This is a genomic window from Bartonella sp. AC62GZZY, assembly GCF_042196525.1.
Taxonomy (GTDB): Bacteria; Pseudomonadota; Alphaproteobacteria; order Rhizobiales; family Rhizobiaceae; genus Bartonella.
This window is the reverse complement of sequence record NZ_JBHIQN010000007.1, coordinates 1-57671: the sequence shown is the minus strand read 5'-3', so window position 1 is coordinate 57671 and position 57671 is coordinate 1. Positions and strand designations below refer to the sequence as shown.

Below are 57671 nucleotides of genomic sequence, written 5' to 3'. Positions count from 1 at the left end.
GCAAACTTGAACGAGGAGCTGATGTTCTTATAGCAACACCAGGGCGCCTTCTTGATCATTTCGAGCGCGGTAAATTGCTCCTGATGGGCGTTGAAATCCTTGTTATTGATGAAGCTGATCGCATGTTGGACATGGGCTTTATTCCTGATATCGAACGCATCTGTAAACTAACACCTTTTACACGTCAAACTTTGTTCTTTTCTGCAACAATGGCACCAGAAATTACAAAACTAACGAAACAATTTTTACATTCTCCAGTATCTGTTGAAGTTACAAAAGCTTCCTCAACAGCAACCACAATTACACAACGGCTTGTTAAATCTGGAAATAAATCATGGGACAAAAGAGCAGTTTTACGAGAACTTATCCAAAATGAAGGTGCCGAGCTTCAAAATGCTATTATTTTCTGTAATCGCAAGAGGGATATCTCTGAACTTCTTAGATCACTCATTAAACATAACTTTAATGTAGGTGCATTGCATGGGGATATGGACCAATATTCACGTATGAACACCCTAGCCGATTTTAAAAATAATAAACTTACACTTCTGGTTGCTTCTGATGTTGCAGCCCGTGGTCTCGATATTCCAGCCGTAAGCCACGTATTTAACTATGATGTTCCTACACATGCTGAAGACTATATCCATCGAATTGGTCGTACAGGGCGTGCAAATCGTAGCGGAAAAGCTTTTACAATTGTCACAAAAGCTGATCAAAAATATATCAATGCCATTGAGGAAATGAGTAATGAAAAAATTGAATGGCTCAATGGAGATCTCTCAACTTTAATAGCCGATGATCAAACAGAAGATATTGTTGTAAAGAAAAAGTCTTCAAAATCATCAAAGAAAACTGCTCCTAAAGAGCCTGTTGCTCACACTAAAAAATCTGTAGAAGAGAATAAAACAGAATATATCAAAAACGCAAATAATAAGGAGAAGCCATCTGAGCAACAACGCTCACGAAAAAATAAGAATTACACGCCCCTTGGATTTGGTGATGATATTCCTGCATTCATGCTCATAAAAACGCGTAGATAGACTCGTCCTTTACTCTCTGTAAGCATAAAGTAAATAAAAGACGCCTTTTAAAAGTTTCTCTTATTTCTTAGAGAGCCTTTCTATTACCTTTTCACGCCCTAAGAGCTGCAAAAGCTTTCCCATTTCAGGTCCATGATCCATGCCCGTAAGTGCTTGACGTAATGGCATAAATAAAGATTTTCCTTTCCGACCTGTTTTTTCTTTTAATGCTGTTGTCCAAATTTTCCAACTTTCCTCATTCAAAGCACCTTCAGGTAAGAAATCGAGTGATTGACTTACAAATGCACGATCCTCTAGTGCTACTGTATCAAAATTTTGTTCATCATGAATGATTTTCCACCACAAAACAGCATCTTTGACTTTATCAATATTGCGTCTTATCGCGTTCCAGAAATATTCCACCTTATCTCCCTCAATAGAAAGTTTTTTAAGGCGTGTTTTAACTTCCTCATAGGGTAGTTCATGGACAAGATGGCTATTCAAAGTACAAAGATCAGTAATATCAAATTTTGCAACGGATCTTGACGTATCTTGGAGATTAAAATGTTCTAAAAGCGCAGCTTGATTGGGATAGGGATGCACATTTTGCGATGTCCCAATCAAAACGGCAAGGCATTGAACAGCTATAGATTCAAATCCTTCTTCCCGTAGAGAACGAATAGAAAGATCATTATTACGTTTTGAAAATCCTTTTCCTAAAACTGTCGCCAATAAATTGGTATGAGCAAAAACCGGTAATTCTGCATTAAGGGCTTTAAAAATAGCAATTTGAGCGCCTGTATTTGTAATATGATCATCGCCACGAATAATATGCGTAATAGCCATATCTACATCATCAACAATAGACGGCAATGTATAAAGATAGCTTCCATCTTCACGAATAAGAACAGGATCTGAAAGAGAAGCCAAATCAATCGTCTGCTTCCCCTTTATCGCATCATTCCAGCAAACTTCTGTTCGCTTTGTTTGCAAAGGATCACTTTCAAAATTAGGAAGAAGAAAACGCCAATGGGGTTTACGACCTTGAGATTCAAAGTTTTTTTTCTCTTCTGCCGTCAATTTTAATGCTGCACGGTTATAAATAGGAGGCAATTTGCGTGAAAGCTGAATTTTACGACGCCGCTCTAATTCTTCTGCAGTCTCATAACAGGGATAAAGAAGCCCGCGTTGTTTGAGAATTTCCGCAACTTCATCATATCGATTAAATCGCTTAGATTGATAATAAATTGAATCTGGTTGAATACCAAGCCATTCAAGGTCAACAGCAATAGCATCAATATATTCTTGTTTAGAACGTTCAACATCTGTATCATCATAGCGCAAAATAAATTCTCCCTTATACGCTTGCGCATAAAGCCAATTGAAAAGTGCAATACGGATATTGCCAATATGAATATAACCTGTTGGAGAGGGAGCAAAACGAACTTTAACCATAAAATAATACTCAATTTTTATCACGAAAATGATTGACTATGGGATAGCGACGATCGCGTCCGAAATTCTTGTAACTGATTTTTACACCGGGTGCAGATTGTCGTCTTTTATATTCGGCACCATAAAGAAGCTGTTCAACTTTCTCAACAGTTTCTCGTGAATGCCCACGTTTAACAATATCACAAATACTCATGTCATTTTCTACAAGAGATTGTAATATATCATCTAAAATAGGATAAGGGGGAAGAGAATCTTCATCTTTTTGATTTTCTCGCAGTTCTGCAGAAGGCACTTTTTCTATAATATTGGATGAAATGACAATTCCTTCTGGTCCTCTCAAATTGTGCAAGTGATTTTTATTGCGCCATTCAGCTAATGCGTAAACCTGCATTTTATAAATATCTTTAAGAGGATTAAATCCGCCATTCATATCCCCATATAGTGTTGCATATCCTACAGCCATTTCTGACTTATTGCCTGTCGTTACCACCATTGATCCGAATTTATTCGAAAGAGCCATCAAAAGTGTACCGCGTATGCGACTTTGAAGATTTTCTTCTGTTACATCAGAGGGTAACCCTGAAAAAATAGGTGCCATTGTCTTTAAAAAAGCCTCAACAGGTTGTGCAATCGGTATGATTTCATAATGACATCCTAAAAGATCAGCACATTCTTTGGCATCTTTCAATGATTCTTGCGAAGTGAAATGATAAGGCATCATAATGGTGCGAACCCTCTCAGCACCAAGAGCATCCACCGCCATTGCCGCACACAGGGCTGAATCAATTCCTCCTGAAAGACCAAGAATAACATCCTTAAAGCCGTTTTTATTAACGTAATCTTTCAAGCCTAAAACACAAGCTTGATAATCGGCTGCTAATCCATTGAGAAGATTTTCATTAGGACCTAAAACACAGTTCCATCCCGTCGTTGTTCGTTGCCAATGGCTCAAAGCTATCTGCCTTTCAAAGTGTTTCATTTGAAACACTTTTTTGCCTTGCCCATTTAAGGCAAAAGACCCGCCATCAAAAACGAGCTCATCTTGACCACCAACTTGATTAGCATAAATAATTGGTACCCCAGATCGTAGAGCTTGCGTATGAACAACATCTATACGTTTTAAAGTTTTATTACGATAGTAGGGAGATCCGTTAAGGACGAGAATAATTTCCACTCCTTTATCTTTAAGCTCTGTACTCAGAGAGAAATCATTCCATAGATCCTCACAAATGACTATTCCTAATTTGATTCCATGATAAACAATAGGCTCAGGACGTGGACCTGAAGAAAATAAACGCTTTTCATCAAATTCGGCATAATTAGGTAAATCAAACTTTAAGCTTTCAGCAATAACTCGCCCTTCATCAAGAAGCATGAGACCGTTATAAACATTGCCATTACGCCTTAATGGAAGACCAATGACAACTCCTGGTCCGCCTACGGTTATTTTTGCTAAATTTTTAACAGCCTCTTCACATGTTTTTGTAAAAGCAGATTTTAGAACAAGATCTTCTGGTGGATAAGCGCTTATAAAAAGCTCCGATAATAAAACAATGTCAGCTCCCTCTTCTTTAGCCTTTTGATGTGCCATAACAGCTAGAGAAAAATTCCCCTCAATATCACCGACAATAGGATTTAATTGGGCAATTGCTACCCGAAAATCATTTTTCATAAGTCTTTTTATCACTTCATCAGTTTGGCAACCACAACTTTATTTTTAATCATCGGAAATATCGCTTTTTTAAAAATTCTCTTCTGTCATATGACCTAAAACAAAAATTTTAGGCAAATTTTTGCTATCCACCAGCGGCAATTGCTAACGGGTCAGTGGCACGATTTTTTTTAAGGAGTTCCGCAACAAGAAACGCCAATTCTAACGATTGATCTGCATTTAATCGTGGATCACATTGCGTATGATAACGATCAGACAAATCGTCCACAGAAATAGCATGTGCCCCACCGGTACATTCAGTGACATCACGACCTGTCATCTCAATATGAATGCCTCCTGGATAAGTTCCCTCTCCATGATGCACAGCAAAAAAATTCTCGACTTCTTTTAAAACATAATCAAAGGGACGCGTTTTATAACCACTAACAGTAATTGTATTGCCATGCATTGGATCACATGACCATATAACCGCACGCTTCTCGCGTTCAACGGCGCGGATGAGTTTAGGTAGATAACTTTCAACCTTATCATAACCAAAGCGCGTAATAAGGGTAAGCCGACCTGGCTCGTTTTCAGGATTTAGAATATCAATTAATCTTAAAAGCTCATCAGGCTCAATGGAAGGGCCACACTTTAATCCTATAGGATTTTTGATACCACGACAATATTCAACGTGAGCATGGTCAATCTGACGTGTACGGTCTCCAATCCATAACATATGGCCAGATGTTGCATACCAATTTCCTGAAGTTGAATCAATTCGCGTCAAAGCCTCTTCATAACCAAGTAAAAGTGCTTCATGACTGGTATAAAAAGATGTTTCACGCAATGAAGAATGCGTTTTGGATGTAATCCCTATAGAACGCATAAAATCAATTGCTTCAGAAATACGCTCTGCCAATAATTCATAACGTTCCCCCTGCGGACTGTTAGAAACAAAACTCAACATCCATGTGTGAACATTTTCTAAATCAGCATAGCCACCTTGTGAAAAAGCACGCAAGAGATTAAGTGTTGCCGCAGATTGGCGATAAGCCATGGACATCCGTTGCGGATCCGGAATACGAGAATCGGCTCTAAATTCAATGCCATTAATAATATCCCCCCGATAAGCAGGAAGATCAATCCCTTCTTTACTTTCGATATCAGAAGAGCGTGGCTTTGCAAATTGACCAGCAATACGACCAATTTTAACAACAGGCTTAAAACTACCAAAGGTTAAAACAATCGCCATTTGCAAAAATACACGAAAAAAATCACGAATATTATCAGCTTCATGTTCTGCAAAGCTTTCGGCACAATCACCACCTTGCAATAAAAAAGCTTGGCCTTTCGCAACGGCTGCTAATTCATTTTTTAAATCACGTGCTTCACCGGCAAAAACTAAAGGAGGATAGCTTCTCAGTTTTCGTTCAACATTTTCTAACATAGACTTATCCGGATAAGTCGGAACTTGTTTAATTGGCCTTTCTCTCCAAGAGTCAGGCACCCATTCTTTTATCATTATACTCTCTCTAAAGACTAAACTTACAAAACTTACAGCTTGGCATATCAAAAACTTTTCACCAAAATATATGCTGTTTAACTTTCTATTTTCTTCCCATTTTCATATATATAACTTGGTTTATACATCGTTACCAATTCTTCTGCCATCGTTGGATGCACTGCCATCGTTTCATCAAAGATATCCTTCGTTAGCTTACCCTTGAGAGATATCCCTATAAGCTGTGCCATTTCACCAGCATTTTCCCCTAAAATATGAGCGCCCACAACAATACGGCTTTCACCATCAACAATGAGTTTCATAAGCATTTTCTCTGAAATACCAGAAAGAATATTACGCATAGGACGAAAAACTGTACGATAAATTTCAAGACGCTTATAACGCTTTACCGCCTCCTCTTCTGAAAGACCAACCGTTCCAATCTCTGGTTGAGAAAAAACTGCCGTTGTAATTAAATCATAATCAGGTGTTGTGGGAATATTCTCAAATGCTGTCTTAACAAAACACATTGCATCATGAATCGCAACGGGTGTTAATTGAATATGACCTGTTACATCACCAACAGCCCAAATATGGGGGATATTTGTTGTCATTTTCTCATCAACAACAACTGCACCAAATTCATTAACTTCTATACCTACTCTCTCAAGTCCTAAACCAGCAGTATTGGGCATCCGTCCCGTAGCTAACAGAACTTGGTCAGTGCTGATCGTTTGCCCATTTGATAAAACAATATCATAACAGTTTTCGGCAGCCTGTACTTTAGAAATTGTTATGCCATAGAGAATAGAAATCCCTTTTTCAATCATTGCATCGCTGAGCAATTGCCGCAAATCATGATCAAAATTACGAAGGATTAAATCACCGCGATGAAGGAGTATTGTTTTTACACCTAATTCATGAAAAATATTAGCAAATTCAACACCAATATACCCTCCACCAACAATCACTATTGATTTTGGGAGTTGATTAAGGTCAAAAATCTCATTAGAAGTAAGGCAAAATTCACCGCCTTCTATGGACGTATTTGGTGCAAGTTTTGCCCCTGTTGCAATCAAAATTTTTTCTGCACTTACCCGCTCACCCGTGGCAGAAAGCTCTAATGTGTGATCATCTATAAAAGTAGCACGACTTTCATAAATATGCACATTGTTATTTTCTAATCCCTTACGATACAGGCCTTCTAACCTTGATATTTCTTTATTTTTAGCTGCAACCAACTTTTCCCAGCTAAAAATTGGATCCGCATATTCCCACCCAAAACCAACACTTTTCTTAAATTCTCTTACATATTGTGATGCATAAACATAAAGTTTTTTGGGAACGCAACCACGAATAACACAAGTGCCCCCTATACGATATTCCTCTGCTATAGCTACCCGCTTGCCAAGACCTCCAGCAAGCCGTGCTGCACGCACTCCACCAGAACCACTTCCAATAACAAATAAATCAAAATCAAAAGAACCCACGAACTAATCCTTCTCATATATCTACAAACAATAGGCTAAGATCATTTATTATCAAATAAAAGTCTTTTTTCTTTTGAAGAAGCATTTTAAGCAATATTCTTAAAGGGTTTATTCTTATTAAAATATTTAAAACGGCGGGAAAACCGCCGCTATTAAAAAAATCAGAAATTGCCCATTGTTGTTATAATATCAATCAAGTTATTTTTTATTTTCTGAAGATTCTGATTTTATAGGCATATTTGTAGGCATAGTAGAATTATTCAAATTAAGTGTTTCAGACATCTCTTTTTTCACATTTTCTACAAGATCCCGCATAAGAGCAGTACGCCATATATCAAATGCTGAATAAGAATCACGTGCAATATTGGGGACTTCTGTCAAAAACTTTTTACCGGTGTCAGAATTATAAAATGCTGTAATGGCATCAAGCTCTTTTTGAGTAAAATATTTTGCATACACATGAGCAATCTCTTTTTCTAGATCAGAGCGCCTTTTAACTAAAGCAAGCGCTTGTTTATCAACAATATCAGAAATAGCTGTTGCCAAATTCGGATCATCACTGATTAGTTCATTTTTGAAATCATGGACTGCATTTGGTAAAAAGCTATCAAATTGATCCGTTGCATGAATGGATCTGATCGCCTTTCGCGCTGAATCTAAATGTTGATCACTCACACCTTGTGCATAAACCATTCCAACATTCACAACAAAAATAGCAATTGCACTAAAATATACGACAAAACGCTGAAAAGAAAATATTACTTTCATTTAATGATTACCCCGATCGCTAATTATAATTTTAATTCGTTATTCTACCTAAAATCTTTAAGACCCTTTTTTACTGTGCTAACATATCATCATGTAAATGCCTTTTCTAAAAATCAAACGGTTCTAAAACTTTTATTTGCCCATCAGCCATAGCGACAATTGCACGTGAAGCCAACCCCAAAAAAAGGCCATGCTCAACAACACCAGGAATAGCAAGAAGTGCATCCGATAATGGTTTTGGTTGCAAAATGCAGCCCCAAAATGCATCAAGAATAAAATGGCCACCATCTGTTTCAAAAGGATTTTTTCCATTCATTCGCAATGCAATTTTTCCAGAAAGCCCTAAATCATCAGCAACTTTTTCGATGGCTTTGCGTGTTGTATGGATACCAAATGAATTAACTTCAATCGGTAGTGCAAAAGCACCAAGTCTTTTTACTATCTTTGTTTCATCAGCAATGACAAGCATTTCACGGGATGCCGATGCCACAATTTTTTCATACAACAATGCTCCCCCTCCCCCTTTAATGAGCATCATCTGAGGACCAATTTCATCTGCTCCATCAATATCAAGATCCAATTCAGGTATTTCTTCTAAAGTGCTAACAGGAACTCCAAACTTACGACAGAGCTGTTCAGAATGTCGTGAGGTAGCAACACCAGTCACACGTAGACCATCAGCAACACGCTCACCAAGAAGACGAATAAACTCATTGACTGTCGAACCAGATCCGATACCAAGCCGCATACCATCTTCAATAAATTCAAGCGCTCTAACAGCTGCCATTTTTTTTAACTGCTGAACATTCATGAATGACTTTGCCTTCTATCCGTATAAGCAACACTTATCACCCCTATTACCACCGATAATAATGATAATAAAAGATAACCTCTTGACGCAATCTATTTAAATTGACCATCGCTTTTGCTTGAAGAGATGTTACTCGTTATAGAAATATATGATAAGAATAAAATAGAATAATCAACAATTATCTTTTTTATTTCTTTGAGAAGATTTGTTAGCATTTTTCTCATTCAATAAGAATTTTTGATTTATCTTGTTCTATCAATAGGATGCACAAAGATGCACATAGCAATTTTTTTGAAAAAATTAAAATGATCAGATATAAAAATCATCTATTTCTAGAAAACTGTAGATTATTATTTCGTTTCAATGACATTGATAAATTTACCAATCTAAATACCGCAAAATATTATCAGAAAAGTCTTCTATTCTTTTCTGTTTTGTCATCGTCCAGATATGAAGAAAAATGCGATTTAATTATATATTTTTTTGTGCATACCGTCTATGCATATTCCATGGTCTATGAAACCCTAGAGAAGACCAAATAATATCCCCACTTTTGGTCATCATCACGCTTCCTCGTGATAACAATTGTTGAGGGGTAAATATTATTTTTGCCTTCTTGTGACATACTGGATTATGCATCGCAATTGTAAATGTCTGAATGAGAATATCTGCCTCTACGCATTGATCTGTTTCTCTGTGTAAAACGATCACTTTTAATCCATTATCCAATAAGGATGAACAGACATGACGATCACAAATAAATTGTCCGTGCAATGAAGGCCCATACTTTGTTGGTTTAATCATTTCATTCACACGGAATGACTTTTTCCATATGGATGACGTTAATTTAGAAATATGGTAACGATCAATATATAATTTTTTATCATGGATAACACCCACCAGACGCATATTATCTGCAATCATCAGCTGTATAGGTGAATGCATCACACAAATACAAATACCAACCAAAATAAAAAAACTAAAAAAGAGCCTGATAGGTGTTTTGCAAAAAGTCAATCCAACCAAGCCTATACTCAGTAAGATCAACGCAGATAACGGCATAAAACCAGGATTCAAATCAGGAGAAATAGCCTTGATAGCATGTGCAATCTTTATTACAAGATCAACTCCAAACCCCATAATTTGAAGAGGAAGCCATTCGAATCCTCCTAACATTGCAAGAACTGCGATTAATCCAAAGGGAATGACAAAAATTGAGATGACAGGCAAAGCAAAAGCATTACTGATAATGCTCAAAGATGCCATATTAGAAAAATGATAAGCAGCATAAATTCCACTTGCACTCCCTGCAACAAAGGAAGAAGCACACGTTGAAAGAATCGATAAGAAAAAAAAATTCATCACTCCTCCTCCAACATAAGAGGGAGTTGTTTTTCTTTTACGAAAAAATGATCTTCCACTCCACCAATCAAAAAAAGCGATCAAAGCAGCAGTCGCAGAAAAGGACATTTGAAAGCTAGGACCTAATATTTCATGGGGTGTCATCGCCAGAGTTATCAACCCTGCAATGGAAAAATTGCGCATTGTTATAGCAGAGCGATTACACAATATAGCAACCAACATAACAGCAATCATCACAAAACTTCTTTGCGCTGATATTGCTAAGCCCGACAATAACAAATAAAAAGCTGTTATCATAAACGCAACGATAGCAGCAAACTTTTTACTGGAATAATAGGAAGAAAAAACTGGAAAAAATGCTAAAAAACTACGGATACTCAAAAGAACTATGCCGCTTAACAACGCCATATGTAAACCTGATATTGATAAAATATGGGCTAATCCAGCTGTACGTAATGCTTCATTTGTCTCATTTGAAATACCAGCACGCTGCCCTGTTATGAGGGCAGCTGCAACACTCCCCTTTTCTCCTTCAAGGGCTATACGGATTCTTTGTGTCATCTTCGTGCGTAAATTTTCAATTTTCTGTAGAATGATAGCGAATATCCCATCAGGCTGAGAAACGGATATTTTTCTTGGTTTTCCTAAATAAACGCCTTGTGCCCCAATTCTTTTAAAGTAATTATGAAAACTAAAATCGTAGCCTCCTGGACGCACCGGCCCAGAGAATGCACGCATCTTCACTTTTCCATGCAGTCCATCACCAATCGCTAAGCCAGATGGCAAATATTTTGCCGATAAACGAACACGATGAAGACTATGGCGTAATATGGGCTTTTCTGTACTCAAAATATCCAAAACTAAACGAAATCCTCCTTTGGCACCTAACTCAATAGAAACAATTCTTCCCGTCAATGTAGTGACAATGTCACTGCCTAACATGGGTGTTGCAATACGCCACGTTTCTATTTTTGCCGCTAAAGTACCCAATATAATACAAAACAGAAATCCCACGGGAATCCATATTTTTGGATAAAAACGTGCACCATAGAATATTCCCAGAAAAATACTGACCAATGCCCCCAATTGTCCCCAACTTGGTTCCCACTCTAAATGAAAATAGAAAATGATTCCTAGGGCAAAAAAGACTAAAATCAGCGAAAAAAGGATACCAAAAGCAACCTCTTTATTAATACAATCTTCTAACCATTTGCGAAAAAAAATGATTACTTCTTTTAAGAGTGTCAATAAAAAAAGTTTTTGTTGGTTATAGCTACCGTTCTTTGCATCATCATATCTAGAAAAAACACTCTGCCCTATCTGACATGGCTTTTTTCTTTCTGTAACAGATTTTTCGGATAAACCCTCTTTACTTTTATAAAACATCAGTCCCCCACTTTAACTCGCAATACGGCTATTGCACGCCCCATCACTTATGCTAACATAACCTTTCTATAAAGTTCCATAAGTAATATCTCAATTTAAAGGAAAATATTCGTGTCTGTTATTACCCGTTTTGCCCCTTCACCCACAGGTTTCCTTCATATTGGTGGCGCTCGTACTGCTCTTTTTAATTGGCTTTATGCAAAACATACCGGTGGAAAAATGCTTCTACGAATTGAAGATACAGACCGGGAACGTTCAACAGAAGCAGCTGTAAAAGCCATAATAGATGGCTTGCACTGGATGGGTCTTAACTATGATGGCGCCCCTATTTCGCAATTTGAACGTGCAGAACGTCACCGCCAAATCGCCGAGCAGTTGGTCAAGAATGGCAAAGCATATTATTGTTATGCTTCACCTGAAGAATTAGCTGAAATGCGTGAAAAAGCCCGTACAGAAAGGCGCCCGCCCCGTTATGATGGACGTTGGCGGGACCGTGATCGTTCTGAAGCTCCTAAAGGTGTTAAGCCTGTTATTCGCATTAAAGCCCCTCAAGAGGGAGAAACCATAGTACATGATCTTGTTCAAGGTGATGTTCGTTTTCCTAATAAAGATCTTGATGACTTTATTATTTTGCGTTCTGATGGTTCGCCTACCTATATGCATGCTGTTGTCGTTGATGATCATGATATGGGCATCACACATATCATACGTGGAGACGATCATCTTACCAATGCAGCCCGACAAATAATCATCTTTAAAGCAATGGGATGGGATATTCCTGTTATGGCACATATTCCTCTTATACACGGTGAAAACGGCGCAAAATTATCAAAGCGGCATGGGGCGCTCGGTGTTGATGCTTACCGAACCATGGGATATCTTCCTGCTGCTTTGCGCAATTACCTTGTCCGTTTAGGGTGGAGTCACGGGGATGACGAACTTATATCACTTGAAGATATGATTTCTTGGTTTGATATTGAGGATATTAACAAAGGTGCTGCTCGTTTTGATCTCAAAAAGCTCGATTCCATTAACGGACACTATATGCGCATGAGCAATGATCAAGAACTTTTTGATGCCGCTCTTGATATTCTACCAGAAACCGATAAGGGAGCACAAACCATTGAAAGACTTGATGAAAAACGCCGTGTTCAATTTTTAAAAGCAATCCCACATTTGAAAGAACGTTCAAAAACACTGTGCGAGCTGATTGATAATGCCGCCTTCATTTTTACGCAACGACCATTACAGCTTGATGAAAAAGCACAAATGCTCTTAGATAAAAATGGACGAACCATTTTAAACGCTCTTTATCTTGCCCTGAAAGCTTGCCCCTCTTGGGATACAAAAGCTTTAGATGAAACTCTTCGCTCTTATGCCCAAACAGAAAATCTTAAATTTGGATCTATCGCCCAACCACTTCGCGCAGCTCTTACAGGACGCGCAACATCGCCAGGAGTTTTAGATATTCTTATTTTATTAGGACGCGATGAATGCCTTCATCGTATCAAAGACCAACTTATCAAAAAAATATACTCATGATATGTACTGAATAGATCTCCTCAAATAGATCTCTATACAAATATTTCAACGCAATCTAAAAGAGTTTTTTATGTTATATCATTGAAATACAATTTGTATTGAGTAATAATGATCGCTAAGGAAATATTTTAGATTGCATGTACTCACTTTTAGAGGCAATCTGCCCTTAGTATAAGTAAGAAAAGCTTCAGTTATTGTATATCTCCTACTCTGATGAAGCAGAGTCTTAATTTTTAGAAGCGAAGGATCTGAAAGGAATACCGAATGTCTGAGAATAACGCACATCTTATTGTGAATGATAAAAAAGTAGAACTTCCCCTGCGTAAAGGCACAAGTGGACCTGAAGTCATCGAAATTGCTTCTCTCTACAAAAAAACCGATATTTTTACTTATGATCCTGGTTTTACTTCAACAGCTTCTTGTGAATCAAAAATTACTTATATTGATGGTGATAAAGGCATATTGCTTTATCGTGGTTATCCTATCGACCAATTGGCTGAAAAAGGAGACTTTCTCGAAAGTTGTTATCTTCTCCTTTATGGTGAACTCCCAACACAGAAAGAAAAAAACGACTTTGATCGATGTATTATGCAACATACCATGGTCCACGAGCAGTTTTCACGTTTCTTCCACGGCTTCCGTCGTGACTCTCATCCCATGGCCGTCATGGTTGCCTGCCTTGGCGCTATGTCTGCGTTCTATCACGACTCTATTGATATTACAGATCCTCACCAGAGAATGATTGCTTCTGTACGTCTTATCTCAAAAGTTCCAACGCTTGCTGCTATGGCCTATAAATACAGTATCGGACAAGCCTTTGTTTATCCACGCAATGATCTTAGTTATGCTGCAAATTTCCTCCATATGTGTTTTGCTGTTCCTTGTGAAGAATATAAAATAAATCCAGTGCTTGCCCGAGCGATGGATCAAATCTTTATCCTTCATGCAGATCATGAACAAAATGCTTCTACATCTACAGTGCGTCTTGCTGGATCCTCAGGTGCTAATCCGTTTGCCTGTATTGCAGCAGGTGTTGCATGCCTTTGGGGACCAGCACATGGTGGTGCCAATGAAGCATGTCTAAAAATGCTACAAGAAATAGGTTCTATTAAAAGAATTCCTGAATTTATTGCACGTGCAAAAGATAAAAATGATCCTTTCCGCCTTATGGGCTTTGGGCATCGTGTCTATAAAAATTATGATCCACGTGCAAAAATCATGCAAAAAACTTGTCATGAAGTTTTAAAAGAACTCAACATTCAAGATGACCCGCTTCTTGATATTGCAATAGAGCTTGAAAAAATTGCTTTAAGTGATGAATATTTTATTGAGAAAAAGCTTTATCCCAATGTTGATTTTTATTCCGGCATTACATTAAAAGCTTTAGGTTTTCCAACCGAAATGTTTACTGTTCTTTTTGCATTAGCACGCAGTGTTGGGTGGGTGGCACAATGGAAAGAAATGATTGAAGACCCTGCCCAAAAAATTGGTCGTCCTCGACAACTTTACACAGGTTATGCTATGCGTGACTATGTTCCTATAGATGAACGTGTAAATTAAAGAGATAAATCAATCAATAAAGCTTCAGTTTACTGAGGCTTTATTGAAAGTGATCAAAAAGCATCCTTTAAGGATTTTTATAAAACCTCATTTTAAAGCTCTTTCTCGCCAGAGAACATCATTATAAAAATTTACGAAAAAATTCTAAATTTTGGCTCTGTCAATAAATTGATAATACTCTTTTGAAAATTAGCTACACATTTAGTAAAAAAAATTGAAAATTTTACCCTATAATTCTCATTATTTTCAATGAAGCGTATTTTCTATGATTCCCTCATATTTAAAACCTTTATTACATATTAAAACTTAGCAATGTCAGAATTTTTCTTTCTATCTTCTTCAAATACAGTAGATTAGAATGAAAATGAAATGCACTCTTAAAATTTGCTATGCAAAATGACTCTTTCTATAAGAATAGCTATAAAGATCAACTTATTATAATGATTATATCCTATACAGGCATTCATCTTAAACATCATCGGCTAAAATCAAACTTCTTAGAAGAAAATCTTCACAATTGTTAGAAAATAAATTTATTTTGACATTCTGCATTTCATATAAAAAGTGGAAATAATAATATTTTATCCTGTTAAGGACTAAAATTTTCTTTGTATTTAAATTAATAGTTTTTCTTTTAAAGATAATTTACTGATTTTTAAATAAAATTATTAAAATTCATTATATAAGCGATAAGAGGTTTACTTCTTTCCTGTATTTTCTATTCCCATGCTTGATAAAAATAAATTATTTTTTTGATAATAATATCCAGCATAATGAAAACAACTCAATTTTTTACATTGCTCCCAAAGAGCTTAAAGATTATAAAAATGCATAATGGTTTCATATTTGCCAGCTTATCTAATAGGAGAACATAATGAAATTATTAGTAGGAGCTCTTATAATAAGCGCAACACTGTTTACTCTAACGGCCAATTCTCAAACGCTGAAAATTGCAAGTGATGCTTCTTATCCGCCATTTAGTTATATTGACTCAAATAACGAACTTCAAGGGTTTGATATTGATATAGCTTATGCACTTTGTAAAAAAATGAATATTGAATGCACTATCGTCATGCAAGACTTCGAGGGAATGATTCCCGGACTTATTGCCAAAAAATACGATGCTATCGTTTCTTCCCTTTCTCCTACAAAAGAGCGCTTACAAAAAATTGATTTTACAGATCCTTACTACAATACAGTACTCGCTGTTATTGTTAGCAAAAATTCGGGAATTAAAGAGATCTCAACACAAAGCTTTAAAGGTAAAAATCTTGGTGTACAATCAAATACAACACAGGCTTCATATTCAGAAGACCATTATGCCTCTGGAGAAGTGAATATCAAACTTTATCCTACAGCAATAGAAGTTACTCGTGACCTTTTAAGCCATCGGCTTGATATAATCATCTTTGATAAATTAAAAGCATTAAATTGGCTTGAAAATGAAGGAAAGGATTGCTGCGAGCTTCTAGGAACTTTAGAAGAAACAAAATTTCCTATTGCAATTGCACTCCGTCAAAATAATACTGATCTTAAAAATAAGTTCAATAAAGCAATAGAAGAAATCCGCGCCGATGGAACCTATGATGAAATTATGAGAAAGTATTTTGCATTCGATATCGATTAAATATCACTATGAATTAAACTTGAAGCTTTATATTTTAAGGAATATTTTCAAACTCTTTGTTGAACATGCAAGTATGATTGAAAACCCAGTATTTTTATAAGAAAAATTTATATTTATAAAAAGTTAATTTTTAATTGTTTCTCGATATTTAAACCTTTCATGGAATCTAATAATAATTGAGATTGTATTTTTATTTTATAAAAATCTAATTTTTTCTTCATGTTCAAATTGAATAGCCTTATTTTGCAAGAAAATTTCTCGATTTTTATTTATGAGATAATGCAAAGCACTCATTTTATGAAAATTAAGCCATCATAAAAGCAATAAGATATTCATTTTCTTTAAATCAATAAAAAAGATAATTTTTTGATAATAATCTGCAACATAATGATCTAAAATAAACGCCGATAAATTTTTGCATTGCTCCCAAAAAGCTTACAGATTATAAAACGTGACGATTTCATATTTGCCCGCTTATCCAATAGGAGAATATCATGAAACTATTAGCTGGAGCTCTTATAATAAGCGCCGCGCTATTCGCCCAATTGGCTGATGCGAAAACATTAAAAATTGCGAGTGAAGGCACCTATCCTCCTTTTAGTTATATTGATTCAAATAACAAACTGCAGGGATTTGATATTGATATATCTTATGCACTTTGTAAAAAAATGAATGTTGAGTGTACTATTGTCACGCAAGATTTCGAGGGAATGATCCCCGGACTTATTGCAAAAAAATATGACGCTATTGTTGCTTCTCTCTCTCATACGCAAGAGCGTTTACAAAAAATTGACTTTACAGATCCTTACTATGACACAGCACTGGCTGTCATTGTTACTAAAGATTCAGGAATTAAGGAACTCTCAACACAAAGCTTTAGAGGTAAAAATCTTGGTGTGCAATCCAATACAACACAAGCTTTGTATGCGGAAGATCATTATGCCTCTAAAGAGGTAAAAATCAAACTCTATCCTTCCACAATAGAAATGAATCGTGACCTCTTAAATCATCGACTTGATATGATTATTGTTGATAAATTAGAAGCGTTAAATTGGCTTAAAAATGAAGGAAAAGATTGCTGTTTCCTCCTAGGAACTCTGGAAGAAACAAAGTTTCCTGTTGCAATTGCAATCCGTCAAAATAATAATGATCTTAAAAATAAGTTCAATGAAGCAATAAAAGAAATCCGTTTGGATGGAACTTATGAGAAAATTATGAGAAAATATTTTACAAATGATGTTTATTAAATATCAATGTGATATTTAAATGCAACCTACTGTCTATTTCTAAAAAACATTATCTAACTCTTTCATGAGGAACACAAGAATGATTGAAAATTTAGCATTGCTATCATTTAGCAATGGTGGATGGGGAGCGGTTATACTTTCCAGTGCAGGAATGACATTGTCATTGGCGTTGTGCTGTGGTCTTCTAGGGCTTCCCTTAGGTCTTCTCAATGCAGTAATGATTCGATCCAATATTAAGATAGCTAAAGCTCTAGCACGTCTCTTTTCAACGGTATTTCGTGGATTACCAGAGCTTTTAACTCTGTTTTTAGTTTACTATGGATTACAAAACCTTATTCAAAATGCCTTTGACTATTTTAATCTTGAAATCATGTTCAGCATCAATGCTTTTGTTGCTGGTGTCCTTGCACTCAGTCTGGTTTTTGCAGCTTTCTCTTGTGAAGTTTGGCTTGGAGCATTTAATATTTTTGATAAAGGTCAATATGAAGCTGCCAAAGCTTTAGGCCTTTCACGATCAACCACATTTTTTCGTATTGTCTTCCCTCAGCTCATCCGAAATGCCTTACCAGGACTTTCTAATAATTGGCTTACTTTACTGAAAGATACATCCCTCGTTTCAACTATCGCGCTTGTTGACCTCATGCGACAAACGAATTTAGCTGTCGCGGCAACCAATAAACCCATGCTATTTTATCTTGTAGCATGCTTACTCTATTTATTATTTTCAGCGTTTTTTTCTACAATATTACGCTATGTGGAAACATACACTCAAATAGGCTATAAAAAGGTGCTAGGTTAATGATTCCGGAGTGGCTTTATTTCCTTTTTAATCCTGATCTTTTAAGCCGTTATGGCCCCAAATTTGTTGATGGCTTTATTGTTACTGTTGAGCTTGTTTCTATTTCTTGTTCTCTTGGTTTTTTCCTTGGTATGCTTATCGCTTTTGCGCGTTTATCAAAGAATACGTTTTTACAATATTTCGCAAATGCTTATGTCTATTTTTTTCGCGGCTCTCCTTTGTTAGCCCAACTCTTCCTTTTTTATTATGGGCTTGGTTCAATGAACAATTTTTGGCAACAGGTTGGTCTATGGTGGTTTTTTCAAAACGCGTGGTATTGTTGTCTTTTTATTTTTACACTCAATTCTGCTGCCTATCAATCTGAGATCTTTAAAGGAAGTTTTTTATCCGTAACAACTGGGCAACGTGAAGCATCAAAAGCTTTAGGTTTAAGCAACTCTGTCACATTTTTTAAAGTTATTCTTCCACAAGCAATGATTATAGCATTACGCCCTCTAGGCAATGAGTTGATTTTAATGATTAAATCCAGTGCCATTGCCTCACTTATTACTGTTTATGATTTAATGGGGATTGCTAAACTCACTTATTCACGTACATTCGATTTTCAAGTTTACGTTTGGGCAGCCCTTATCTATCTTTTTATTGTTGAACTCATTCATCGTTTTATTGTTTTTATCGAACATCGCCTTACTCGATATTTACGATAAATAAATGATCATAAAAGAACTTTACCAAATCAAAATGTTGAATTAATAAATTCATTCATCAATGAAAGAATAAAACAAGATGAATTTGAAAAATAATCAATCGATCTCTCCCAATAAAAACCCTGTGATCTCCATTCGAAACCTCAATAAATGGTACGGAAACTTTCAGGTTCTACATGATATCAACTTTGATGTTCAAACTGGTGAACATATCGTTATTTGTGGCCCATCCGGATCTGGAAAATCAACGTTAATTCGTTGTATTAATCAATTAGAACAAGCACAAAAAGGTTCGATCCGTATCCATAACGTTGATATCCATACCGCCCCTGTACAACAGCAAAAAAATGTTCTCCGTAAGATAGGAATGGTCTTTCAGAACTTTAATTTATTCCCCCACATGAGCGTTATACAAAATTGTATTTTAGCCCCTATGACAGTTCAAGGTCTTTCCAAACAACAAGCAAAAGAACGAGCAATTCATTACTTAACGCATGTCGGTATTGAAAAACACTGTGAAAAATATCCTTTACAACTCTCTGGTGGGCAACAACAGCGTGTTGCGATTGCCCGTGCACTTTGTATGGAACCTGAAGTAATGCTTTTTGACGAACCAACCTCTGCTCTTGATCCAGAAAGTGTAGGAGAAGTTTTGCAAGTAATGGCTCAATTAGCAGATACAGGAATCACAATGCTTTGTGTTACTCATGAAATGGACTTCGCACGGAAAGTCTCAGAAAGAATACTCTTTCTAGAAAACGGAAAAATTGTTGAAGATACAGCATCTGAAAAATTTTTTACCAATCCTAAAAGCCAACGTGCTTGTGAATTTCTTGCTAAAATTAAATATTAATCATTAAAATATTGCTTTATTTATACAATTTTATTCCTACTTTTTAAAAGAGTGATAATTGTTTGTGCGCCAACAACCCCCGATGGTACTTCAGTTTTCATTTTCTGTTCTACCATCTCAAAGGAATCAAGTTGTGCCTGTCGCAATAAAGGATTAGCCAAAAGTTGTTCTACCTGTCTTGCTAACATGCCAGGACGGATTAATTCATTCAAATATTCCGAAACAATAGGCTTATCAGCAATAATATTCGGAAGAGCAGCGCTCCATAACATCATTTTAGGAAAAATAAATAATTTAGAAAAGAAATCAAGTTTATAGCAAAGAACCATAGGAACTTTTGCTAAGGCTAATTCAAGTGAAACAGTTCCATGTGCAGCAAGAGCAACATCTGCTTGTGCAAAAGCACGCCATTTTTCATCTTCACCAACTACAATTTCTATCTTGCTTTTCCAGCCCTGCACAAAGTCCCGGATTCTATCTACCAAATGAGGTAAGGTTGGTAAAATAATACGTAAATGAGGAATACGTTGTACAAGAATCTCTACTGTTTCTCGAAAAATAGGCATTAAAGAACGAATTTCTGAATTGCGCGATCCTGGCAAAATAACTAATGTAGGCGATAATGCTTGTGTATCGATCAAATTTCTTTGTTCTAATTGGCTTTTTTTTTCTGACTGAATTCTCAAAAGGGGAGGATATGTCAAAAGACGATGTCCAACATAAGTCGTGGCAGGGCCTCCCAAATCTTGCATAATCTTTTCTTCAAAAGGAAAAACCGCTAAAACATGATCAACAAATCCACACATAGCTTTTGCACGCTCTGGCCTCCATGCCCAAACGGTTGGTGCAATATATTTAATGATAGGAATAGAAGGCGCTAAAGCACGTACCTTTTTTGCAATACGATGCGTGAAATCAGGACTATCAATAATAATTAAACAATCAGGTTGTTCTTGTGCAATAAATTTGGATAAATTGCGAATGTGTAGCAACAACAACGGTAGTTTTTTCAACACCTCCTTTAAACCTATTAAAGCAATATCATGGGAATCAAAAAAGCTTTTTAAGCCTAATGCCTTTAAATGGCTCCCCCCAACACCAATCAAATGAATATTGCATCCTATCTGTTGTGATAAACAAGAAATTAGATCGGCCCCAAGTAAATCACCAGATTCCTCACCTGAAACCACTGCAATCTTTAAGAAACAATTATTCATGACCAAACTTCTCAAATGTCTCTATAAATAGAGAATATTTGTTGGCTTTTTCTATTGTTGTTTTCACTGATAATATTAGACTTCTATTTGCCTCCACCGCAACACCAGATAAACCACTCTTTGCAATATTCATTATTGTCGCGGGACCAATTGATGGCAAATCAACGCGATTATCCTGTTGTGGTTTTGCACATTTTACAAGAACACCACCCTTAGAGGGAATTTGCCCTCTTTCTCGCATTTCACAAACACGCCACAACATATTATCAGTTCCCTCAGCGCCCTCCAAAGCAACCACCCTTCCCTGAACAACAACAACGGCTTGTCCAATATCCAATTGACCTAAAAGTTTTGCTGCTTCTGCTGCTAAAAAAATATCTTTTTTCTCTTTTGGCGTAGCACGCCGTATTGTTAAATTAAATGCTATGGGAGCTAAAAGATCTGGTACTATTTCATGGGCACCGATAACACAAAAACCATACGCTTCAATAATCCGTATAAAAGCTTTTAATAACGCATCATCTCCCTTCCTCAAAGCTCCGATTAACTTAGGCAGAGCTAAAAATGTTGTCCAGTCCAGTCGCAATTGTTTAAGAAGTGGTCGCTTTTTCACACCACCTGCCAAAACAACATTATAAACTCCAACCTCTTTTAAGATTTTAACGAGTTGTGCTAACTCTACAATTGATAGCTCGCAATGCTCATAACGATAAAGAATAGAATCTGCTTCACCACGCAAAAGTACAAGAAAAGGATTTTGCCCATTCTTCTCAAGAACCTGCGCAACAGTAATCGGTAGAACACCATTTCCTGCTATAACGGCAGTACGGCCGGAAAGAAAATTTCTGGCACCGTAAATAGGCATTTTTAATCCTTATGTTCTTTTATTCTATTATCTTCAAATTTTGGTGTACAATAAAAACGCTTTCCTTCTTCTTTAATAAAATTAACAACTTCAGAAACAGACTGAGAAGAAGAATAAAAAGAAGCAACATCACTAACACGCTCTTTAAATGGTTTGCTATGATCAAAAAGCATCGCAACCGCATGACGTAGTGCGTGAATATCCTGACGCCCAAGGCCTGCACGCTTCATGCCAATAATATTAAGTCCGGCAAGTTTTGCCTGCACACCAACAGCTGTTCCATAAGGAATCAGATCACCAACTAGTGCAGATACACCGCCAATAAATGCATGATGTCCAACACGAACAAATTGATGAACAGCAGCTCCACCCCCGATAATCACATAATCACCAACAGTAACATGACCAGCAATCATTACGTTATTGGCAAATGTTACATGATTGCCTACATGACAATCGTGAGCGATATGCGCATAACAAAAAAATTGGCAATTATCACCAACAACTGTCATTCCTACACTCGAATCGGAACCCCTATGCATTGTTACACCTTCACGAATCGTACAATTCTTACCAATAAAAAGAGTCGTAGCCCCTCCTTTATGTTTATTATTTTGCGGTTCAGCTCCCAAAACTGCATGAGAAAATACTTTACTCTTAGCTCCTAAAGTCGTCTTTCCCATTATTACAACATGACTTGTCAAACTACATTCATCACCAATAACAGCCTCTGAACTAATATGGCAAAACGGCCCAACGCATACATTCTCACCAAGCTGCGCTCCCTTCTCCACAAGAGCAGTTGGATGGATTTTCGTACCGGACATTTTTAAATTCCTATCAAATATCGTTTATTCTTTTTCAACAATCATCGCAGCAATTTCTGCTTCAGCGACGCGGACATCTTCTACTTTTGCAACACATGAAAAACGTCTCATACCAGATCTTTTTTTCAAAAGCTGAACATGAATCTTGAGCTGATCACCAGGCATAACCGGCTTACGAAATTTCGCATTATCAACCGTCATAAGGTAAACTAAATTTGTTTGCTTATTGCCTAAATTTAAAAGTGCTATTGCTCCTGCCGTTTGTGCCATAGCTTCTAAAATCAAAACTCCAGGCATAACAGGCTTTGAGGGAAAATGTCCTGTAAAATGTGGCTCGTTAATCGTTATATTTTTAATACCAATCGCTTCTTGTTCACCATCAATATCAACGATACGATCAATTAATAAAAATGGATAACGGTGCGGTAATATTGATAATAGTTTTTCAATATCGACAGCCTCTAAGTTTTTAGTTTTTTCACTGCTGATCATATCAGCGTTTCTCCTTTTTAACTTTTCCCATACTGCGCAACGCCGCTACTTCACGAAACCATTGTTTAAATGGTCGCGCTGGACTACCTCCCCATTTTTCGCCATCCGGAATGTCATTCATAACACCACTACGAGCAGCAATCTGAACAGATTTACCTATTATGATGTGATCAGCTACTCCCACACTTCCACCAAGCTGAGACATATCCCCTATAGATGTACTTCCCGCAATGCCACATTGAGCGGCAATAAGACAATAGCGACCAATTTTTACATTGTGGGCAATTTGTACAAGATTATCAATCTTGCTTCCTTCACCAATAACAGTATCTTGAAATGTTCCACGATCAATTGTCGTGTTCGCACCAACTTCTACACCATCCTCAATAATAACGCGACCAAGCTGTGGAATTTTCTCGATTCCAGAAACGCCCCCAACATAACCAAAACCATCTTGCCCAATGCAAACACCAGGATAAAGCTGAACCTTATCACCTATTATAGAACACTGAACTGTTACCTTAGGAGCAATATAGCAGTCACATCCAATACGGCAATTTTCACCGATAACAGCTGTGGATGAGATAAGAGTTCCTGCACCAATCTCAACATTTTTACCAATAACAGCTCCCGCTTCAATACACACATCATGCGCCAACTTAGCCGTTGGATGAATATGCGCATGCGATGAAATCCCCTTCTTCCCCAACCAAGGTATTGGCTTAACAGAATCTGGAAACAAAATACGACCAATCTGAGCAAAGTCACGCTGTGGTGTGGATGTCACCAAAATTGCCATAGTTTCGGGAACTTTAAAAACAATCTCATTCGTACACAAAACAGCAACAGCAGAACTATCCAGCAAAGCATCAGAAAACTTCCGATGCTCTACAAAAACAAGCGAACCCTCCACAGCACTCTCAAGTGAAGAAAGAGTATTGATAACTTTATGAGAAAACTCTGGATTAAGAAGCTTTGCACCCGTCAACTCAGCAGCATTTGCAACTGTCAATCGTCGGGACGGCGTAAAAAAAAATGTATCCGCCATCAAAACACTTTCTCTCCCAGCTTAAGCTATTCTCTTCAAGTTTTTCCTTCTTAAAATCGCTCAAATCAGAACTTTGTAGAAATACCAAAGTTTAATTGCTGCACACGATCCCCCTCCTGCTTCATTATTGGCCAAGCATAATCAAAACGCAAAGGACCAAACGGAGAATCCCACATCAAACTCACACCTGCAGATGAGCGCCAAGCACTTTTGGTATTGGTAACAGGCGGCTCACCTTTAAAAACTGCCTTATAATTATTACCATAAAGCGTGGCAATATCCGCAAATAAAGCACCGCGCAACCCAAATCCTTCAGGCACAACAGGAATAGGAAACTGTACTTCAGCAGTCGCATTCATATATGTTGTTCCCCCTAAGAAATAAACTTCACCCTTATTGGAAACCTGACGTGGGCCTATCCCATTATATTTGAACCCTCTGATTATATCAGTATTCGCCTTAAACATATCGAAAATACGAACACCATCTCGGCCCATTCCGTGGATATAACCACCCCCAAAGGAAAGCAAACCAACGATATCCTTCTGGTCAGAAAGAGTCTTGTACATCATCGCCTTACCCGTGGTCTTCAAGAACTTTGCACTCCCACCAAGCCCTGCATATTCCTGAAGCAGATGCACATACCACCCATCATGGGGGGATCTCATATCATCAATCGTATTATAGGTGAAACCATAACTAATTGATGAACGTTTCCAAGGGCTGTGTTTTGCAGCTTGAACAATCGCACCAGAATATTTCCCATATAATTCTATTATGTCACTCTCTTTGTCAAAATCATACTCTCCGCCAAAATCATATTCTTCCTGCACATAAGAATAAGCTACATTAGCAGATAATTGATTATTAATAGGTAACGAAAACCGCAGTGATCCACCTGTCTGCCGTACATCATAGGCTTTATCAGCACGATAAGTACTACGAAAAACATCAACGCCAGCAGATAAACGATACCCTAAGAAATAAGGATCAACAAATGATAAATTATAATTACGAGATTTTTCTTGCCCCGCACCTAATCCTAAACGAACATATTGACCACGTCCCCCAAGATTACGTTCAGTAACAGAAACTTCAAGTGACATACCAGGACTTGTTCCCCCCGTTGTATACCCCCCTGAAAGAGAGAGATCTCCTGTTGAGGCTTCAACGACATCTATCACCAAAACAACTTGGTCAGATTGCTCGGTAGGAACCATTGAAATATTAACGGCTTTGAAAAAACCTAAACTTTCTAGACGACGTTTTGCCCGCTGTAATAAAGTTTGATTGTAGGCATCTCCTTCATTCAAATCAATCTCACGACGAATGACATAATCACGCGTTTTCTCATTACCACGTATATCAATACGCTGAATATAAGCACGTGTACCCTGTTCAATATTATATAAAATTGAAATTGTATGATTTGCTAAATTACGATTTCCCCGCGGTTCAACTTTAGCAAAAGCATATCCCGAATCAGCAACTTTGTTATTAATAGTTGCAACAGACTGTTCAATATCTTCTGCACTATAAACATTACCTGGCTGGGTTTTAAGCATCCTTTTTACAGATTGAACGTCAATTCCATCAACATCACTTTCAACTTGAATATCACTAATTTTATAACGCGCCCCTTCATCAAGAACAAAAGAAATTTTATACGTATTGCTTGCTGCATCAAAAGTTGCTTTAGAAGAGACTACACGAAAATCTGCATAACCACGGTTATAATAAAAGCGACGTAAAGCTTCTTCATCAACAGCGAGGCGCTCTTCACTATAAACATCACCTCCCAACAACTTCGAAAAAATTCCTGAAGTTTTTGTTGAAATCACATCACGCAAACGGCGACTTCCAAAGACATTATTGCCCTTAAAAGTGATATCACCAATCTTTGTTTTTTTCCCTTCAACGACATTAAATACCACATTAACCCGCCCTTTTCCAAGGTTAATCGTTTGAACGTTAACAGTGATATTATTACGACCAAGAGTTTTATAAGCCTCACGAATTGTATTTATATCAGCAGAAAGCTTAGCAGAATTAAAAGGCTCATTTGGTTTTAAAGAAATAAACCGCTTAAGATCTGGGTCTTTAAAAGATTTATTTCCTTGAAACAATATTTGATTGACAACCTCATATTCTTTTACGAATACAACCAATTTATCACCCACCGGATTTATTTTAACATCATAAAATAAACCCAATTCGAAAAGGTTCTTCACAGCACTATCAACATCACCACTGGAAACACCTTGCCCAACCTTAATCCCCATATTGTCTCGAATCGCCTGAGAACTTACAAACTTATTCCCACGAACCTCAATAGAGCGGACTACAGACGCTTGTATTTCTCCGACCGCAGCAATTGACATAAAAACCGTTGCAGGGGCAATCATCCCCATCTTTAACACCAATACAGATGCTGCATTTAAAAACTTTGAATTCGTAGTCATTGGCTTTTTTACCTTACTCTCGTTCTTTGGACATGATGCCTTAAAAAGCTAACTGCCATAACAACCTTTTTACAGCGAGACTTTTCATTCCTTAATTACTCATTATAATGTACAACGCCACAACATTTTGTAGACATGGTAAACAACCTTCAATTTGTTTTTGCTATTATTACTTAATTTATAAAGCATTTTCCATAATTTAATTAGCTAAACCAACAAAAATAATCATTAAAAAAGACAAAGATCATAAAAAGGAGAAGAATGGAAAAACCTAAACGAAAAAAGATTCCCTGAATTTTAGCAGATATTTTCCTCCCAGTAATGACCTCAATGACATGCAATAAAAGATGCCCACCGTCAAGCGGTAGAATCGGAAAAAGGTTAATAAGCCCAACACTTATTGAAAGAAAAGCTGCCAAATTCAACAAAGAGATAAAACCTGTCTCGCTCACTTTCCAAGCAATTTTAACGGTTTTAGAAGGTCCACTTAGCCGACAATGATCCTCTTTGCCTCCTATTAAACGACTCATAAAAAGAACAGTTTGAGTGGCGATAAACACAGTACGGTCTGACGCTTTTCTTACAGCTGTTACAAAACCATAGCGAATATGTTTTATATAAGTTGGATCTAAATGTGCAGGATTATTTAAATCAACAGGAACACCTACACCTATCATAGCACTTCGTGTTCGATTACCAAATCCATCATCTCGCTCAACGACTTTTGGGGTAATCATCGTTGTAAAGACTCGCCCCATGCGTTCTATTTTAAACTCTATGGGTTCTCTTCCGTGAAAAGCTACATAATTCATCAAATCTTCAAAGCTTTCAACCCGTCGTCCATCCATTTCAACAAAACGATCACCTAATTCCAAACCGGATTGAAGAGCAGGGCTATCTTTTACCAAAGAACCAACAACGGGCTCAATGGCTACACGACCATAGATAAAGAAAAAAAATGTTAGAATAACAACAGTAAAAAGAGCATTGAAGAAAGGACCGGCAAAAACAGTTGCTGCTTTTTTCCAAGCATGCGCACTAGCAAATGAACCATCAACAATCAGAGATGATTGGGATGATTCCGTATCGATTTTTTCCTCATCCCCAACAAATTTTACATAACCTCCTAAGGGGATAAGTGCTAAACGCCACTTCGTGCCATGCTTATCTGTATAACTCGCTATTTCTGGTCCAAATCCAAGCGAAAAAATTAACGCCTTAATACCACACAACCGACCAATGAGATAGTGCCCAAATTCGTGCACAAAAATGATAATCATAATGATGAAAAGAATACTCAAACTTCTTAAAAGAAAATCACCCATAGTGACGATATGATTTAAAAGCTCCAAACTATCTTCTCCCAATTAGATCATACTAAAAAGATTAAAAGGCGCATCCATATCAGACATAAATGAACCAATTAAATAAAGAAGAAAAGCTGCCCCTACCAATCCATCTATACGATCCATAAAACCACCATGTCCAGGCAATAAAGAACTAGAATCTTTAACAGAAAACCGTCTTTTGAGCCATGATTGCCCTAAATCACTCAATTGTGAAACAATTGACAAAACAAGTGTAAGGAGTGGCACAAAAAAACTGGCTAAATTTATATCAAAAAATCCAAAAGCAACCCATATACCACCGAAAACTCCGACAAATGTACCACCAAGTGCTCCTGACCATGTTTTATTAGGAGAAAATTGTGGTGCTAATTTAGGGCCCCCTAATGCACGTCCGATAAAATAACCACCAATATCTGTTCCCCACACTATCGTAAATAAGAAAATAACAACTTGGAACCCCAACAGTTCATGATCCCGTAGAAAGCATAAAGCAACAACAGGAAAAGAGGCATATAAAAAACCACAAAAAACCCAACCACTCTTTTTTATAGATATAATAGCTAACACTGTAGCTAAAACGATTAAAACACAAAAAATCAATGAAGCAGATACACTCAACACTAAAAAAAAGCCAAAGATTAAATAAAAGATACTTGCTAATATTTTTTGTAAAATACACCATTTCTCTTTAGTAATACTCATCCACTCATAAAGAACAAAACCTCCAATACACCATACAAATAAAAAAAAGAAATTTCCTCCCAACCATGTTAGATACAACGCAATAATGCCAAAAACAAAAGCTGTCAGAATACGATAAACCAAATTAGACAAAACAACATCCAAACAATAAAAATAGAAAATACAAGCTCTAAAATTAACGCAAGAAAAACTCCCCTACGCAGTATTTTTATCTCATACTTGTATAATTTCTCTTATAATTTATCATAAATAATTCAGTCTACTAAGATAGCGCTTATGAAACTAATAATCAATGAAAACAGCTTCAAAAATCTCCGTCAAAATTATAAAATATTTTTTTAATATTTTCTCAAATATAAAATAAAAAAGCAGTTACCTCTGCCCCATACAAATTAACTAATATAGGTTTCGTATAAAAACACTTTTCTATCAACTATTCGTCATTAAAAAACGAATTACGCCACATAACATCTGCTTGATCAATTATACTCACATGTTTTATAATGAGAAATAAGAGAAAGGTTGGGCTTGTTTTTTTCATTATATTCTTTCCCCAACCTTCATCTTAGAATATTTGAATAATTTCTAATAATGCTTTCATTACGCATTTTAACAAAGACGTGTTCAACTAAAAAACCGCACCATGCTGTTAAATAGTGTCTCCCACCAAAGGGCATGATTTACCACGCAGACTAAAAAATAAAAACATCTGCCCTTTCAAATCAGTCTCTCCCATATCAAAATGATAGAATACCTTCCTGCATAACACCTTGCTACCACAGAGCACACCACGCCCTACAATTATCCCTAGAAACAATTTACAGGCTGGGAATATAACATCCTTTTTCTAGCGACAAAATCGTCTTAAACGTGCATAATTTCAGATTCTTTTACGGCTAAAATTTTATCAATATCAGCAATAGTTTCATCTGTGAGTTTTTGAACTTTCTCAGACAAACTATGGGCTTCATCTTGTCCAATTTCACCATCTTTTTCTAACTTTTTCAAATTGTCCAGACCATCCCGACGAACATGACGTGTAGCAACACGCGCTTGCTCTGCATAGTGATGCGCAATTTTTACAAGTTCTTTACGGCGCTCTTCATTCAACTCAGGCAAAGGAATACGTAAATTCGTACCATCAGTTATGGGATTTAAACCAAGACCAGAATCGCGAATAGCGCGCTCTACAGCTCCGACCATCGTTTTATCCCATACAGAAACAGAAAGCATCCGAGGTTCAGGAACAGAAATATTAGCAACTTGATTTATATGCACAACAGAACCATAAGATTCAACGGTCAACGGTTCTAATAAACTGGCCGATGCACGTCCAGTCCGCAAACCACCTAATTCATGTTTAAAAGCCGTAATAGCACCATCCATGCGACGTTTCAGATCATCCATAATTGATGTAACATTCATATTTCTGTCTCCTTCAATTGTTCTTTGAAGCTTACCCTTATTCCGATACTATTGTAAAGCGTCCTGTTCCATTCAAAACCTTAGCCAAACCGCCTTTTTCATGAATGGAGTACACAATAATCGGTACATTGTTCTCACGTGCTAAAGTGACCGCCGTTGAATCCATAACAGATAATCCCCATTGCAAAACTTCAACATGTGTTAATTGGTCAAAACGCTTAGCCGTAGGGTCTATTTTTGGATCTGCTGAATAAATACCATCAACTTGTGTTCCTTTAAGAAGGACATCCGCACCAATTTCTGCTGCACGTAAAGTGGCAGCAGAATCAGTGGTAAAAAATGGATTTCCTGTACCCCCTGCAAAAATAACAACTTTTCCCTGATTCATATAAGCTATTGCTTTACGTTGCGAGAAACTTTCACAAATTTGTGGCATAGCAATCGCAGAGAGTACAACCGTTTCAACGCCTAATTTTGTCAATGATGTTCGCAATGCTAAAGAGTTAATAGCCGTTGCAAGCATTCCCATATGATCACCTGTCACTCGCTCTCCACCATGCGAAGCAACAGCAACGCCACGAAAAATATTTCCCCCACCTATCACAACCGCAACCTCTATCCCCATTGCGCGCACTTCTGCAATATCAGCGGCAATACGGTCTACAACAGAAACATCAATGCCAAAATTCTGCCCTCCCATAAGAGCTTCACCAGAAGCCTTTAAAAGAATACGTTTATACGGAAGTGCTAATGCCATTAATAATCTCCCCAAAAGCTCATTTACTTTTTGCTTTTGACATCACGAAGGGCACCACTTTTTTCACGTGACGCCCTCTCAACAATTACACTGTTCCCCTCAGAGATTCTACAACCAATGATATGACTTTAAATCTCTGATCAAGAGTTTGCAATAACTAGCCTTTTACAGCAGCAGCAACCTCTGCAGCAAAATCAGAATCCTCTTTTTCTACACCTTCACCTAGTGCAAAACGAATAAAGCCTGTGATTTTTGCTGGTGCACCAATTGATTTCTCAGCGTCCTTTAAAGCTGCCTCAACAGTCATATCAGGATTCATAACAAAAGCCTGTGAAAGCAAAACAACCTCTTCAAAAAATTTACGCATACGCCCTTCTACCATTTTTTCAATGATATTTTCAGGCTTTCCAGACTGACGTGCTTGATCTGAAAAAATTGCTTTTTCACGTTCAACAGCAGAAGCATCAACACCTTGTGCTGTAAGTGCTAATGGATTGGTTGCCGCAATATGCATCGCGACCTGCCGACCAAAAGCAAGAGCAGCCTCTTTATTTCCTGTTGTTTCAATCGCAACCAAAACACCAAGTTTTCCAAGCCCATCAGCCACACTATTGTGTATATAAGTCGCAACAACACCATTCTCAACAGACAATTTAGCGGAACGACGAAATGTCATATTTTCGCCAATTGTGCCAATTGCATCTTTAATTGTAAGCTCTACAGTCTTCTCAGAACCTGGATAAAGAGAAACAGAAACAGATTCAACATCCCCTGACGTATCTAAGGCAGCAGTTGCTACTTTACGCACGATGTCTTGGAATCCATCATTGCGTGCAACAAAATCTGTTTCAGAATTAATCTCAACCAAAACTGCATGTGAATCTTTTGATACGACTCCGATTAATCCCTCAGCTGCTGTACGACCAGCCTTTTTATCTGCTTTAGCTATTCCTTTTTTACGAAGCCAATCAACAGCAGCTTCCATATCACCATTGGTCTCTGCTAGGGCGGCTTTACAGTCCATCATACCAGCGCCAGATAGTTCTCGAAGTTCTTTTACTTGTGCAGCAGTAATGCTCATATTTGCCTCTTTATTTTGTAACAGTGAAAGCGTGCAAAATCCCTCTGCACGCCTATAACTTCTTCTTTAGACAATAAAAGTACCTTAATTAGGCATTTTATATTATTCAGAAACCTCTGAAACTGCATTTTCTTCCAAAATAGGCTCCATAGGTGCATCAACTTGAGCTCCTAAATCGATACCCATTGCTCCTTGCTGGCGTGCAATACCATCAAGAGCAGCACGGGCAAAAAGATCGCAATAAAGAGAAATTGCACGTGAAGCATCGTCATTACCTGGTATTGGATGTGTCACGTCATCGGGATCACAATTGGTATCAATAATAGCAATTACAGGAATACCCAAACGCTTTGCTTCTTGGAGTGCAATATTTTCTTTATTTGTATCGATAACAAATATAAGATCTGGAACAGAACCCATATCTTTAATACCACCAAGCGCACGATTAAGCTTTTCACGATCACGTTCGAGATTTAAACGTTCTTTTTTGGTAAAGCCTTGTGCTTCAGCGGCAAGAATTTTGTCAAGCTTACGCAAACGATGTATTGAATTGGAAATCGTTTTCCAATTTGTGAGCATGCCACCAAGCCAACGCGCATTAACGTAATATTGGGCAGAACGATTGGCCGCATCAGCGATAATGTCAGATGCTTGTCGTTTCGTACCAACAAAGAGAATACGACCACCACGCGCTACAGTATCTGAAACAAGTTTAAGTGCTTGATGTAAAAGTGGAACGGTCTGAGCAAGGTCAATAATATGGATATTATTACGCTGACCATAAATATAGGGAGTCATTTTGGGATTCCAGCGATGAGTCTGGTGACCAAAATGCACACCGGCTTCTAAAAGCTGGTGCATAGTAAAATCGGGTAGTGCCATAAATCTTATCCTTTCCGGTTCAACCTCCGCGGAAAAAGCAGGAAGACCTGCTACCGGCGGATGCTTGCTAGAAGTTTCTCAGAGATCATTTGCAAACACCCAGACTCCGCGTGTGGAATAGCGCAAACATACTAATATTTGATTCTTTTTCAAGTTATTTTCTTTAATCATTTAATATTTGCATTTTCACATTGATTAAGATCTTTTCCAAGTTCCAAGAATTCGAGACTGTTCAATTTTGCACGCACTGAAAAAGTTCCATAATCTATATGAAGATCTCGCATGACACCATTCTCATGTAAGAGAAAACTGCTACGATAAACCGGCAAACCATCTTTATTTTCTCCATCATCAAAATAAGAAATTGTAACAGGCCAATATTCTTCTTCATCCAATTTTCTTACTTTTTCCGTTTCGCTATCAGATAAAAGCGTTTTCTTTTCCCCTATGACGATACTTTCTTTTATAACTTTATCTGCTTTATTTGTCCCATCAAATACAGTAACATTGTAAAAATGATCTCCTGCTTTTGCATGGCGGATAATATTTTTTAGTTGCATCATTGGAAATTCAGCCATTGCAAGCTTATACTCTTTTCCCTTTGGCTTTTTTAAGGTAACTGTAATACCATCTTGCGTACGCTCCGCAACCCCCTCGGCACGATGCACAACCTCTTCTCCCTCTTGATCTGTAATATTAAAACGAAATGTACGGCTGTCTCCTGTTTCATAACTCGTCGTCTGTTGATCCGTCAAACGTACTGGCATATCTTCAATGTGAACACGGCTAATGAAACGAAAACGTGTGCTATAGCCCTGGCATGCCGAACCAGTGAGCTCGTAAACCATTCGTCCTGACATCGCAGAAATTGTCATTTCATGAGAAACACTATCGAGATGAAAATCATAAATTGCTCGATGAGGCACAATAAAAATGGGCTCTTCAGCTCTCGCAGTACATAAAAAAACAATATATAAAATTATTATAAATAATGATCTAATCATTCCCAACTTCCGAACTTTATCCCCGTTGCATAACATCATACAATAAGGCAAAAAAGGCTAATTTCTCAATTAACCACACATTTTCTTAAATCAAAAAATAGATTATGCAATGAATATATTATAAAGCAGCTATGGAGTTAAAATTATGACCAATATGATTGAAAAAAACTTAGAAAAATTCGGAATCACTCTTCCTGAAGTAATCTCCCCCCTTGCCAATTACATCACCACTTCACAAAGTGGCAATCAACTCTTTATTTCTGGACAACTCCCTCTTATTAATGGAAAACCTATAGCTATCGGTAAAGTTGGTGCAACTGTGAATACCGAACAAGCCCAAAAAGCATCTGAAGCTTGCGCTCTCAATATTCTCGCGCAACTCAAGGCAACTCTGGGTGACTTAAATAAAATAAAACGTGTGGTCAAAATTACTGTTTTTGTGGCTGTAGATTCTCATTTTACCGATATTCCTTTTGTTGCCAATGGAGCTTCTAATTTATTCGTCAATATCCTTGGTGAAATTGGAAAACACGCCCGTTCTGCTATTGGTGTTGCCTCTCTTCCTATGGATGTTCCTGTAGAAGTTGAAGCCATCATAGAAATCTAAACCTTCATTAAGACAGTGCATTATCCTAAATATAACTGAAGTCAAAGTACTTCTTTGTCTTACACTCTGATAAACCTTGCATTTTTTCGTTTTTAAATTAGAATCTTAAACTTACGATAAAAGGAAATATTTGTATGAAACAAGCTTATGACAATAATAATATTTTTGCTAAATTGATTCGCAATGAAATCCCTTCTGTTCGTGTCTACGAAGATGATGATGTTATTGGATTTATGGATATCATGCCACAGGCACCAGGTCATACGCTGGTCATTCCTAAAAAAGGCTCTAGAAACTTACTTGATGCAGATCCTGAAACATTATTTCCTGTTATTAAAGCTGTTCAAAAAATTGCAAATGCTGTCAAAAAAGCCTTTCAAGCAGATGGCATAACTGTCATGCAATTTAATGAAGCAGCTAGTCAACAAACCGTCTATCACCTTCATTTTCATATTATACCACGTATGGAGGGAATAGAGCTTACCCCTCATAATGATATGGTAACGCCTCCAGAAATACTTGAAGAGAATGCAAAAAAAATCCGTGCAGCTTTATAACACACTCTTAAGTTGTTGTGCTTTTTTTTCCTAAACGTTTTTTTGTAAAGTTTTCCATTTTACTTTTCTTTGAACTTACAGATATATCGGAAGATGAAATTTCTAACTGTAAGCTTTCTTTTTTACCATTTGATTTTTGTGTCAATACGCGAACGGTACCACCATTGCGTAACTTTCCAAATAAAATTTCATCAGCTAATGGCTTTTTAATATATTCTTGTATAACACGCCCTAATGGGCGTGCTCCCATCTGAGAATCATATCCTTTATTAGAAAGCCATAAAGTTGCAGAAGGGCTTAATTCAAAACAAATTCCCCGATCAGCTAATTGTGCTTCAAGCTGAAAAATAAATTTTTGCACTATCTGATTGATGATTAAATGAGATAAAGATGCAAACGGAATAATTGCATCTAACCGATTACGAAATTCTGGTGTAAAGAGTCGATTGATTGCTTCTATATCCTCACCATCACGATGTACTTTCCCAAATCCAATAGCTGATTTTGCCATATCTGAAGCACCAGCATTGGTTGTCATAATCAAAATAACATTGCGGAAATCAATTTTCTTACCATTATGGTCTGTTAATCTACCATAATCCATTACCTGCAATAAAATATTAAATAACTCTGGATGCGCTTTCTCAATCTCATCTAGCAATAGAACTGCGTGAGGTTTCTGATCAACGGCATCTGTAAGGAGACCTCCTTGATCAAACCCTATATAACCTGGAGGTGCTCCGATTAAACGTGCTATCGTATGCCGTTCCATATATTCTGACATATCAAAACGCAATAATTCAATGCCTAAAGATGATGCAAGCTGTTTTGCAACTTCAGTTTTTCCTACACCTGTTGGTCCTGAAAATAAATAACTTCCTATTGGTTTATCCGGTTCGCGTAAACCTGCTCGCGCCAATTTTATGGATGAAACTAAGACGGAAATTGCCTGATCTTGACCATAAACAACATGTTTGAGTTCTCTTTCAAGCTTACTCAGTATCTTCTGATCATTCCGGGAAACTGTTTTTGGTGGAATTCTTGCAATTGTAGCAACAGTCGCTTCAATTTCTTTAACACCTATACTCTTCTTGCGTTGTTTTTGTGGCAAAAGCTTTTGCGCTGCTCCACTTTCATCAATAATATCAATTGCTTTGTCAGGTAACCTACGGTCAATTATATAACGTGAAGATAATTCTACAGATGCCTTCATCGCCTGATCTGTATATTTAATCTGATGAAAATCTTCAAAATAAGGCTTCATCCCCTGCAAAATCTTAATCGCATCTGTAACAGAAGGTTCATTAATATCAATCTTCTGAAAACGACGCTCTAAAGCACGATCTTGTTCAAAGAATTTGCGATATTCTCTGTAAGTCGTCGAACCAATACATCGCATAGTTCCAGAAGATAATACAGGTTTCAAAAGATTTGCTGCATCCATATTTCCCCCTAATGTCGCTCCTGCTCCAATTAAGGTATGAATTTCATCAATAAATAAAATAGCATCTGGATACAGCTCAAACTCTTTAATAACTTGCTTTAAGCGTTCTTCAAAATCACCGCGATAACGTGTACCTGCAACAAGTCCCCCCATATCAAGAGAAAATATTGTTGCATTTGATAAAACTTCAGGCACTTGCCCATCAACAATGCGCTTTGCCAATCCCTCAATTATAGCGGTTTTCCCCACTCCAGGATCACCAACCAAAAGCGGATTATTTTTTGACCTTCGACATAAAACCTGAATCATGCGTGAAATTTCTATTTCACGGCCAATTAATAAATCAATTTTTCCATTACGTGCTTTACAATTGAGATCAACACAATAATTCGTTAAAGCACTTGTTCCTCTTTCACCATTATCCGAAATCTGCTGATCTAATTGCTCTTCAAGTCCTTCAAGTAACATGGATAACCCATCATCACGCGTGACACCCTGTGAAATAAAACGTACAGCATCATAGCGTGTCATTCCCATCTCTTGAAGAAAATATGCTGCATGGCTTTCACGTTCAGAAAAAATTGCAACAAGAACATTTGCCCCCGATACTTCATCTTTTCCAGCCGATTGTGCATGAATCACCGCACGTTGGATAACACGCTGGAAAAAAGCTGTAGGCTTTGTATCCTCATCAGCTCTAATCTGTTCATCTAACTCTGAGCGAAGATAATTGGTTAAGCGCTCTCGCAATTCCTCCACATCTACTTGGCAAGCCTGAATAACGGAATTTGCATCGGCATCATCTAACAGCGCAAGTAGAAGATGCTCTAGTGTTGCATATTCATGGCGTGCTTGAGTAGCAATTGTTAATGCACGATGCAAAACCTCTTCAAGACTAGGTGTAAAAGATGGCATAGCTCCTCACTTCCATTCCATTACACATTGTAACGGATGTTCATTTTGACGCGCACATTCCCTCACTTGTAATATTTTCATTTCAGCGACTTCATAAGTATAAGTCCCACATTCTCCTATCCCATTGTGATGAATATTTAACATTATCCGCGTTGCCTCTTCGAAACTTTTTTTAAAAAAGTTCTTCAAAACGAAAACAACAAAATCCATAGGTGTGTAATCATCATTAAGCAAAAAAACGCGACATAATTTAGGTTTTTCAAGTTTTTCTCTAGCCTTAGGCATTATAACCGCACCATGCCTACCTTCATCCCAATTCTTGCCCTTTTCATTATGCATAATACGAGCTATAGAGTTTATTATGAGCATCTGTCCCATTATCGTTTTCCATGCAGCACATTTTTATTAATTTTAAATTCTTTCATAACTATTGCAATACCTGTTTGTATTAGAAAAAAAATTTCCTCTATGGTTAGACTTCAATCGCTCACTCATAAAATAACTTCTGTAAACAAATTAGTAATACCATTCGTCTAAACTGCATCAATAAATTACAGAAAAGGAAGCTTTATAGAAGTTTTTTAGGATAAATGGAGAAATAGGATACTGCAAGTGTATATTAATTATCAAAAAATTATGCGCTACTGTAAAACAATAGCAATTTCTTTTGTTATGTTAGCTTTTTCTTACTGTTGGGCATCCGCCACACCTCAAGGGGCCTATCCTGATAAGTATGCGGCTATTGTTATAGATGCTACTACGGGAAAAACTCTATTTCAAGCCAATGCAACACTGAAACGTTATCCTGCTTCTTTAACAAAAATGATGACATTGTACCTCCTCTTTGAAGCTATGCAGATGCGTCGTGTGACACCAAATACACCAATTCCTGTTTCACATTATGCAGCAATGCGTCCACCGACAAAAATTGGATTTAAAGCAGGCCAAACAATTTCTGCAGAATCAGCAGCTAAAGCACTCATTACAAGATCCGCAAATGATGTTGCTGCTGCCATTGCAGAATATCTTGGAGGTAGTGAAAAAAAATTCGCTCAAATGATGACAGTAAAAGCCCGTAAACTTGGCATGAAACATACACATTTTGCAAATGCTTCAGGACTTCCGGATGTGCACAATTATTCTACAGCACGAGATATAGCGACTTTATCATTAGCTTTACGTAAACATTTTCCCAAACAATATAAATTGTTCAAAACAAAAAGTTTTAATTTCCGTGGACATAAAATTAACAGCCACAATAAACTTGTTAAAATAATGAAAGGTGTCGATGGAATTAAAACAGGCTACACACAAATGTCAGGTTCTAATTTAGCAACTTCGATGCGTCTTGAGGGGCGCTCTATTGTCGCTGTTGTTATGGGAGGTAAATCATCTACTGCACGTGACGAGCATATGGCTAGCTTATTGAATCAATATTTGCCCAAAGCAAGCCAAATGAAAAGTGGTGAACGTTTAATAGCTTCTGTACGCTATCACTTACCCACTGGGGCCAATACTCCTATACCGACCATTAAAGCTGATTCAAGTAATTTTGACGATGAAATTTCGACTATGTTGACAGCATTTGCAGAACAACCTAAAAACTCCAATATCGCAATAACGGCTGTAAATAAGGTAATTATACCAATACCGAATCCTCAAAAAACTATACCAGCTGAGACTCATAAAATTGTAACAGTCTCTTTGTCCGAAAATGCCGGATGGGCTATCCAAATTGGTTCTCTTCCTAGTGAAGAACAAGCAAAAACTCTACTTTTAAAAGCAAAAAATATAGCTTTTTCTACTTTAAAGCATGCATCTTCACACATGCAACTGTTTGAAAAAAGTGGGCGGCGTTATTACCGAGCGCGCTTTACAGGGTTTCAATCAAAAAAAGCTGCATTTGATGCTTGCTCTACATTAAAGAAAGCAAATTTTAACTGCTATACTGTAGCCTACTAAAAATTTTTGAATTCTGCGTTAAGGATAGTATTATGACAGATAATGCTTTTGCTTCATTCCATAAAAAAGAAATTTTATTGAAGCAATCATCCCTCCTTTCATTGCGTTCTCTTCACGATGCTGCCGCAAAACTTACTGGTTTAAAATATAATTCGACAGCATTAGATACACAGTCTCTTGTTAACCTTCTCATTTGCCAAACAATGCGCAACCGTCGTCTCATAATGCCTCCTGTACGCATTCATTTACGCGTTGCGAGCCAAACTGGTAATGTGCCTATTAAAATCCGTTTAGGAGCAACAAATATTTAATTCTACAGACCCTCTCTAAAAAATTATTTTATTATTAACCATTATCTACAGCCTTAGAAAACCTTTTGATAAACATACTTTTTTCTTAAATTGTTGAATTTTTCTGACAGCTTTTCCAACTATCCAATATCTCCAAGCTTTTAATAAAAACATTGTTAAGGACATAAAAATACCCAATATTTTTCCACTTTTTGGATTTAATATAAAAAATTGTCCTTGATATCTTTCTGGAAAAAATGAATAGCTTCATTAGATGAAAGCTTATCATTTGATGGGATTATTGTAAAAGTTCAATAAAGAAAATCCCTCTTAATAACGCTCCTCATACAACATAAACGCTGTAAAAAAACAATCTCACTCCTCTTACTTGTATTTATGTCAAAAGGCACAGAAAATTGGAAAATACAAATACTATCGATGAAAAAACGTAAACAAATTATCAGATTAAATATTATAATAGCGATTTCCATAAGATTTTAATTTATAATTATAATTTATTTTTTGCATATTGAATAAGAGATTTTCGTAAAATGCTCTTATTTTACTTCTTATATTGAATCAGTCAAAATCGCTCGCTTGCTCATCACGAGAAAAATTGGCATATAAACTATTTAAAAAAGGAATCAAAATATCTCTTATGAATCGTTTCAAGTACTAGGATCTTTTGTAACATTGAAAGTTGACAAAAAGGATGATAGTGCTGGTTTTCTCTCTTTATAAATAAAAATGCTAATACTCTATAGATTTTATACCATCCATGGAAAACTTACATTATATTATTCATATGCAAGATACTGATTTATAAAAATAATTAATTATTTTGCATGTTAGATGAGAATCTCGAATATCGTAAGATTCTCTCATTAAAAATCTGTTTATGTTGAATCAATCAAAACCGTCTCTTGCATGTTATGAGCGAGATTAGTGTGTAGCGTGAAACTGTACCAAAAAGACTAAAAATGCCTATAATGAACCGTTTCAAATGCCAAGAGCTTTGTCCCTGTACAGAGGGGCGGCTCTGGCAAAGTGTGCAACCATGCCAGCGTACTCTTTTTATTAAGCATAAAGATGGGGACAGCTCAATGAATTTACCGTTATATCATTCACAGGTGCCATCGTGAAATGAGCTTGGGAGCGTTGAGAGATATTTTTTTAAAACGAACTCACGAACGCGTAACACGATAATGTTCTATTGTGTGCATTTTATTCTCATGAGAATTTTTATAAATATTTCTTAATGTATACGTTATTATTTATTTTAATTTTTTTGTCGGTAAAAAATTTATAAATAAAAAAGATATTTCCAATATATCTCTTAATTATTGTAAATTAGTGTTTTTTTTCAAGGCATTTTTTACCATACTAGGTAGAAAAAACTTCACTTTTAAAAAATTAAAGTCTTTAAAACTCTACTCTCTTCATCATAATTATTCAGATTTAAAACAAATTTTCCTTGGATACTCAGGCATAATCTTCCATTACTTAAAAGATATATGGCTATGGAAACTTTTTAAAGCCATAAAACCCAGCTAAAAATAATGGCAGATTGATCACTAACTTTACTTTACGCTTTCTTATTTTTTCCAAATTACACTTTTTCCCCACTTTAGAGACAAATCAAACAGATGCACAACACTCTCCCCTCCAAGCTTGCATGCAACACCTATTATTCGTTAAGAAAACACTGAATGATCTCAGATTTATTTCAAACTACTGCTGCATTAAAGTGGAACTTTGATTTATAAGGAACAAAAAACATAAGCTTTATTAGGAAATACGATCTCTCTCCCAAAAGTCCAGTTATGGATTGAAAAATGTTCCAGCTCTTAACAAGATATCGCATTGACTGCAAGACCGCCTTTACTTGTCTCTTTATAGCGTTCACTCATATCATGACCAGTCTGGCGCATTGTTTCTATACAAGCATCAAGAGAAACAAAATGATCTCCATTACCATATAATGCAAGAGAAGAAGCCGTTACCGCCTTAACAGCTCCCATTGCATTACGCTCAATACAAGGCACTTGTACAAGACCTGCAACAGGATCACATGTCATTCCCAAGTGATGTTCAAGCGCAATTTCTGCCGCATTTTCAATTTGAGCTGGTGTTCCACCTAACGCTGCGGTCAACCCTGCTGCGGCCATTGAAGATGCCGTTCCAACTTCACCTTGACACCCAACTTCTGCACCAGAAATAGAGGCATTATGTTTGATAACACCGCCTATAGCTGCTGCCGTTAATAGAAAATTATGTATTCCCTCTCGATCTGAATCATCATTAAACTGAAGATAATAACGCAAAACGGCTGGGACGATACCGGCTGCTCCATTTGTTGGTGCTGTAACAATACGACCACCTGCTGCATTTTCTTCATTGACTGCTATAGCATATACCGAAAGCCAATCATTTGCAAAAAGTGGATAATTGCAATTTTTCTTTTGATTTTCCAAAAGTGTATCATGCAGTTTTTTAGCACGCCTTGGAATACGTAATCCACCAGGCAACTCACCTTCTTGTGAAAGACCTCTATTAATGCAATTTGTCATCGCTGAAAAAATTTCATCAAGCCCAGCATCAAGAGAAGAACGCTCTATTTTTATTTCTTCATTTAAGCGTTTCATTTCAGCAATTGAAAATCCTGATTTTTCTGCCATTGATAACATTGTACGAGCAGAATCAAATGGATATGGCACCTCAGACACTTCTGATTCTATATTACCATTCATGTGTCTTAATTCATCCTCAGTTACAACAAAGCCACCACCAATAGAATAATAAATCTGCCGCAAAAGAACATTCCCATCAGTATCAAGCCCTTCAAATGCTAGTCCATTCGTATGACCAGGGAGAATTTCCTTTCGTTCAAAAATAAGATCACGTTGCAAATCAAACTGATAAACGGGATGGCCTTCTGGTTGCACTTTTTTTTCACGTATAACTTTTTCTAACAGGAATCCCATGCTATCAGGATCAACAGTAGACGCTTTTTCTCCTAAAAGTCCTAATATGATAGCTCTATCTGTCGCATGACCAATACCTGTGAAAGCTAAAGAACCATAAAGATAAACACGTATACGAGAAACTTGGTTATCAGATAACTGAGAAAAATCTCGTATCCTTTGCAAAAACATATTAGCCGCTGTCATCGGCCCCATCGTATGTGAGCTAGAAGGACCAATACCAATTTTAAAAAGTTCAAAAACAGATAAAAACACGAACCACCTCAAAACTCCAATATGGTCTGAGTATACGCTTTTCTATAACGTTTGTCCTGTTTAAAATCAAATTGCGAGATAGAGTAAAAAAATGATAGCAATAAACACGAATGTTGCTCGTCTTGCTACCACCCAACACCCTCTTTCTATAGTGCTTTCCATTAGCCAACCTTCAAAACGAACAATGCCCTTAGAGTCATCACTCTCTTAATGTTTCGAACGTAGTAAAATAAGTGTTAATATGCAACATCATAATTTAATAAGAATGAAAAAATTCTACCAAGCATATTTTTCATAATGCACCAAGTTCTTCAAAGTATATGCTTAATGATATAAAATATTTTATGGACATGCTTCGATGAAACGTACAAAGTTTTCTAACGGTTCTCGTTCTGTCTCAAAATTGTTTTCTGGAGCACTCATATCGCGATAACCAAGTGCCATACCACAAATAATATTCCGATCAGAAGGTACAGATAAAAGCGTACGAATTTGTTTATGATAATCAGCAAAAGCTGCTTGGGGACAGGTATCCAATCCAAATCCACGTGCTGCTAACATAATGGTCTGCATAAACATACCCAAATCAAGCCAACTCCCTATTTCCATGTCGTGATCCATTGTAAATAAGAGTCCTACAGGTGCATCAAAAAATAAAAAATTTCGTGCTTTTTGATGAAGCATTTTTTCTTCATCTCCTTTTTGAATTCCAAGACTCTGATAAAGATCCAAACCAACTTTTCGACGCCTTGAAATATAAGGCTCACGCCACTGACGTGGATAATAACTATATTCACGCTCTCCTTTTACACCTGAAAGCACAAGTTGTGAAAGCTCTTGCCCTACTTTCTGTAATACACTTCCTGTAAGCACAATCACTTGCCATGGCTGAATATTTGTTCCAGATGGTGCACGTGCTGCAAGTTTTAAGATTTCTTTGATTGTTTCCAAACTAACTGGCTGATCAGTAAAAGCGCGAATTGACTTTCGTGACAATATAGATTGAAAAACACTCATAGGAGAAACTGTCATTGTTTTTACTTTCTTTATGAAAAATAGTTTTTTCTTATCAAGGATAATATACTGCGAAAATACCTTTGCAGCTTTTTCAAACACTCTATTTCTTTAAATGACTTACACATTTCACGCAGTGGTAAATATTCCCCTTAGAGATAGTATAATCTATCTCTTTTAAGAGAAAGAAATTTGTCTAAAAGAAGACAAAATAAATTTATAATCAATGTCTAACCACCAACTCCGCTAAGCTCTCAAAAAACTCTCCTCAATTCGTTCTAAATCCTGTAGAAGATCATCAACATCATGCTGCATCTGCTTTAAATCAGTTCGTTTTTTATGAATTCCTGCAATTAATTTCTTAAGCTTTTTCTCATTATCAGGTGGTTTTCCAACCATTGTCAAAATATCAGATATTTCAGACAACGAAAATTTAACTCTTTTAGTACACAGGATTTGTTTTAACTTATGACGACCCGTTTATGTATAAAGCCGTGTATTTGCAAACCGAAAAGGGATAAGAAATCCCTCTTCTTCATAGCAAAGTTCGAGCTATTATTGAAAACTCACGTGTTAATTTTCCAATTGAATAATATTCGTACATTTTATTATTCTGTCTTTATAGATCACATTGTTATAAGAAATATGTCTATTTTTTATAAAACTTAGTGAGCACCTTAATCTCTAATTTTCTGCATTCTACTTTAGAAGAAAATACATTCACAAACATTGTATAGTAGAGAATCAATTATTTCTATATTACAGAAAGACTATTGATCTTTCATTATAAGTCCTTTTAAATCTTTATAGAAGATATCAATCAGAAATTTTCCTAAAATTCAAAATCAATCATTATTTGATTTGTAGATAATCAACTCTTTTCCTTGAATATGTTTTTTGAGTTTCACATACTTGGGAAAAAACTTTCTATACTGCCTTCAGAAATAAGAAAACTTTAAAATGAAGCAACAAGAAAGATAAGCATCATTACAAAACAATAAGCTACTAAAGATGTTTAAAATAACTATCGCCTTATAATTTTTGATATTTTTCAAGAGAATATACAACTTCTGCATTTCGAAATAAGAAAACGTCTGAACTTTCTATTCAGACGTTTTTTTATTATGTGATGTTGTATTTAAATTATTCAGCAACAGCCCCAGTTGTCATATTTGTCAACATAGCCTTAGCCACTTCGTTATTACTAGACTTACGCTGCTCATCTACAATCAAATCATCACGAACTGCAGCAATACGACGGATTTGAGAAATTGTACCACCCGTACCTGCTGGAATAAGACGACCGACAATAACGTTCTCTTTAAGTCCTTGCAAAGTATCAATTTTACCAGAAACTGCTGCTTCAGTAAGAACACGTGTTGTTTCCTGAAACGATGCCGCCGAAATGAAAGAAGGCGTTTGAAGAGAAGCTTTTGTAATTCCAAGAAGAATGGGATTACCAGATGCAGGTTTCTTCCCTTCTGCAATCAAATTATCATTGATTTCATCAAGTTCAATACGATCAACATTATCACCTGGAATATAACCAGAATCTCCAGATTCAGTAATTTCAACTTTTTGCAACATTTGACGAACAATCACTTCAATGTGCTTATCATTAATAAGAACTCCCTGCAAACGATAAACCTCCTGAATCTCATTAACAAGATAAGATGCCAAAGCCTCAACTCCCTTAATCGCCAAGATGTCATGAGGTGCTGGATTCCCATCAAGGATATAATCCCCCTTTTCAATTTGATCGCCTTCTTGGAAGTGGAACAACTTACCTTTTGGAATCAAGTATTCTACTGCCTCAAGAGTTTCATCATTTGGTTCAATAATGATACGACGTTTATTCTTATAACCACGGCCAAACCGAATTGTACCACTAACTTCAGCAATAATCGCATGATCCTTTGGACGACGCGCTTCAAAAAGCTCAGCCACACGAGGAAGACCACCCGTAATATCTTTCGTTTTGGCACTTTCCATTGGCAAACGAGCAATAACATCACCAGCCTTAACATGAGCACCAAGTTCAACAGAAAGAATAGTTTCCACTGACATCATATAACGGGCTTCACCTCCCTTATACAATTTAGCAATAGATTCACCTTCTTTATCCGTGTGAATAATAATGGCTGGTTTAAGATCCGCACCACGTGGATTAGCGCGCCAATCAATCACCAAACGCTTCGTAATACCCGTAGATTCATCAGCTGTTTCAGTGACAGATAAACCATCAATCATATCTTCAAAACCCACATAGCCTTCAACTTCCGTTAAAATTGGACGTGTATAAGGATCCCATTCTGCTATACGTTGGCCACGTTTAACCACATCACCATCATCAACAAAAATATGAGCACCATAGCTAACACGATGTACAACGCGCTCTTTTCCTAACTCATCCTTGATAAGGATAGCCATATTACGCCCCATAACAACCAAATGGCCTTCAGAGTTACGAACCACATTACGATTACGAATTTCCACCTTACCTTCATAAGATGCCTCTAAATACGATGAATCCACAACCTGCGCAGTTCCTCCTAAGTGGAAAGTACGCATAGTAAGCTGTGTTCCCGGCTCACCAATGGATTGAGCAGCAATAACACCAACGGCTTCTCCCTGATTAACAGGTGTTCCACGCGCCAAATCACGACCATAGCATTTTGCACAAACACCAAGACGTGTTTCACATGTTAATGCAGAACGAATTTGAACAGATTGAATCCCAGCTGCTTCAATCTTCGCAACATCAGCTTCCTCAATCATTGCTCCACCTTCAAGGATAACCTTTCCAGAGACAGGATGTAGAATATCAACAAGCGCTGTACGACCAAGAATTCTTTGCCCAAGGGAGGCAACAATTTGTCCTGCATCAACAATCGGCTGCATGGTAAGCCCTTTTGCGGTACCACAATCAACTGCTGAAATAATAGCATCCTGTGCAACATCAACAAGACGCCGTGTTAAATAACCAGAGTTCGCCGTCTTTAACGCAGTATCAGCAAGTCCTTTACGTGCACCATGCGTGGAATTGAAGTATTCATTAACAGTTAGACCTTCTTTAAAATTTGAAATAATGGGTGTTTCAATAATTTCACCCGATGGTTTTGCCATTAATCCACGCATACCGGCCAATTGTCTCATCTGGTTAGCAGAACCACGAGCACCAGAGTGCGACATCATATAGATCGAATTCATCGGTCGTTGACGACCTGTTTTAGGATCAAAATCGACGGCTTGAATACGTTTCATCATTTCATCTGCAACGCGATCTGTACATTTACCCCAAGCATCTACAACCTTATTGTATTTTTCACCTTGTGTAATCAAACCATCATTATATTGCTGTTCGTACTCCTTAGCCAAAGCTTCTGTTTCTGCAACTAAACGCGACTTACTATCAGGAATAACCATATCGTCCTTACCGAATGAAATTCCTGCACGACAAGCATAAGAAAAGCCAAGCTGCATAATACGGTCACAAAAAATAACCGTCTCTTTTTGTCCACAGTGCCGATAAACATGATCAATCATTTTAGAAATGTTCTTTTTCGTCATCTCTTGATTGACAATATCAAATGAGATATCCGCATTTCTTGGCAAAAGCTCACCGATAATCAAACGACCAGGTGTCGTATCATAAAGTTTAGAAACTTCTTTTCCATCCTTCCCCATATTCTTAACACGGCCTTTAATCTTCGTATGAAGCGTTACAACCTTATTTTCTAAAGCATAATGAAGCTCACCTATATCAGAAAAAGCCATTCCCTCACCTGGTTCTTTTTCAGAAACAATCGAAAGATAATAAAGACCAAGAACCATATCCTGTGATGGAACAATAATGGGAGCTCCATTAGCTGGATGAAGAATATTATTGGTTGACATCATTAAAACACGGGCTTCAAGCTGTGCTTCAAGAGAAAGCGGAACATGAACCGCCATCTGATCTCCATCAAAATCTGCATTAAAAGCAGTGCACACCAGCGGATGAAGCTGGATAGCTTTCCCTTCAATCAAGATAGGTTCAAAAGCCTGAATCCCCAAGCGGTGCAATGTTGGTGCACGATTGAGCAAAACAGGGTGTTCACGAATAACCTCATCCAAGATATCCCAAACTTCTGGATGTTCTTTTTCAACAAGCTTCTTTGCCTGCTTTACCGTTGATGAATAGCCTTTTGCATCAAGCCGCGCATAAATAAAAGGCTTAAATAATTCAAGAGCCATTTTTTTGGGAAGACCACATTGATGCAATTTTAATTCAGGACCCGTCACGATAACAGAACGCCCCGAGTAATCAACACGCTTCCCAAGTAAGTTCTGACGAAAACGTCCTTGCTTGCCCTTCAACATATCTGATAAAGACTTAAGAGGACGTTTATTGGCTCCAGTAATCACACGCCCACGCCGTCCATTATCAAACAATGCATCAACAGCTTCTTGTACCATACGCTTTTCATTGCGCACGATAATTCCAGGAGCACGCAATTCAATCAGCCGTTTCAAGCGGTTATTACGATTAATAACACGCCGATAAAGATCATTCAGATCTGATGTCGCAAAACGCCCACCATCAAGCGGAACCAATGGACGCAAATCCGGTGGAATAACCGGAATTGTTTTCATAATCATCCACTCTGGCTTATTTCCAGATTCAAGAAAATTTTCAACGATTTTAAGTCGTTTAATCAATTTTTTCTGCTTTAACTCTGAAGTTGTTTCAGCTAATTCAAGACGCAAATCATTAGCGATTTTATCTAACTCCATACTAGCTAAAAGCTCGTAAATAGCTTCAGCGCCAATCATAGCTGTAAACTGATCTTCTCCAAATTCATCAATAGCAAGCATATATTCTTCTTCAGAAAGAAGCTGATGGAGCTTAAGAGACGTCAATCCTGGTTCGGTTACAATATAATTCTCAAAATAAAGAACCCGTTCAATATCTTTTAAAGTTAAATCTAAAAGTGTAGAAATACGACCTGGTAATGATTTAAGAAACCATATATGCGCAACGGGTGCCGCAAGTTCAATATGCCCCATACGCTCACGACGTACGCGGGAAAGAGTAACCTCTACACCACACTTTTCACAAATAATGCCCTTATACTTCATGCGTTTATATTTGCCACATAGACATTCATAGTCCTTAATAGGGCCAAATATACGTGCACAAAAAAGACCATCACGCTCTGGTTTAAACGTCCGATAATTAATCGTCTCAGGCTTCTTAATCTCACCATACGACCAGGACAAAATTTTCTCAGGACTCGCAATAGAAATACGAATAGAGTCAAATGTCTGCGCTGGCGCTTGAGGATTGAAAAGATTCATGACCTCGTGGTTCATGCTGTTCTCCTTCAAAGATTCTTAGAACCTGTTGTAATATCTCATTTATTTTATAACAGATCTTCTTTAAAATACATTTACTTTTAAAAACAACCTGTATAGCCTTAATAAGGTTATTGAGCCTCTTAAAGTAATAAGAGCGCAGCCTTTTTCTAGTGCGCTCCTTGAATTATTATTCTGTCGTATCAGACAATGCCCGCTGTGCAATAAGTTCACGCGCATCATCAAGCTCCACATTAAGAGCAAGTGAGCGCATTTCTTTTACCAACACATTAAAGCTTTCGGGTATACCTGCCTCAAATGTATCATCACCACGCACAATTGCCTCATAGACTTTTGTTCGACCAGCCACATCATCTGATTTTACTGTTAGCATCTCCTGCAAAGTGTATGCAGCACCATAAGCTTCAAGTGCCCAAACCTCCATTTCACCAAAACGCTGACCACCAAATTGTGCCTTACCTCCTAATGGCTGCTGCGTAACAAGTGAATAGGGACCAATAGAACGTGCATGAATCTTATCATCAACAAGGTGATGCAATTTCAACATGTAAATATATCCCACCGTTACTGGACGATCAAAAGGCTCCCCAGTACGACCATCATAAAGCGTAACCTGCCCTGAACTATCTAATCCTGCGTCTTCCAGCATCATGTTAATATCAGACTCATGTGCTCCATCAAAAACAGGCGTTGCAATTGAAACCCCTTTCTTCATCTGTAAAGCCAATTTGTAAAGGCTTTCATTATCATACTGACGGACTGGCTCATTATGATTATCATCAGGCATAAGATTTTCAATACGTTGGCGCAAAGGAAGTATATCCCCAGTTTCTTGATATAATTCTAACAAATCGCCAATCTTCTTGCCCATCCCGGCACATGCCCAACCAAGGTGCGTCTCAAGAATTTGTCCAACATTCATACGACTAGGCACACCAAGTGGATTCAAGACGATATCAGCATGGGTCCCATCTTCAAGAAAAGGCATATCTTCTACGGGAAGAATACGTGAAACAACACCCTTATTCCCGTGACGCCCCGCCATCTTATCACCTGGTTGGATTTTGCGTTTCACAGCCACAAAAACCTTCACCATTTTCATGACACCAGGAGGCATTTCATCACCTCTTTGGACTTTTTCAACTTTATCCATAAAGCGACGTTGTAATGCTTCTTTTGATTCATCATATTGTTTACGCAAAGCTTCAATTTCATTTTGAAGCTTTTCATCCTCAACAGCAAATTGCCACCACTGTGATCGTGGATAATGCCCCATTACTGTACTATCAAGCTTTTTACTACCCGAAAAGCCTTTCGGACCTTCTACAGCAACTTTACCTGTCAACATATCGGTAAGACGCGCATAAACATTGCGATCAAGAATCGACTGTTCATCATCTCGGTCTTTTGCTAAACGCTCAATTTCTTCACGCTCAATTGCCATCGCACGTTCATCTTTTTCCACGCCATGGCGATTAAAAACGCGAACTTCAACAACAGTACCAAAAGTCCCAGGAGGCATACGCATAGAAGTATCACGAACATCAGATGCCTTTTCTCCAAAGATTGCACGCAGAAGCTTTTCTTCCGGCGTCATGGGACTTTCACCTTTTGGGGTAATCTTTCCAACTAAAATATCACCTGGTTGAACTTCAGCACCAATATAAATAATGCCAGCTTCATCAAGGTTTCTTAACGCTTCTTCCGCAACATTAGGAATGTCGCGCGTAATTTCCTCAGGTCCAAGTTTTGTATCGCGTGCCGCAACTTCAAATTCCTCAATATGAATTGAAGTAAACACATCATCAGCAACAATGCGCTCGGATAACAAAATAGAATCTTCATAATTGTATCCATTCCAAGGCATAAAGGCTACGAGAACATTCCGCCCAAGAGCTAAATCACCAAGATCCGTAGATGGACCATCTGCAATGATATCACCTTTCTCTACCCTATCACCAACATGTACAAGAGGACGCTGATTAATACAAGTGGACTGATTAGAACGCTGAAATTTCTGTAAACGGTAAATATCAACGCCTGATTTTGAAGGATCTAAATCTTCTGTTGCACGAATAACAATACGGGTAGCATCGACTTGATCAACAACACCACTACGTTTTGCACTCACAGCAGCTCCTGAATCGCGTGCAACAACGGATTCCATTCCCGTACCAACAAAGGGTGCCTCAGCGCGTACAAGAGGAACTGCCTGACGCTGCATGTTCGATCCCATCAACGCACGATTCGCATCATCATTTTCCAAAAATGGAATAAGCGCTGCTGCAACTGAAACCAACTGTTTTGGTGAAACATCCATCAAATCAACATGATCGCGTGGCGCCATTAAAACTTCACCTGCATGACGGCAAACAACAAACTCTTCTATAAAGCGGCCTTCACTATCTAATGAAGAATTAGCTTGAGCTACATAATGCTTTGCTTCTTCCATCGCTGAAAGATAAATAACTTCTTTTGTGACTTTACCATCAATAATTTTTCGATATGGGCTTTCAATAAAGCCATATTTGTTAACTCGCGCAAATGTTGCTAAGGAGTTAATCAGACCAATATTGGGGCCTTCTGGTGTTTCAATCGGACAAATACGACCATAATGCGTAGGATGGACGTCACGAACTTCAAAACCCGCACGTTCACGAGTCAAACCACCTGGACCAAGAGCAGAAAGACGGCGTTTATGGGTAATTTCTGACAATGGATTGGTTTGATCCATAAACTGAGACAATTGTGAAGACCCAAAAAATTCACGGACCGCTGCTGCCGCAGGCTTTGCATTAATCAAATCCTGTGGCATAACTGTATCAATTTCAACCGATGACATACGCTCTTTTATCGCACGCTCCATACGAAGAAGACCAATGCGATATTGATTTTCCATCAACTCCCCGACGGAACGAACACGACGGTTGCCAAGATTATCAATATCATCAATTTCACCACGTCCATCACGCAATTCAACCAACATCTTAACAACAGCAATAATATCCTCTTGGCGTAAAATGCGAACTGTGTCTGGACAATCAAGATCCATACGTAAATTCATCTTAACACGCCCGACAGCGGAAAGATCATAACGCTCTGGATCAAAAAACAATGAATGGAACATTGCTTCTGCTGTATCGATTGTTGGTGGTTCACCTGGACGCATCACCCGGTAAATATCAAATAACGCATCCTGCCGACTTTCATTTTTATCTACCTTCAAAGTATTGCGGATGTAAGCGCCAATATTCATGTGATCAATATCAAGAATATTGACTTGATCAGCACTAACATCGAGCAGAATTTTTAATACTTTTTCGTCAATTTCATCACCAGCTTCAAGGTAGATTTCACCTGTTTCGTAATTGACGATATCTTCGGCTAGATAACAACCTAATAAATCATCTTCACTAACTTTAACCGCTTTAAGTCCTTTTTCTACCAAAGACTTTGCAGTACGAACTGTTAATTTTTTACCAGCCTCCGCAACGACTTCACCACTATCTGCATCTATAAGATCAGAAATGAGCTTCATTCCTTTAAAGCGATCCACAGAATAAGGAACACGCCATCCTTCTCCATCACGCTCATAAGTCACTTTATCATAAAACGTCGATAAAATATCCGACGCATCCATACCTAATGCCATCAAAAGACTAGTAACAGGAATCTTGCGCCGTCGATCAATACGCGCATAAATGATATCTTTAGCATCAAACTCAATGTCAAGCCAAGAACCACGATATGGAATAACACGAGCAGCAAAAAGAAGCTTTCCTGATGAATGGGACTTTCCTTTATCATGGTCAAAAAAGACACCAGGAGAACGATGCATCTGAGAAACAATAACACGCTCCGTACCATTAACAATAAAGGTACCATTCGTCGTCATTAAAGGCATATCGCCCATATAAACGCCTTGCTCTTTAATATCTTTGATATCTTTGGAGCCAGTATCCTCATCAACATCAAAAACAATCAAACGCAATATGACCTTTAATGGGGCAGCATAAGTTAAATCACGTTGACGGCACTCTTCAACATCAAATTTTGGTAAATCAAATTCATAACCTACAAACTCAAGCATAGCTGTCCCGGAAAAATCTGAAATAGGAAAAACCGATTTAAAAACAGCTTGCAAACCTTCATCTGGTCGCCCACCTTTCGGTTCCTCAACCATGAGAAATTGATCGTATGAGGCTTTTTGAACCTCAATAAGATTCGGCATTTCTGCTACTTCAGGAATCTTACCAAAAAATTTCCGTACGCGCTTACGACCATTGAATTGAGACATCATTGCGTGAGTCTGAGCCATCGTCGCTCCTTGATCTTTACTGTTCAAGGTAGACCAACCTTGAAAGCCTTATACCATTAACCTGCATATGCAGACCAGTTCACTTGACACTCAATAATGAGCATCATTAACTTTCCCCACCAACATAAGCCATTTATCTCTTTGACTCTATGATGAAGGGGGAAGTAATCCAAACCTATCCCATTCCTGTTACGAAACCATTGGGAAAAGGTTTTTTACTCATTATTTTCCCTCTTTGTATTAAGAGAAAGAAAATCGGCGAACATAAATGTTCGCCGATAAAATTAAATTTACTTAAGTTCAACTTTAGCACCAGCAGCTTCAAGTTGAGATTTAATTTTCTCTGCCTCTTCTTTAGAAGCACCTTCTTTAATAGGCTTGGGTGCTCCTTCAACCAGATCTTTAGCTTCTTTAAGACCAAGTCCAGTAAGGGCACGAACTTCTTTAATAACATTAATTTTTTGTGCGCCACCTTCAACAAGAATAACATCAAATTCTGTTTTTTCTTCAGCAGCTGGAGCAGCAGCACCAGCAACAGCAGCGACAGCTACAGGAGCAGCAGCCGAAACCCCCCACTTTTCTTCAAGTAACTTAGAAAGCTCAGCAGCTTCCAAAAGGGTTAGATTAGAAAGGTCTTCTACGATCTTCTCTAGATCAGCCATTTTTAAATTCCTTCAATTAAAAGATTTGAACCATTATTAAAACTTATCCAAAAAAACAGAAAAGCATTAAAGCTTTTCCATAAACATGAATACAAACAGCCTTAAGCCGCCTTATCCTCCTGAGCATATGCTCCAATGACACGCGCAACCTGACCAGCAGGGGCATTAACAACCTGTGCAATACGGGTCGCAGGGGTAGAAATCATACCCACAAGTTTTGCACGCAACTCGTTTAATGAAGGCAATGAAGCCAATGACTTCACAGCATCTACACTTAAACTTGTTGCACCCATTGAACCACCAAGGATGACAAATTTGTCATTGCTTTTCGCAAAATCAACAGCAACTTTTGGTGCTGTGATTGGATCTTCTGAATAAGCAATAAGTGTTTGTCCGGTAAACAAACCCACTATCGATTCAGATTCCGTGCCCTGAAGAGCGATTTTAGCAAGACGGTTTTTGGCGACCTTAACGGCACCGCCAGCTTCACCCATTTTTGAACGCAGATCATTCATCTGTGAAACTGTCAGACCGGAATAATGTGCAACAACAACAGAACCAGACTTCCGAAAAGCCTCGTTAAGCCATGTAACAAATTCGCGTTTTTCCGCTCTATTCACTGTCTCTCTCCATTTAACAGATTTGCTTAGAACAAACCTGTTGGTTACCTTTGATAACATAAAATACTTCATGTCACCGATGAGGATCCTGTCCCCTTTTTCACGCACAGCGTTCAAAGGCAACCTTGGCTCAAACCCTTTAAGTCTTTTAACTCTCAGTTTTTACCCCAGTCTCATGCAGGCTTTTTTGATTAAGATACTTAAAAGTATCACCTACAATCTCGGACAGGATATTCCGGAATTTCTTCCGGTACAACCTAAGCTCTATAAAGCTTAGATAGCTAGCTGATCAAAACCAGCATTTAAAATACAATTTTGATGTTCACATACCCCAAAACAAAATTATAAATCAGCTTATACTGTCTCTGAACGAACTGTTGCTGGATCAACTTTAACACCAATCCCCATAGTCGAAGAAACAGCAACGCGCTTAATATACTCACCTTTTGCACCTTGCGGCTTAGCTTTAATAACTGCACTTGCAAAGGCTTTTATATTTTCTACGATTTTTTCAACACCAAAAGAAGCCTTACCAATACCAGCATGCACAATACCGGCTTTTTCAACACGAAACTCAACAGCACCACCCTTAGACGCTTTGACAGCACCAGCAACATCAAGTGTTACAGTACCAACTTTGGGATTGGGCATCAAACTCCGTGGACCAAGAATCTTACCAAGACGACCAACAAGAGGCATCATGTCTGGTGTTGCAATACAACGATCAAAATCTATAGTCCCTCTATTAACGCTTTCAAATAAATCTTCGGCACCCACAATATCAGCTCCTGCCGCCTTAGCTTCCTCAGCCTTATCCCCACGAGCAAAAACGGCAACACGAATATTTCTTCCTGTTCCATTAGGCAAATGAGCAACACCTCGAACCATTTGATCAGCATGACGAGGATCAACACCCAAATTCATTGAAATTTCGATTGTTTCATCAAATTTAGCAACGGCACGCTCCTTAACCATTAAAACAGCATCTTTTAAAGCGTAAAGTTCACTAAAATCGATATCTTTTCGGATATTTTTTATTCTCTTTGCTACTTTTGCCATAATACTAGCCCACCACTTCCAAACCCATCGAGCGAGCAGAACCTTCAACCATACGCATCGCTGCCTCAATGTCATTTGCATTAAGATCTTTCATCTTTGATTCCGCAATCGAACGAATTTTATCGCGAGAAATACTTCCTACAGACACTTTACCAGGCTCTTTTGAGCCAGATTTCAGGTTTGCTTCCTTCTTTAAAAAGAATGATACAGGAGGCGTCTTGAGAGAAAATGTGAAAGATTTATCTTGGTAATACGTAATAACAACTGGAATCGGTGCCCCCTTTTCCATTTCTTGTGTCGCTGCATTAAACGCCTTACAAAATTCCATGATATTAATACCACGCTGCCCAAGAGCTGGACCAATCGGTGGAGATGGAGTAGCAGCTCCTGCAGGGACCTGCAACTTAAGCTGACCTATACTTTTTTTTGCCATAACAATCTGCCTTTAATTTCACTGGTATACTGACAATTCATCTTGCCCGTCACCCGCTTGCAGTCACGTGGTTCGGATCATTAAGCCGACAAAAGCTATAAATCACCTCCCACTCCTTCCTTAAAGTAATAAAAACTACTCTAAGTTTAATCAGAGTTTTTCAACCTGACCAAATTCCAAATCAACAGGCGTAGGACGCCCAAAAATAAGCACTTCAACCTTAAGACGAGAGCGCTCTTCTTCAACCTCTTGAACAATTCCATTAAACGAAACAAAAGGACCATCAGCAACGCGAACTTGCTCTCCAACCTCAAACAATACAGAAGACTTTGGAGACTCAACCCTTTCCTGAACTTGTTTGAGAATTTGCTCAACCTCTCGATCAGAAATGGGAACAGGACGCGCATCCGATCCTAAAAAACCTGTCACTTTAGGCGTATTCTTAATAAGATGATAAACTTCATCTGTTAACTCAGCACGAACAAGAACATAACCAGGAAAAAATTTTCGCTCAGTATCAACTTTGCGTCCACGACGAACCTCTACAACACGCTCTGTTGGAACAAAAATCTTTTCAAAAAGATGATCAAGTCCCTTCTGCTTTGCCTCCTTATCAATAGCTTCCGCTACTTTCTTTTCAAAATTTGAATATGCCTGAACAATATACCAACGAGCTGCCACAGTCACACTTCCTTACATTCTCAACTAAAAAGATATTTCAGAAGATCAATAACCCGCCAAACACCAAAATGCATAACCTGATCCACAATAAAAAAGAAAGCTGAAGCCAATGCAGTTACCAACAAAACCATAATAGTAGAAATAACCGTCTCACGACGTGTAGGCCATTTCACTTTAATCGTTTCTGCATAAACCTGCTTCAAAAAGGTAATCGGATTGGTTTTAGATGCCATCGTCACACTATACTCTCTCTAGTCCTATTGTGTTTTATAGAACAAAATAAACAGAAAAAAATGCAAAAGCCAACTTTCAGACTTATGCAATTTCCTTACTTTCTATTCAATACCGTTTCACACACAAAAAAACAAGCCCCATATCAAAAAAAGCGAAAAAGGCAGCAAAATCCACTCCCTTATATGTAAAATCCCCCTTTGGCAGGGGCAGCAGGACTTGAACCCGCGACCTGCGGTTTTGGAGACCGCCGCTCTACCAACTGAGCTATACCCCTAACTCTCAAAATTAAAATACTTTTAACACCCCTTTAACAAGCATTATTTATTCAATGATCTTAGAGACGATACCGGCACCAACAGTACGACCACCTTCACGAATAGCAAAAC

The 57671-nt window shown here is 37.6% G+C and carries 45 protein-coding genes, 1 tRNA gene and 1 pseudogene (1 of these 47 running past the window's edge); 12 read left to right on the top strand and 35 right to left on the bottom strand.

All coding sequences use genetic code 11. The features are described from left to right. Nucleotides 1-1040, top strand: partial view of a DEAD/DEAH box helicase gene (locus ACFIML_RS05880; protein WP_375607192.1) — the 3' portion only. Its footprint begins 364 nt before the window's first position; only the last 1040 of its 1404 coding nucleotides appear in the window; its start codon lies beyond the left edge, outside the window; it ends in the stop codon at nucleotides 1038-1040. Between the two features lie 60 nt (nucleotides 1041-1100). Here ACFIML_RS05880 and gltX (ACFIML_RS05875) read toward each other — a convergent pair whose 3' ends face one another. The 7 genes from gltX (ACFIML_RS05875) to ACFIML_RS05845 all read right to left on the bottom strand — a co-directional run bounded on the left by gltX (ACFIML_RS05875) (nucleotide 1101) and on the right by ACFIML_RS05845 (nucleotide 11446). Beyond that, the gene (gltX, locus tag ACFIML_RS05875; RefSeq protein ID WP_375687608.1) at nucleotides 1101-2474 is read right to left on the bottom strand and encodes a glutamate--tRNA ligase; all 1374 of its coding nucleotides are present in this window, start codon (nucleotides 2472-2474) and stop codon (nucleotides 1101-1103) included. 10 nt (nucleotides 2475-2484) lie between these two features. Next, nucleotides 2485-4146, bottom strand: coding sequence for an NAD+ synthase (locus tag ACFIML_RS05870; protein ID WP_375686667.1), 1662 nt, complete (start codon nucleotides 4144-4146; stop codon nucleotides 2485-2487). Between the two features lie 124 nt (nucleotides 4147-4270). Next, entirely contained in the window at nucleotides 4271-5650 is a 1380-nt protein-coding gene (locus ACFIML_RS05865) for a class II 3-deoxy-7-phosphoheptulonate synthase (protein WP_375686666.1), read from the bottom strand. 77 nt (nucleotides 5651-5727) lie between these two features. Next, nucleotides 5728-7119, bottom strand: coding sequence for a glutathione-disulfide reductase (gor, locus tag ACFIML_RS05860; RefSeq protein ID WP_375607196.1), 1392 nt, complete (start codon nucleotides 7117-7119; stop codon nucleotides 5728-5730). A 198-nt stretch (nucleotides 7120-7317) separates the two neighbouring features. Continuing rightward, entirely contained in the window at nucleotides 7318-7887 is a 570-nt protein-coding gene (locus ACFIML_RS05855) for a DUF2059 domain-containing protein (protein ID WP_375614678.1), read from the bottom strand. A gap of 106 nt (nucleotides 7888-7993) precedes the next feature. Further along, nucleotides 7994-8698: a ribose-5-phosphate isomerase RpiA gene (gene rpiA / locus ACFIML_RS05850; protein WP_375607198.1), complete on the bottom strand. Its 705-nt coding sequence runs from the start codon at nucleotides 8696-8698 to the stop codon at nucleotides 7994-7996. Nucleotides 8699-9169: 471 nt separating this feature from the next. Next, nucleotides 9170-11446, bottom strand: a complete 2277-nt coding sequence (locus tag ACFIML_RS05845; RefSeq protein ID WP_375687606.1) for a ComEC/Rec2 family competence protein — start codon at nucleotides 11444-11446, stop codon at nucleotides 9170-9172. Between the two features lie 111 nt (nucleotides 11447-11557). Here ACFIML_RS05845 and gltX (ACFIML_RS05840) point away from each other — a divergent pair, with 111 nt between their 5' ends. From gltX (ACFIML_RS05840) to ACFIML_RS05810, 7 genes are all read left to right on the top strand, one after another. Then, entirely contained in the window at nucleotides 11558-12988 is a 1431-nt protein-coding gene (gene gltX / locus ACFIML_RS05840; protein ID WP_375608546.1) for a glutamate--tRNA ligase, read from the top strand. A gap of 264 nt (nucleotides 12989-13252) precedes the next feature. After that, nucleotides 13253-14548, top strand: coding sequence for a citrate synthase (gltA, locus tag ACFIML_RS05835; RefSeq protein WP_375609502.1), 1296 nt, complete (start codon nucleotides 13253-13255; stop codon nucleotides 14546-14548). An 874-nt stretch (nucleotides 14549-15422) separates the two neighbouring features. Next, nucleotides 15423-16175: a transporter substrate-binding domain-containing protein gene (locus ACFIML_RS05830; RefSeq protein ID WP_375615217.1), complete on the top strand. Its 753-nt coding sequence runs from the start codon at nucleotides 15423-15425 to the stop codon at nucleotides 16173-16175. Between the two features lie 494 nt (nucleotides 16176-16669). Next, entirely contained in the window at nucleotides 16670-17422 is a 753-nt protein-coding gene (locus ACFIML_RS05825) for a transporter substrate-binding domain-containing protein (protein ID WP_375608543.1), read from the top strand. A gap of 79 nt (nucleotides 17423-17501) precedes the next feature. Beyond that, the gene (locus ACFIML_RS05820) at nucleotides 17502-18221 is read left to right on the top strand and encodes an ABC transporter permease (protein ID WP_375607204.1); all 720 of its coding nucleotides are present in this window, start codon (nucleotides 17502-17504) and stop codon (nucleotides 18219-18221) included. Continuing rightward, nucleotides 18221-18928, top strand: a complete 708-nt coding sequence (locus ACFIML_RS05815) for an ABC transporter permease (RefSeq protein ID WP_375607205.1) — start codon at nucleotides 18221-18223, stop codon at nucleotides 18926-18928. Before ACFIML_RS05820 ends, ACFIML_RS05815 begins: the two co-directional genes overlap by 1 nt. A 79-nt stretch (nucleotides 18929-19007) precedes the next feature. Further along, nucleotides 19008-19781 (top strand): amino acid ABC transporter ATP-binding protein, encoded by a 774-nt coding sequence (locus tag ACFIML_RS05810; protein ID WP_375607206.1) that lies wholly within the window; start codon nucleotides 19008-19010, stop codon nucleotides 19779-19781. A gap of 20 nt (nucleotides 19782-19801) precedes the next feature. Here ACFIML_RS05810 and lpxB read toward each other — a convergent pair whose 3' ends face one another. The 13 genes from lpxB to ACFIML_RS05745 all read right to left on the bottom strand — a co-directional run bounded on the left by lpxB (nucleotide 19802) and on the right by ACFIML_RS05745 (nucleotide 33892). Beyond that, the gene (gene lpxB, locus ACFIML_RS05805) at nucleotides 19802-20998 is read right to left on the bottom strand and encodes a lipid-A-disaccharide synthase (RefSeq protein ID WP_375607207.1); all 1197 of its coding nucleotides are present in this window, start codon (nucleotides 20996-20998) and stop codon (nucleotides 19802-19804) included. Beyond that, nucleotides 20991-21863: an LpxI family protein gene (locus ACFIML_RS05800; RefSeq protein ID WP_375607208.1), complete on the bottom strand. Its 873-nt coding sequence runs from the start codon at nucleotides 21861-21863 to the stop codon at nucleotides 20991-20993. Before ACFIML_RS05800 ends, lpxB begins: the two co-directional genes overlap by 8 nt. A gap of 2 nt (nucleotides 21864-21865) precedes the next feature. Beyond that, entirely contained in the window at nucleotides 21866-22690 is an 825-nt protein-coding gene (gene lpxA / locus ACFIML_RS05795; protein ID WP_375610638.1) for an acyl-ACP--UDP-N-acetylglucosamine O-acyltransferase, read from the bottom strand. Nucleotides 22691-22714: 24 nt separating this feature from the next. Further along, nucleotides 22715-23182, bottom strand: a complete 468-nt coding sequence (gene fabZ / locus ACFIML_RS05790) for a 3-hydroxyacyl-ACP dehydratase FabZ (RefSeq protein WP_375607210.1) — start codon at nucleotides 23180-23182, stop codon at nucleotides 22715-22717. Nucleotide 23183: 1 nt separating this feature from the next. Next, nucleotides 23184-24230 carry a UDP-3-O-(3-hydroxymyristoyl)glucosamine N-acyltransferase gene (gene lpxD, locus ACFIML_RS05785; RefSeq protein ID WP_375614674.1) on the bottom strand — a complete coding sequence of 349 codons (1047 nt, stop codon included), beginning with the start codon at nucleotides 24228-24230 and terminating at the stop codon, nucleotides 23184-23186. A gap of 65 nt (nucleotides 24231-24295) precedes the next feature. Then, entirely contained in the window at nucleotides 24296-26692 is a 2397-nt protein-coding gene (gene bamA / locus ACFIML_RS05780) for an outer membrane protein assembly factor BamA (RefSeq protein ID WP_375607212.1), read from the bottom strand. 203 nt (nucleotides 26693-26895) lie between these two features. Next, on the bottom strand, nucleotides 26896-28044 hold the full coding sequence (locus ACFIML_RS05775) for an RIP metalloprotease (protein ID WP_375607213.1): 1149 nt from the start codon (nucleotides 28042-28044) through the stop codon (nucleotides 26896-26898). Between the two features lie 15 nt (nucleotides 28045-28059). Continuing rightward, nucleotides 28060-28875 carry a phosphatidate cytidylyltransferase gene (locus tag ACFIML_RS05770; protein ID WP_375607214.1) on the bottom strand — a complete coding sequence of 272 codons (816 nt, stop codon included), beginning with the start codon at nucleotides 28873-28875 and terminating at the stop codon, nucleotides 28060-28062. 732 nt (nucleotides 28876-29607) lie between these two features. Continuing rightward, nucleotides 29608-30168: a ribosome recycling factor gene (frr, locus tag ACFIML_RS05765; protein ID WP_273790667.1), complete on the bottom strand. Its 561-nt coding sequence runs from the start codon at nucleotides 30166-30168 to the stop codon at nucleotides 29608-29610. Nucleotides 30169-30205: 37 nt separating this feature from the next. Then, nucleotides 30206-30925: a UMP kinase gene (pyrH, locus tag ACFIML_RS05760; RefSeq protein ID WP_375610636.1), complete on the bottom strand. Its 720-nt coding sequence runs from the start codon at nucleotides 30923-30925 to the stop codon at nucleotides 30206-30208. A gap of 157 nt (nucleotides 30926-31082) precedes the next feature. Beyond that, nucleotides 31083-32006, bottom strand: a complete 924-nt coding sequence (gene tsf / locus ACFIML_RS05755) for a translation elongation factor Ts (protein ID WP_375687603.1) — start codon at nucleotides 32004-32006, stop codon at nucleotides 31083-31085. Nucleotides 32007-32108: 102 nt separating this feature from the next. Further along, nucleotides 32109-32888: a 30S ribosomal protein S2 gene (gene rpsB / locus ACFIML_RS05750; RefSeq protein WP_375607217.1), complete on the bottom strand. Its 780-nt coding sequence runs from the start codon at nucleotides 32886-32888 to the stop codon at nucleotides 32109-32111. Between the two features lie 167 nt (nucleotides 32889-33055). Then, nucleotides 33056-33892, bottom strand: coding sequence for a cell envelope integrity EipB family protein (locus tag ACFIML_RS05745; RefSeq protein ID WP_375607218.1), 837 nt, complete (start codon nucleotides 33890-33892; stop codon nucleotides 33056-33058). Between the two features lie 145 nt (nucleotides 33893-34037). Here ACFIML_RS05745 and ACFIML_RS05740 point away from each other — a divergent pair, with 145 nt between their 5' ends. Together ACFIML_RS05740 and ACFIML_RS05735 are read left to right on the top strand one after the other, a co-directional pair. Then, entirely contained in the window at nucleotides 34038-34499 is a 462-nt protein-coding gene (locus tag ACFIML_RS05740; RefSeq protein WP_375607219.1) for a RidA family protein, read from the top strand. A gap of 134 nt (nucleotides 34500-34633) precedes the next feature. Further along, on the top strand, nucleotides 34634-35056 hold the full coding sequence (locus tag ACFIML_RS05735; protein WP_375607220.1) for an HIT family protein: 423 nt from the start codon (nucleotides 34634-34636) through the stop codon (nucleotides 35054-35056). Between the two features lie 7 nt (nucleotides 35057-35063). On the opposite strand, the gene clpA is transcribed toward ACFIML_RS05735, so the two are convergent. Then, on the bottom strand, nucleotides 35064-37415 hold the full coding sequence (gene clpA / locus ACFIML_RS05730) for an ATP-dependent Clp protease ATP-binding subunit ClpA (RefSeq protein ID WP_375607221.1): 2352 nt from the start codon (nucleotides 37413-37415) through the stop codon (nucleotides 35064-35066). A 6-nt stretch (nucleotides 37416-37421) separates the two neighbouring features. Further along, nucleotides 37422-37793, bottom strand: a complete 372-nt coding sequence (gene clpS, locus ACFIML_RS05725) for an ATP-dependent Clp protease adapter ClpS (RefSeq protein ID WP_375687601.1) — start codon at nucleotides 37791-37793, stop codon at nucleotides 37422-37424. 234 nt (nucleotides 37794-38027) lie between these two features. Between clpS and ACFIML_RS05720 the strand changes: the two genes are divergently transcribed. Together ACFIML_RS05720 and ACFIML_RS05715 are read left to right on the top strand one after the other, a co-directional pair. Further along, the gene (locus tag ACFIML_RS05720; protein ID WP_375607223.1) at nucleotides 38028-39377 is read left to right on the top strand and encodes a D-alanyl-D-alanine carboxypeptidase; all 1350 of its coding nucleotides are present in this window, start codon (nucleotides 38028-38030) and stop codon (nucleotides 39375-39377) included. 32 nt (nucleotides 39378-39409) lie between these two features. Continuing rightward, on the top strand, nucleotides 39410-39688 hold the full coding sequence (locus tag ACFIML_RS05715) for a hypothetical protein (RefSeq protein WP_273790659.1): 279 nt from the start codon (nucleotides 39410-39412) through the stop codon (nucleotides 39686-39688). A gap of 1826 nt (nucleotides 39689-41514) precedes the next feature. Here ACFIML_RS05715 and ACFIML_RS05710 read toward each other — a convergent pair. The 13 genes and pseudogenes from ACFIML_RS05710 to ACFIML_RS05650 all read right to left on the bottom strand — a co-directional run. Next, nucleotides 41515-42906, bottom strand: a complete 1392-nt coding sequence (locus ACFIML_RS05710; RefSeq protein WP_375687599.1) for an L-serine ammonia-lyase — start codon at nucleotides 42904-42906, stop codon at nucleotides 41515-41517. A gap of 342 nt (nucleotides 42907-43248) precedes the next feature. Beyond that, the gene (locus ACFIML_RS05705) at nucleotides 43249-43938 is read right to left on the bottom strand and encodes a nitroreductase (RefSeq protein ID WP_375607225.1); all 690 of its coding nucleotides are present in this window, start codon (nucleotides 43936-43938) and stop codon (nucleotides 43249-43251) included. A gap of 228 nt (nucleotides 43939-44166) precedes the next feature. Continuing rightward, entirely contained in the window at nucleotides 44167-44346 is a 180-nt protein-coding gene (locus ACFIML_RS05700) for a hypothetical protein (RefSeq protein WP_375607226.1), read from the bottom strand. 717 nt (nucleotides 44347-45063) lie between these two features. Continuing rightward, nucleotides 45064-49275, bottom strand: coding sequence for a DNA-directed RNA polymerase subunit beta' (gene rpoC / locus ACFIML_RS05695; protein WP_375607227.1), 4212 nt, complete (start codon nucleotides 49273-49275; stop codon nucleotides 45064-45066). 172 nt (nucleotides 49276-49447) lie between these two features. Continuing rightward, nucleotides 49448-53596 carry a DNA-directed RNA polymerase subunit beta gene (rpoB, locus tag ACFIML_RS05690; protein WP_375614670.1) on the bottom strand — a complete coding sequence of 1383 codons (4149 nt, stop codon included), beginning with the start codon at nucleotides 53594-53596 and terminating at the stop codon, nucleotides 49448-49450. A 290-nt stretch (nucleotides 53597-53886) separates the two neighbouring features. Further along, complete coding sequence (rplL, locus tag ACFIML_RS05685) at nucleotides 53887-54258, bottom strand: 50S ribosomal protein L7/L12 (RefSeq protein ID WP_012755028.1); 372 nt, start codon at nucleotides 54256-54258, stop codon at nucleotides 53887-53889. Between the two features lie 101 nt (nucleotides 54259-54359). Then, nucleotides 54360-54878 (bottom strand): 50S ribosomal protein L10, encoded by a 519-nt coding sequence (gene rplJ, locus ACFIML_RS05680; RefSeq protein ID WP_375607229.1) that lies wholly within the window; start codon nucleotides 54876-54878, stop codon nucleotides 54360-54362. A 354-nt stretch (nucleotides 54879-55232) separates the two neighbouring features. Beyond that, nucleotides 55233-55937 (bottom strand): 50S ribosomal protein L1, encoded by a 705-nt coding sequence (rplA, locus tag ACFIML_RS05675; RefSeq protein ID WP_375607230.1) that lies wholly within the window; start codon nucleotides 55935-55937, stop codon nucleotides 55233-55235. A gap of 4 nt (nucleotides 55938-55941) precedes the next feature. Beyond that, on the bottom strand, nucleotides 55942-56370 hold the full coding sequence (gene rplK / locus ACFIML_RS05670; protein ID WP_273723157.1) for a 50S ribosomal protein L11: 429 nt from the start codon (nucleotides 56368-56370) through the stop codon (nucleotides 55942-55944). Between the two features lie 150 nt (nucleotides 56371-56520). Continuing rightward, a complete protein-coding gene (gene nusG, locus ACFIML_RS05665) occupies nucleotides 56521-57051 on the bottom strand; it encodes a transcription termination/antitermination protein NusG (protein ID WP_273790740.1) in 531 nt (176 codons plus the stop codon). Between the two features lie 20 nt (nucleotides 57052-57071). Next, nucleotides 57072-57284, bottom strand: a complete 213-nt coding sequence (secE, locus tag ACFIML_RS05660; RefSeq protein WP_273790652.1) for a preprotein translocase subunit SecE — start codon at nucleotides 57282-57284, stop codon at nucleotides 57072-57074. 199 nt (nucleotides 57285-57483) lie between these two features. Continuing rightward, a tRNA-Trp gene (locus tag ACFIML_RS05655) sits at nucleotides 57484-57559 on the bottom strand. A gap of 47 nt (nucleotides 57560-57606) precedes the next feature. Then, nucleotides 57607-57671 (bottom strand): annotated as a pseudogene (locus ACFIML_RS05650) (elongation factor Tu); the annotation flags it as partial.

What these genes read in the sequence shown, in the direction of transcription:
- gltX (WP_375687608.1), bottom strand. Translation starts at nt 2,474, where the DNA reads ATGGTTAAAGTTCGTTTTGCTCCCTCTCCAACAGGTTATATTCATATT.
- ACFIML_RS05870 (WP_375686667.1), bottom strand. Translation starts at nt 4,146, where the DNA reads ATGAAAAATGATTTTCGGGTAGCAATTGCCCAATTAAATCCTATTGTC.
- ACFIML_RS05865 (WP_375686666.1), bottom strand. Translation starts at nt 5,650, where the DNA reads ATGATAAAAGAATGGGTGCCTGACTCTTGGAGAGAAAGGCCAATTAAA.
- ACFIML_RS05855 (WP_375614678.1), bottom strand. Translation starts at nt 7,887, where the DNA reads ATGAAAGTAATATTTTCTTTTCAGCGTTTTGTCGTATATTTTAGTGCA.
- rpiA (WP_375607198.1), bottom strand. Translation starts at nt 8,698, where the DNA reads ATGAATGTTCAGCAGTTAAAAAAAATGGCAGCTGTTAGAGCGCTTGAA.
- ACFIML_RS05845 (WP_375687606.1), bottom strand. Translation starts at nt 11,446, where the DNA reads ATGTTTTATAAAAGTAAAGAGGGTTTATCCGAAAAATCTGTTACAGAA.
- gltA (WP_375609502.1), top strand. Translation starts at nt 13,253, where the DNA reads ATGTCTGAGAATAACGCACATCTTATTGTGAATGATAAAAAAGTAGAA.
- ACFIML_RS05830 (WP_375615217.1), top strand. Translation starts at nt 15,423, where the DNA reads ATGAAATTATTAGTAGGAGCTCTTATAATAAGCGCAACACTGTTTACT.
- ACFIML_RS05825 (WP_375608543.1), top strand. Translation starts at nt 16,670, where the DNA reads ATGAAACTATTAGCTGGAGCTCTTATAATAAGCGCCGCGCTATTCGCC.
- ACFIML_RS05820 (WP_375607204.1), top strand. Translation starts at nt 17,502, where the DNA reads ATGATTGAAAATTTAGCATTGCTATCATTTAGCAATGGTGGATGGGGA.
- ACFIML_RS05815 (WP_375607205.1), top strand. Translation starts at nt 18,221, where the DNA reads ATGATTCCGGAGTGGCTTTATTTCCTTTTTAATCCTGATCTTTTAAGC.
- ACFIML_RS05810 (WP_375607206.1), top strand. Translation starts at nt 19,008, where the DNA reads ATGAATTTGAAAAATAATCAATCGATCTCTCCCAATAAAAACCCTGTG.
- lpxB (WP_375607207.1), bottom strand. Translation starts at nt 20,998, where the DNA reads ATGAATAATTGTTTCTTAAAGATTGCAGTGGTTTCAGGTGAGGAATCT.
- ACFIML_RS05800 (WP_375607208.1), bottom strand. Translation starts at nt 21,863, where the DNA reads ATGCCTATTTACGGTGCCAGAAATTTTCTTTCCGGCCGTACTGCCGTT.
- lpxA (WP_375610638.1), bottom strand. Translation starts at nt 22,690, where the DNA reads ATGTCCGGTACGAAAATCCATCCAACTGCTCTTGTGGAGAAGGGAGCG.
- fabZ (WP_375607210.1), bottom strand. Translation starts at nt 23,182, where the DNA reads ATGATCAGCAGTGAAAAAACTAAAAACTTAGAGGCTGTCGATATTGAA.
- lpxD (WP_375614674.1), bottom strand. Translation starts at nt 24,230, where the DNA reads ATGGCGGATACATTTTTTTTTACGCCGTCCCGACGATTGACAGTTGCA.
- bamA (WP_375607212.1), bottom strand. Translation starts at nt 26,692, where the DNA reads ATGACTACGAATTCAAAGTTTTTAAATGCAGCATCTGTATTGGTGTTA.
- frr (WP_273790667.1), bottom strand. Translation starts at nt 30,168, where the DNA reads ATGAATGTTACATCAATTATGGATGATCTGAAACGTCGCATGGATGGT.
- pyrH (WP_375610636.1), bottom strand. Translation starts at nt 30,925, where the DNA reads ATGGCATTAGCACTTCCGTATAAACGTATTCTTTTAAAGGCTTCTGGT.
- tsf (WP_375687603.1), bottom strand. Translation starts at nt 32,006, where the DNA reads ATGAGCATTACTGCTGCACAAGTAAAAGAACTTCGAGAACTATCTGGC.
- rpsB (WP_375607217.1), bottom strand. Translation starts at nt 32,888, where the DNA reads ATGGCACTACCCGATTTTACTATGCACCAGCTTTTAGAAGCCGGTGTG.
- ACFIML_RS05745 (WP_375607218.1), bottom strand. Translation starts at nt 33,892, where the DNA reads ATGATTAGATCATTATTTATAATAATTTTATATATTGTTTTTTTATGT.
- ACFIML_RS05740 (WP_375607219.1), top strand. Translation starts at nt 34,038, where the DNA reads ATGACCAATATGATTGAAAAAAACTTAGAAAAATTCGGAATCACTCTT.
- ACFIML_RS05735 (WP_375607220.1), top strand. Translation starts at nt 34,634, where the DNA reads ATGAAACAAGCTTATGACAATAATAATATTTTTGCTAAATTGATTCGC.
- clpA (WP_375607221.1), bottom strand. Translation starts at nt 37,415, where the DNA reads ATGCCATCTTTTACACCTAGTCTTGAAGAGGTTTTGCATCGTGCATTA.
- clpS (WP_375687601.1), bottom strand. Translation starts at nt 37,793, where the DNA reads ATGGGACAGATGCTCATAATAAACTCTATAGCTCGTATTATGCATAAT.
- ACFIML_RS05715 (WP_273790659.1), top strand. Translation starts at nt 39,410, where the DNA reads ATGACAGATAATGCTTTTGCTTCATTCCATAAAAAAGAAATTTTATTG.
- ACFIML_RS05705 (WP_375607225.1), bottom strand. Translation starts at nt 43,938, where the DNA reads ATGACAGTTTCTCCTATGAGTGTTTTTCAATCTATATTGTCACGAAAG.
- rpoC (WP_375607227.1), bottom strand. Translation starts at nt 49,275, where the DNA reads ATGAACCACGAGGTCATGAATCTTTTCAATCCTCAAGCGCCAGCGCAG.
- rpoB (WP_375614670.1), bottom strand. Translation starts at nt 53,596, where the DNA reads ATGGCTCAGACTCACGCAATGATGTCTCAATTCAATGGTCGTAAGCGC.
- rplL (WP_012755028.1), bottom strand. Translation starts at nt 54,258, where the DNA reads ATGGCTGATCTAGAGAAGATCGTAGAAGACCTTTCTAATCTAACCCTT.
- rplA (WP_375607230.1), bottom strand. Translation starts at nt 55,937, where the DNA reads ATGGCAAAAGTAGCAAAGAGAATAAAAAATATCCGAAAAGATATCGAT.
- rplK (WP_273723157.1), bottom strand. Translation starts at nt 56,370, where the DNA reads ATGGCAAAAAAAAGTATAGGTCAGCTTAAGTTGCAGGTCCCTGCAGGA.
- secE (WP_273790652.1), bottom strand. Translation starts at nt 57,284, where the DNA reads ATGGCATCTAAAACCAATCCGATTACCTTTTTGAAGCAGGTTTATGCA.